The 52,329-nt window shown below is 74.6% G+C and carries 49 protein-coding genes and 2 pseudogenes; 26 read left to right on the plus strand and 25 right to left on the minus strand.

Going from position 1 to position 52,329, the window contains the following annotated elements; translation table 11 throughout:
• Positions 1-67 precede the first annotated feature (67 nt).
• Positions 68-1,609: a hypothetical protein gene (locus VE546_RS21340; protein WP_324924782.1), complete on the minus strand. Its 1,542-nt coding sequence runs from the start codon at positions 1,607-1,609 to the stop codon at positions 68-70.
• A gap of 246 nt (positions 1,610-1,855) precedes the next feature.
• On the opposite strand from VE546_RS21340, the gene VE546_RS21345 reads away from it, so the two are divergent.
• Together VE546_RS21345 and VE546_RS21350 are read left to right on the plus strand one after the other, a co-directional pair.
• Positions 1,856-2,989 carry an aminoglycoside phosphotransferase family protein gene (locus VE546_RS21345; protein WP_324924784.1) on the plus strand — a complete coding sequence of 378 codons (1,134 nt, stop codon included), beginning with the start codon at positions 1,856-1,858 and terminating at the stop codon, positions 2,987-2,989.
• A gap of 246 nt (positions 2,990-3,235) precedes the next feature.
• Positions 3,236-5,269 carry an N-acetylmuramoyl-L-alanine amidase gene (locus VE546_RS21350; protein ID WP_414720539.1) on the plus strand — a complete coding sequence of 678 codons (2,034 nt, stop codon included), beginning with the start codon at positions 3,236-3,238 and terminating at the stop codon, positions 5,267-5,269.
• A 61-nt stretch (positions 5,270-5,330) separates the two neighbouring features.
• Here VE546_RS21350 and VE546_RS21355 read toward each other — a convergent pair whose 3' ends face one another.
• Both VE546_RS21355 and VE546_RS21360 read right to left on the minus strand, forming a co-directional pair.
• Positions 5,331-5,831, minus strand: a complete 501-nt coding sequence (locus VE546_RS21355; protein WP_324924786.1) for a hypothetical protein — start codon at positions 5,829-5,831, stop codon at positions 5,331-5,333.
• A 76-nt stretch (positions 5,832-5,907) separates the two neighbouring features.
• Positions 5,908-8,748, minus strand: a complete 2,841-nt coding sequence (locus VE546_RS21360; RefSeq protein ID WP_324924868.1) for an ATP-binding protein — start codon at positions 8,746-8,748, stop codon at positions 5,908-5,910.
• A 288-nt stretch (positions 8,749-9,036) separates the two neighbouring features.
• Here VE546_RS21360 and VE546_RS21365 point away from each other — a divergent pair, with 288 nt between their 5' ends.
• The 3 genes from VE546_RS21365 to VE546_RS21375 all read left to right on the plus strand — a co-directional run bounded on the left by VE546_RS21365 (position 9,037) and on the right by VE546_RS21375 (position 12,856).
• Positions 9,037-10,110, plus strand: a complete 1,074-nt coding sequence (locus VE546_RS21365) for an isoafricanol synthase (protein WP_324924788.1) — start codon at positions 9,037-9,039, stop codon at positions 10,108-10,110.
• 50 nt (positions 10,111-10,160) lie between these two features.
• Positions 10,161-10,889, plus strand: coding sequence for a leucine-rich repeat domain-containing protein (locus tag VE546_RS21370; protein ID WP_324924790.1), 729 nt, complete (start codon positions 10,161-10,163; stop codon positions 10,887-10,889).
• A gap of 125 nt (positions 10,890-11,014) precedes the next feature.
• A complete protein-coding gene (locus tag VE546_RS21375) occupies positions 11,015-12,856 on the plus strand; it encodes a serine hydrolase (RefSeq protein ID WP_324924793.1) in 1,842 nt (613 codons plus the stop codon).
• A 47-nt stretch (positions 12,857-12,903) separates the two neighbouring features.
• On the opposite strand, the gene VE546_RS21380 is transcribed toward VE546_RS21375, so the two are convergent.
• Together VE546_RS21380 and VE546_RS21385 are read right to left on the minus strand one after the other, a co-directional pair.
• Positions 12,904-14,490 carry an NAD(P)/FAD-dependent oxidoreductase gene (locus tag VE546_RS21380; RefSeq protein ID WP_324924795.1) on the minus strand — a complete coding sequence of 529 codons (1,587 nt, stop codon included), beginning with the start codon at positions 14,488-14,490 and terminating at the stop codon, positions 12,904-12,906.
• Positions 14,491-14,610: 120 nt separating this feature from the next.
• Positions 14,611-16,146: a serine/threonine-protein kinase gene (locus tag VE546_RS21385; protein ID WP_414720540.1), complete on the minus strand. Its 1,536-nt coding sequence runs from the start codon at positions 16,144-16,146 to the stop codon at positions 14,611-14,613.
• Between the two features lie 176 nt (positions 16,147-16,322).
• On the opposite strand from VE546_RS21385, the gene VE546_RS21390 reads away from it, so the two are divergent.
• The 4 genes from VE546_RS21390 to VE546_RS21405 all read left to right on the plus strand — a co-directional run bounded on the left by VE546_RS21390 (position 16,323) and on the right by VE546_RS21405 (position 18,919).
• Positions 16,323-17,018: a phosphodiesterase gene (locus VE546_RS21390; RefSeq protein ID WP_324924797.1), complete on the plus strand. Its 696-nt coding sequence runs from the start codon at positions 16,323-16,325 to the stop codon at positions 17,016-17,018.
• Positions 17,019-17,132: 114 nt separating this feature from the next.
• Positions 17,133-17,555 carry a DUF4383 domain-containing protein gene (locus VE546_RS21395; protein ID WP_324924799.1) on the plus strand — a complete coding sequence of 141 codons (423 nt, stop codon included), beginning with the start codon at positions 17,133-17,135 and terminating at the stop codon, positions 17,553-17,555.
• Between the two features lie 149 nt (positions 17,556-17,704).
• Positions 17,705-18,619, plus strand: a complete 915-nt coding sequence (locus VE546_RS21400) for an MBL fold metallo-hydrolase (RefSeq protein WP_324924801.1) — start codon at positions 17,705-17,707, stop codon at positions 18,617-18,619.
• 42 nt (positions 18,620-18,661) lie between these two features.
• Positions 18,662-18,919 (plus strand): hypothetical protein, encoded by a 258-nt coding sequence (locus tag VE546_RS21405; RefSeq protein ID WP_324924803.1) that lies wholly within the window; start codon positions 18,662-18,664, stop codon positions 18,917-18,919.
• A 73-nt stretch (positions 18,920-18,992) separates the two neighbouring features.
• On the opposite strand, the gene VE546_RS21410 is transcribed toward VE546_RS21405, so the two are convergent.
• The 6 genes from VE546_RS21410 to VE546_RS21435 form a co-directional block, all read right to left on the minus strand.
• Entirely contained in the window at positions 18,993-20,273 is a 1,281-nt protein-coding gene (locus VE546_RS21410) for a PP2C family protein-serine/threonine phosphatase (protein WP_324924805.1), read from the minus strand.
• Positions 20,274-20,280: 7 nt separating this feature from the next.
• Entirely contained in the window at positions 20,281-21,294 is a 1,014-nt protein-coding gene (locus VE546_RS21415; protein ID WP_324924807.1) for a SpoIIE family protein phosphatase, read from the minus strand.
• Positions 21,291-21,776, minus strand: coding sequence for an ATP-binding protein (locus tag VE546_RS21420; protein WP_414720541.1), 486 nt, complete (start codon positions 21,774-21,776; stop codon positions 21,291-21,293). The genes VE546_RS21415 and VE546_RS21420 overlap by 4 nt, the downstream gene beginning before the upstream one ends.
• Positions 21,760-22,155, minus strand: coding sequence for an STAS domain-containing protein (locus VE546_RS21425; protein ID WP_324924809.1), 396 nt, complete (start codon positions 22,153-22,155; stop codon positions 21,760-21,762). Before VE546_RS21425 ends, VE546_RS21420 begins: the two co-directional genes overlap by 17 nt.
• A gap of 14 nt (positions 22,156-22,169) precedes the next feature.
• A complete protein-coding gene (locus tag VE546_RS21430) occupies positions 22,170-23,042 on the minus strand; it encodes an STAS domain-containing protein (protein ID WP_324924811.1) in 873 nt (290 codons plus the stop codon).
• Between the two features lie 421 nt (positions 23,043-23,463).
• On the minus strand, positions 23,464-23,970 hold the full coding sequence (locus VE546_RS21435; RefSeq protein ID WP_324924813.1) for a MarR family winged helix-turn-helix transcriptional regulator: 507 nt from the start codon (positions 23,968-23,970) through the stop codon (positions 23,464-23,466).
• A 93-nt stretch (positions 23,971-24,063) separates the two neighbouring features.
• On the opposite strand from VE546_RS21435, the gene VE546_RS21440 reads away from it, so the two are divergent.
• The 3 genes from VE546_RS21440 (at position 24,064) to VE546_RS21450 (ending at position 27,098) form a co-directional block, all read left to right on the plus strand.
• Positions 24,064-25,233, plus strand: a complete 1,170-nt coding sequence (locus VE546_RS21440; protein WP_324924815.1) for a PP2C family protein-serine/threonine phosphatase — start codon at positions 24,064-24,066, stop codon at positions 25,231-25,233.
• Between the two features lie 373 nt (positions 25,234-25,606).
• Positions 25,607-26,569 carry a sensor histidine kinase gene (locus tag VE546_RS21445; protein WP_324924817.1) on the plus strand — a complete coding sequence of 321 codons (963 nt, stop codon included), beginning with the start codon at positions 25,607-25,609 and terminating at the stop codon, positions 26,567-26,569.
• Between the two features lie 160 nt (positions 26,570-26,729).
• On the plus strand, positions 26,730-27,098 hold the full coding sequence (locus VE546_RS21450) for a thioredoxin family protein (RefSeq protein ID WP_324924819.1): 369 nt from the start codon (positions 26,730-26,732) through the stop codon (positions 27,096-27,098).
• Positions 27,099-27,209: 111 nt separating this feature from the next.
• On the opposite strand, the gene VE546_RS21455 is transcribed toward VE546_RS21450, so the two are convergent.
• Positions 27,210-27,950 carry a hypothetical protein gene (locus VE546_RS21455; protein ID WP_324924821.1) on the minus strand — a complete coding sequence of 247 codons (741 nt, stop codon included), beginning with the start codon at positions 27,948-27,950 and terminating at the stop codon, positions 27,210-27,212.
• A 297-nt stretch (positions 27,951-28,247) separates the two neighbouring features.
• Between VE546_RS21455 and dhaK the strand changes: the two genes are divergently transcribed.
• From dhaK to VE546_RS21475, 4 genes are all read left to right on the plus strand, one after another.
• Positions 28,248-29,240, plus strand: a complete 993-nt coding sequence (gene dhaK, locus VE546_RS21460; protein WP_324924823.1) for a dihydroxyacetone kinase subunit DhaK — start codon at positions 28,248-28,250, stop codon at positions 29,238-29,240.
• Positions 29,241-29,358: 118 nt separating this feature from the next.
• Positions 29,359-29,943, plus strand: coding sequence for a dihydroxyacetone kinase subunit DhaL (dhaL, locus tag VE546_RS21465; protein ID WP_324924872.1), 585 nt, complete (start codon positions 29,359-29,361; stop codon positions 29,941-29,943).
• Positions 29,940-30,383, plus strand: a complete 444-nt coding sequence (gene dhaM / locus VE546_RS21470) for a dihydroxyacetone kinase phosphoryl donor subunit DhaM (protein ID WP_324924824.1) — start codon at positions 29,940-29,942, stop codon at positions 30,381-30,383. The genes dhaL and dhaM overlap by 4 nt, the downstream gene beginning before the upstream one ends.
• A 60-nt stretch (positions 30,384-30,443) precedes the next feature.
• Complete coding sequence (locus VE546_RS21475; RefSeq protein ID WP_324924827.1) at positions 30,444-30,902, plus strand: Rrf2 family transcriptional regulator; 459 nt, start codon at positions 30,444-30,446, stop codon at positions 30,900-30,902.
• A 197-nt stretch (positions 30,903-31,099) separates the two neighbouring features.
• Here VE546_RS21475 and VE546_RS21480 read toward each other — a convergent pair whose 3' ends face one another.
• Entirely contained in the window at positions 31,100-31,636 is a 537-nt protein-coding gene (locus VE546_RS21480) for a hypothetical protein (protein ID WP_324924829.1), read from the minus strand.
• Positions 31,637-31,936: 300 nt separating this feature from the next.
• Here VE546_RS21480 and VE546_RS21485 point away from each other — a divergent pair, with 300 nt between their 5' ends.
• From VE546_RS21485 to VE546_RS21500, 5 genes are all read left to right on the plus strand, one after another.
• A complete protein-coding gene (locus tag VE546_RS21485; protein WP_324924831.1) occupies positions 31,937-32,872 on the plus strand; it encodes a sulfite exporter TauE/SafE family protein in 936 nt (311 codons plus the stop codon).
• Positions 32,873-33,086: 214 nt separating this feature from the next.
• Positions 33,087-33,170 carry a putative leader peptide gene (locus tag VE546_RS28010; RefSeq protein ID WP_414720542.1) on the plus strand — a complete coding sequence of 28 codons (84 nt, stop codon included), beginning with the start codon at positions 33,087-33,089 and terminating at the stop codon, positions 33,168-33,170.
• 282 nt (positions 33,171-33,452) lie between these two features.
• Positions 33,453-34,019, plus strand: a complete 567-nt coding sequence (gene ssuE, locus VE546_RS21490; RefSeq protein WP_324924833.1) for an NADPH-dependent FMN reductase — start codon at positions 33,453-33,455, stop codon at positions 34,017-34,019.
• A 179-nt stretch (positions 34,020-34,198) separates the two neighbouring features.
• Complete coding sequence (locus VE546_RS21495) at positions 34,199-34,753, plus strand: winged helix-turn-helix domain-containing protein (protein WP_324924835.1); 555 nt, start codon at positions 34,199-34,201, stop codon at positions 34,751-34,753.
• 266 nt (positions 34,754-35,019) lie between these two features.
• Complete coding sequence (locus VE546_RS21500) at positions 35,020-35,256, plus strand: DUF397 domain-containing protein (RefSeq protein ID WP_324924837.1); 237 nt, start codon at positions 35,020-35,022, stop codon at positions 35,254-35,256.
• 315 nt (positions 35,257-35,571) lie between these two features.
• On the opposite strand, the gene VE546_RS21505 is transcribed toward VE546_RS21500, so the two are convergent.
• The 3 genes from VE546_RS21505 to VE546_RS21515 form a co-directional block, all read right to left on the minus strand.
• Positions 35,572-37,767, minus strand: coding sequence for a PBS lyase (locus VE546_RS21505; protein ID WP_324924874.1), 2,196 nt, complete (start codon positions 37,765-37,767; stop codon positions 35,572-35,574).
• 244 nt (positions 37,768-38,011) lie between these two features.
• Complete coding sequence (locus VE546_RS21510) at positions 38,012-38,773, minus strand: hypothetical protein (protein ID WP_324924839.1); 762 nt, start codon at positions 38,771-38,773, stop codon at positions 38,012-38,014.
• Position 38,774: 1 nt separating this feature from the next.
• On the minus strand, positions 38,775-39,368 hold the full coding sequence (locus VE546_RS21515) for a sigma-70 family RNA polymerase sigma factor (protein ID WP_324924841.1): 594 nt from the start codon (positions 39,366-39,368) through the stop codon (positions 38,775-38,777).
• Positions 39,369-39,719: 351 nt separating this feature from the next.
• Between VE546_RS21515 and VE546_RS21520 the strand changes: the two genes are divergently transcribed.
• Positions 39,720-40,541, plus strand: a complete 822-nt coding sequence (locus tag VE546_RS21520) for an SAM-dependent methyltransferase (RefSeq protein ID WP_324924844.1) — start codon at positions 39,720-39,722, stop codon at positions 40,539-40,541.
• A gap of 156 nt (positions 40,542-40,697) precedes the next feature.
• Here the strand turns inward: VE546_RS21520 and VE546_RS21525 are convergent, their stop codons facing one another.
• Positions 40,698-41,360, minus strand: coding sequence for a lytic polysaccharide monooxygenase auxiliary activity family 9 protein (locus VE546_RS21525; protein ID WP_414720543.1), 663 nt, complete (start codon positions 41,358-41,360; stop codon positions 40,698-40,700).
• A 187-nt stretch (positions 41,361-41,547) separates the two neighbouring features.
• Entirely contained in the window at positions 41,548-42,828 is a 1,281-nt protein-coding gene (locus VE546_RS21530; protein WP_324924847.1) for an MFS transporter, read from the minus strand.
• Between the two features lie 72 nt (positions 42,829-42,900).
• On the opposite strand from VE546_RS21530, the gene VE546_RS21535 reads away from it, so the two are divergent.
• Positions 42,901-43,659, plus strand: a complete 759-nt coding sequence (locus tag VE546_RS21535; protein WP_324924849.1) for a DeoR/GlpR family DNA-binding transcription regulator — start codon at positions 42,901-42,903, stop codon at positions 43,657-43,659.
• Between the two features lie 116 nt (positions 43,660-43,775).
• Here the strand turns inward: VE546_RS21535 and VE546_RS21540 are convergent.
• A pseudogene (locus VE546_RS21540) lies at positions 43,776-43,838 on the minus strand (hypothetical protein); the annotation flags it as partial.
• A gap of 209 nt (positions 43,839-44,047) precedes the next feature.
• Here VE546_RS21540 and VE546_RS21545 point away from each other — a divergent pair.
• The gene (locus VE546_RS21545) at positions 44,048-44,464 is read left to right on the plus strand and encodes a VOC family protein (RefSeq protein ID WP_324924851.1); all 417 of its coding nucleotides are present in this window, start codon (positions 44,048-44,050) and stop codon (positions 44,462-44,464) included.
• Between the two features lie 23 nt (positions 44,465-44,487).
• Here VE546_RS21545 and VE546_RS21550 read toward each other — a convergent pair whose 3' ends face one another.
• The 3 genes from VE546_RS21550 to VE546_RS21560 all read right to left on the minus strand — a co-directional run bounded on the left by VE546_RS21550 (position 44,488) and on the right by VE546_RS21560 (position 46,937).
• Entirely contained in the window at positions 44,488-45,075 is a 588-nt protein-coding gene (locus tag VE546_RS21550; RefSeq protein WP_324924853.1) for a hypothetical protein, read from the minus strand.
• Between the two features lie 443 nt (positions 45,076-45,518).
• Complete coding sequence (locus tag VE546_RS21555) at positions 45,519-46,283, minus strand: HAD family hydrolase (RefSeq protein WP_324924855.1); 765 nt, start codon at positions 46,281-46,283, stop codon at positions 45,519-45,521.
• 72 nt (positions 46,284-46,355) lie between these two features.
• On the minus strand, positions 46,356-46,937 hold the full coding sequence (locus VE546_RS21560; protein WP_324924858.1) for an SDR family NAD(P)-dependent oxidoreductase: 582 nt from the start codon (positions 46,935-46,937) through the stop codon (positions 46,356-46,358).
• Positions 46,938-47,197: 260 nt separating this feature from the next.
• Here VE546_RS21560 and VE546_RS21565 point away from each other — a divergent pair.
• Positions 47,198-48,283 (plus strand): annotated as a pseudogene (locus VE546_RS21565) (glycoside hydrolase family 43 protein); the annotation flags it as partial.
• Between the two features lie 144 nt (positions 48,284-48,427).
• Here the strand turns inward: VE546_RS21565 and VE546_RS21570 are convergent.
• The 3 genes from VE546_RS21570 to VE546_RS21580 all read right to left on the minus strand — a co-directional run bounded on the left by VE546_RS21570 (position 48,428) and on the right by VE546_RS21580 (position 51,971).
• On the minus strand, positions 48,428-48,634 hold the full coding sequence (locus tag VE546_RS21570; RefSeq protein ID WP_324924860.1) for a hypothetical protein: 207 nt from the start codon (positions 48,632-48,634) through the stop codon (positions 48,428-48,430).
• Between the two features lie 471 nt (positions 48,635-49,105).
• Positions 49,106-49,465, minus strand: coding sequence for a metalloregulator ArsR/SmtB family transcription factor (locus VE546_RS21575; protein ID WP_324924862.1), 360 nt, complete (start codon positions 49,463-49,465; stop codon positions 49,106-49,108).
• 286 nt (positions 49,466-49,751) lie between these two features.
• Positions 49,752-51,971 carry an NADP-dependent isocitrate dehydrogenase gene (locus VE546_RS21580; protein ID WP_324924864.1) on the minus strand — a complete coding sequence of 740 codons (2,220 nt, stop codon included), beginning with the start codon at positions 51,969-51,971 and terminating at the stop codon, positions 49,752-49,754.
• Between the two features lie 180 nt (positions 51,972-52,151).
• Here VE546_RS21580 and VE546_RS21585 point away from each other — a divergent pair.
• A partial coding sequence (locus VE546_RS21585; protein ID WP_324924876.1) for a metallophosphoesterase occupies positions 52,152-52,329 on the plus strand: 178 nt, incomplete at its 3' end.

The following is a 52,329-nucleotide window of genomic DNA, read 5'->3' on the forward strand; positions in this document are numbered from 1 at the left end:
GCGGCGTTGTTGAACGTCCAGGTCGGCGTGGCGTCCTGGCCCGGCGAGGGCGGCGTCGACGAGAACGTCACGTGGTCGGCGGCCGCCGGCGAGGCCAGCGCGACGACCCCGGCGAGCAGCCCGGCCACCGCGGCGGCGGCACCGAGCCGGCGCGGCTGGGTTTCGGGGCCGAGGGCAGGGCGTGCTCGATCTCCTCGCGCAGGTCCTCGATCCTGGAGTAGCCGGCGTACCGGCCGGTGAGCCGGTACATCTCCCGCAGCCGGTCCCAGGTGCGGTGCGAGGAGGTGTTCCCGATGGAGACCAGGGCCAGCCGCGCGTAGCGGTCGGCCTGCTCGGGGTCGTCGGCGATGAAGCAGGCCGAGGCGAGCGAGATGTAGTCGAAGATCTTCGACCGCTCGCGGCCCTTCTCCCGCAGCCGCAGCGCCTCCTTGGCGTGCTTCTCGGCGGTCTTGGCCACCGAGGGGTCGTGCTCGGCGAGCGTGCGGTACGCCAGCGCCTGCATCCCGTGCAGGTCCGCCTCGTCGAACATCTGCATCCAGCTCGGCGGCGGTACGTCCCCCTTGTCGGAGACGAACAGTTCCTCGGCCTCGCCGAGCGTGCGCCGCATCGCCTGTCCGCGCCCCATGGACGCCTGGGCCCACGCCTCGATGGTGTGCAGCATCGCGCGGGTCCGCGGCAGGGTCTGTTCGCCGCAGCCGGACCGGGCCAGTCTCATCAGGTCCAGGGCTTCGTCGGGCCGCCCCAGGTGCACCATCTGGCGCGCCGCGCGGGACAGGGCCTCGCCGGCGCGCGGCCGGTCGCCTCCCTCGCGGGCCGCGTGCGCGGCGATGACGAAGTACTTCTGGGCGGTGGGCTCCAGGCCGACGTCGTGGGACATCCAGCCGGCGAGGACCGCCAGGTTGGCCGCCACCCCCCACAGCCGCCGCTGGATGTGCGGCGGGTGGCGGTAGGCGAGCATGCCGCCCACCTCGTTGAGCTGGCCCACCACGGCCTTGCGCTGGAGGCCGCCGCCGCGGGCCGCGTCCCAGGCGCGGAACACCTCCACGGAGCGTTCCAGCGCGTCGACCTCCTGGGAGCCCACGGGGGCCGCCTCGTAGCGGTCGAAGGAGACGGTGTCGGCGGTGAACGGGCCGTCGGGCCGGGGGGTGCCCGGGGCCGGGGCGGGGTCGGCCAGGAGCCAGTCGTGCATGGCGCTGCTGAGCGCCGATCCTGCGGTGAGCGCGGCACCCGCACCCACCAAGCCGCGTCGGTTGAGCATGAGGTCCATTCCCGTGAATTCGGTGAGGACCGCGGCGGTCTGTTCGGGGGCCCACGGCAGTCCGTGGACGGGCTGCCGTCTCCCTGCCGGCCCCGATCGGCCGAATCCGAGGTCCTCGATGGTCACGACACGGCCGAGTCGCTCGGTGAACAGGGTCGCCAGCACCTTGGGCACCGGATCGCGCGGGGTCTCCCCCGTGTCGATCCAGCGCCTCACCCGGGAGGTGTCGGTCGCCAGATGCGGGTGGCCCATGGCCGCCGCCTGCCGGTTCACGAGCCGGGCGAGTTCGCCCTTGGACCAGCCGGTGAGGCCGAACAGGTCCGCGAGGCGGGTGTTGGGTTCCTTGGTCACGTCAAGCCCCCAGGATCTCGGCTGAGCCGACAGTAGCCGCCGCCGGCCTCCGGCCGGAGGGTCCGTGAACATTCGCCATGGTTCGCCAGGGTTCGCCAGATGGTGTGCCACCCGTGTGTGGGTGTGCTGTAGAACCGCGCCATCCCGTCCGGTCGCAGGGCCCCGCATTCCCCAGGGTGCGTCACGGCCCCCGGTCGGCCGGGTGGCGCGGCAACCTGTCGGCGCACGAAGGGATCCGGCTCGCCCATGCATCCAACACCGTCCCCCGTGTCAGCCCTGCCCCGGCCGCGTCCACGACATCCGTACGGCACCGTCCGCACCGAACCGATGCGCATGTCCCCGGAGTTCGGCGGGCCCGGCCGGCCGCGCCGGGCACACGGCCTCGTGGTTCCACCGGCCGGCGGAAGGCTGGACCTGTCCGGCCCGCAGGGTGCGCGGCTGCGCACCGCCATCGCCTCGGTGCACCGGATCTGCCCGGAGTTCCAGCCGGTGCAGGCGATGCGCCGCGGCGGGCGCTCGGTGCTCCTGATCGGCAGCGTCGGCCGCGGCCCCGCGGTCGCCAAGTGCCTGCTGGAGCACACCCCCGCGCGGGTGGAGAGGTTCCGGCACGAGATAGCGGTCTACCGCACCTTCGTGCGCAACCGGCCGCCGGTGCGGGTGCCCCGGCTCATCGCCGCGGACCCGGAGAGCTGCACCCTGGTCGCCGAGCGGACGCCGGGCCGTCCGGTGGCGTTGCAGCGCCATCCCCTGGAGCCCCCGTCGCCCTCCGACCTGCGCGCGGTGCTGGGCGCGGTCTGCCGGGTGAACTCCTGGCAACCGCCCGCGGGGCTGTTCGAGGCACCGATCGACTACGGCCTGCAGATCGCGCGCTACCACGAGCTGGGGTTGCTGACGGACCGGGACGTGAGCGACCTGCGGAAACTGCTGCACGGCCTGGCCCGGGGCGCCCGGGGGGGCGGCCGCGGACAGTTCTGCCACGGCGAGGTCCTGCTGACCAACGTGCTGCTGTCCCCGGCCGGTCCGGTGCTGGTGGACTGGGAGCACGCGGGCTGGTACCTGCCCGGCTACGACCTCGCCACCCTGTGGTCGGTGCTCGGGGACAGCCCCCTGGCGCGCCGTCAGATCAGCCAGCTCGCCCAGGCCGCGGGCCGTGACGCGCGGGACGCCTTCCTGGTGAACCTGATGCTCGTCCTCACCCGCGAGATCCGCGCCTGCGAGACGGCCGTGCAGCGTGCCATGCGGGACCCGTCCCCGCCCGGCCCCGGCGACCGGCCGGGCCAGATGACGTCGGGCGAGGAGCAGCGGCTGCTGCTGCGGCGGCTGCACGACGACTGCGCGATGGCCCGCCGCGCGGTGCGGGCGGCGGTGGGCACGCGCTGAGCCCGCCGGCCGTCCGCGGGGGCGGGGTGTCCCGGCACGTTCTTCTCCGGTGGCTGCGGGGGCGCCACCGGGCTGGACCTGTGACGCCGCGCAGGCCCGGAGCCCGTACGGGGGAAAAGCCCCGTACGGGCTCTCTGACGTGCCGGAACCGCGACGGGAAGCGATCATTGACGGATCATCGGCCAGCCGCTACCCCTGTGGGCAGCCCTTCCCGCGCCGCCCGCGGCGTACCCACAGGAGGCCGTCGTGCCAAGACCCGTCCCCGCTCCTCCGTCAGCCCGCCCGCCGCGGCCGTCCCGCCGGAGCACCGGCCGCCGCCGTCCGCTGCGGGCCCTCACCGCCGCGGGGGTCGCCGCCCTGCTGGTGTCCCTCCTCCCGGCGGGTACGCCGGCCGGTGCCGGGGAACGGGATCCCGGCTCGCTCCAGGAGGCGTTCGCCCGGGCCGCCGACCGCTACCAGGTGCCCGAGAGCGTGCTGCTGGGCGTGTCGTACCTCCAGTCCCGCTGGGACGGTCACCGCGGCGCGCCCAGCGTCTCGGGCGGTTACGGTCCGATGCACCTGACCGACGTCCGCACCGCGCTGGCCCGCGCGCCGCACCACAGCCACGGTGCGGAGGATCCGCGCGGCGACACCTCCCGCACGGCGCGGGAGGTCCACGGCAGTGTCTCCGGGGCCGTCCCCGGAGCCGTCCCCGGCCCGGACGAGCTGCCCGCCCGGCTGCGCACCCTGGAGCGGGCCGCCGAACTGACCGGGCTGGACGAGGAGGAGCTGCGCACCGACCCGGCGGCCAACATCCAGGGCGGCGCGGCACTGCTGGCGGCCGAGCAGCGGGAACTGGGGCTGCCGCCGAGCGACGACCCGGCGCAGTGGTACGGGGCCGTGGCCCGCTACCCGGGCTCCTCCGACGCCGAGGCCGCCCGGGTCTTCGCCGACGAGGTCTTCGCCGTGATCCGCGGCGGCGAACGGCGCACCACGGACTCCGGCCAGGTCGTGGTGCTGGAGGCCGACCCGGACCTGCGGCCGGACTCCCCGGGCTCCCGGGGGTCCTCCGGGCGCGACGAGCGGGTGGAGTGCCCGGCATCCGTCTCGTGCGAGTGGATCCCGGCGCCGTACCAGGAGTACGCGAACCCCGACGGGTCGCCGAACTACGGCAACCACGACAAGGCGAACCGCCCCGAGTCCCAGCGGATCGACTACATCGTGGTGCACGACACCGAGGCGACCTGGGACACCACCTTGAAGCTGGTGCAGAACCCCAAGTACGTCTCCTGGCACTACTCCCTGCGCTCCTCCGACGGCCACATCGCCCAGCACGTCCCGCTGAAGGACGTGGGCTGGCACGCGGGCAACTGGTACGTCAACGCCAAGTCGATCGGCCTGGAGCACGAGGGCTTCCTGACCGCTCCCGACGCCTGGTACACCGAGGCGATGTACCGCACCTCGGCGCGGCTGGTGAGGTACCTGGCCCACAGGTACGACGTCCCGCTGGACCGGCAGCACATCCTCGGGCACGACAACGTGCCGGGCGTGACCGCCGCCAACATCCCCGGGATGCACACCGACCCCGGCCCGTACTGGGACTGGCAGCACTACTTCACGCTGCTGGGCGCGCCCTTCCACCCCACCGCGGGCCCGGACGCGGAGCTGGTGACCATCCGGCCCGACTACGACGACCACCGGCCGGTCTACACCCGCTGCGACAGCTCCGGGCAGCCGTGCCCGCCGCACGGTTCGAGCGCGGTGCGGCTCCACACCGAGCCGCGCGCCGACGCCCCGCTGGTGAAGGACGCCGGGCTGCGGCCGGGCGGCGGCGACTCCACCACCGGCGTCAACGACACCGGCGCCCGCGCCACGACGGGCCAGCGGTACGCGGTGGCCGAGCGGCGGGGCGAGTGGACGGCCATCTGGTACCTCGGCCAGAAGGCGTGGTTCCACAACCCCGCCGACGAGCCGACCGCGGTGAACTCCCGGGGCTGGGTGGTCACCCCGAAGGAGGGCCGGGAGTCGGTGCCCGTCTACGGCCGCGCCTACCCGGAGGCCGCCGCCTACCCGGAGGGCGTCCCGCCGCAGGCGATCTCGCCGCTGCCGTACACGGTGAAGGCCGGCCAGGCGTACGCGCTGGGGCTGAGGACGAAGGGCGAGTACTACTACGCCAAGACCTTCGACCCCGCGCACCACGTGGTGGTCCGGGGCGAGGAGGAGTACTACCAGATCCAGCTCGGGCACCGGGTGGCCTTCGTCAAGGCCGCCGACGTCACGGTGCGGCACGCGGGCCGGTGAGAGCCGGGAAGGGGAGGGGCACCGGCGGTGCCCCTCCCCTTCCCGCGTCCCGCGGCGCCGCCTACCGCTGCTGGAACATCTCCGCGGGCAGCGGCTTCAGGAGCTGGTAGAGGTCCTCGGTGATCGGCCGGTCCCAGCTTGCGATGGTGACCAGCACGCCGTCGCTGCGGTCGAACTGGACGCAGGAGATGCGGGTCTCGGAGCAGATGATCCGCCGCACGATGAGCAGGTTGTCGTCCAGCATCACCGGGCTCTCCTCCGTCCCGGTGACGGTGACCTCCTCGTCGTTCTCCAGCGCCTCCAGGAGCTGCTCCACCTCGAAGGGCACCTGGTCGTCGGCCCGCTCGCGGACGGGGGAGCCCTCCGGCAGATTGCCGATGATCATGGCCGGTCCGCGCCCGCCGAACAGGTCGTAGCGGAGGAAGACGCCCTGGCAGCTTCCGTCCGGCGCGGGCAGCAGCCCGGCGCCCAGGTTGCCCGGCCAGTCCCCGGGGTCCATGGCCAGCACGTCGAAGTCGGGTCCGGCGGGTGTGGGGGCACTGCGGCGGCGGAGAAACGACATGCGGCCATGGTACGGGGCCGCCGGTGGAGCGGGCCGCCCGCCCGTGCCGCCGCCCCCGCCCGCCCGAGGGGGCGTCCTACCGTCGCTCCAGCACCCTGGCGAGTCCGGCGCGGTCCGTGCCGAGCTTGCGGTAGACGGCGGAGAGCAGCCGGGTCACGGCCTGCTCCCGCAGGCCCATCTCCCGGGCGACCTCGGGGTCCGTCAGGCCCCGCGCGGCCCACTCGGCCGCGGTGCGCTCGCGGGCGCCGAGGTCCTCGCTCTCGGCGTACCGCAGCTCCAGGGGCCGCAGCCCGGCGGCGGTCAGCTCCGCGCGGGCGCGTTCCACCAGGGCGTCGGCGCCGCAGTGCGCGGCCGTCTCCAGTCCCCGGTAGAGCTGGTCGGCCGCCTCCTGCGGCAGGCCGGCGCGGCACAGTGCGGCGCCGTGGCCGACCAGGGCGAGGGCCAGCTCGTACGACGCCGGGGAGTGCTCCAGGTATCCGACGGCCTCCCGCAGCAGCTTCTCCTCGTCCGGGCCGCCGGTCGCCTCGGCGGCGCACCGCAGCGCCTGGCCGATCGCGGAGGCGGTGCCGAACTGACGGGCCCGCTCGACCGCCTCCGCGGCGAGGGTCGCCGCCCGCCCGGGGTCGGTGTCCCGGAGCGCGAGCGCGAGGTGCTGCTGCCAGGGGCACCAGGACGGGTTGCGCATGCCGCGCGGGTCCAGGCGTCCGCCGGCCCCGGCCAGCTCGCGCCCGGCCTCCCGCCTCCGGCCGCGGGCCAGCAGCAGTTCGCCGTGGACGGCCTGGGCGTCGGGGTAGACGACGGCCTTGGGGACGGCGGCGCCGTAGTCGTACCTCCGGGCCACCTCCCACGCCTCCTCGACGCGCCCGCGGGCGAGCAGGGTCTCCACCAGGGTGCCGATCGCGGCGAGCTGCGCGGGCGCGCCGGAGCCCACCCGGTCGGCGATCCGCAGGCCCTCGCGCACCAGGCCCTCGGCCTCGGTCAGCCGTCCGCGGCGGTAGCGGATGTAGCCCAGCAGGGTGAAGCCGAAGGCCAGGTGGGAGCCGCGCCAGCCCTTGCGCTCGCATTCGGCGATGCCCTCGGCGAACAGCTCCTCGGCCCGCCCCGGCTGGTCGCAGTACATGAACGTCATGGCGACCATGACGGGCACCTCGAAGCCCCAGTTCTCGTCCGTCCAGCTCAGGCCGTCGCCCAGGGCCTCCTCGGCGAAGCGCAGGGCGGTGGCCGCGGGCTCCCCGCGCACCACCGCGTCCCAGGCCCGCAGGCCGAGGACGTACCGCTCGGCCATGCCGCGGCCGGTCAGGTGGTCGGCGAGCCGGGCCAGGCGGCGCGAGCGGGCGGGCGAGTCGGGCTCGTCGGCGCGGAAGGCGTTCCACATGAACTGCTCGGCCCGCATCCGCAGCCGGGTGCGGGCGGTGGCCGCCCGCCTGGCCTCCTCGGCGACGACCTCGGCCGCCTCCTCCATCCGGCCGCTGTGGCCGAGCGCCTGGGCCAGGCGGTAGGTGACGGCTTCGCGCAGGCCGGGGCCGAGCCCGGGCTCCTCCAGGGCCGCCCGCAGGTGGTTGACCGTGGTGGCGGGCCGGGTGAGGGAGGCCGAACAGCCCAGTTCGAAGAGGACGGAGGCCCGCTCCTCCAGGTCCGGTGGCTCGCGCAGGGCGCGCTCCAGGCAGCGCCGGGCCGCTTCGGGCGCCCCGGCGCGCAGGTACTCGCGGGCGGCCGCGCGCAGCGTGGCGACGACGTCCGGGTCGCCGTCGGGGTGCACCTCCAGCAGGTGGCGGGCGGCGGCCGTGGGGCCCTGGCCCGCATCGGTGACGACGGCCGCGGCCTGGCCGTGGAGGGCGACGCGCAGGGCGGCCGGGATGGCCTGGTAGACGGCGGTGGCGATCAGCGGGTGGAAGAACCGCAGCGGTTCGCCCTCCTCCGTGCCGCCGGCGAGGATGCGGGCGGCGTGCAGCCGGGCGCGGGCCCCGGCGGCCTCCTCGGGGCCCAGTCCGGCGACGGCCGCGGCCAGGGACGGGGATATCTCGGTGCCGAGCACCGCGGCGGCCCAGGCCAGCCGTACGGCGGCGGTGCCCAGGCGCTCCAGGCGCTGGACGAGTCCGCTGCCCTTGATGGTGGAGGCCAGTTCGCGCAGTTCGGCCACGTTCTCCCGGCGCGGTTCGAGGCGGCGTTCGGCGACCTTGGCGGTCAGTTCCCCGACCTCGAAGGGGTTGCCGCCGGTGACGGCCCAGCACTCGCGGCAGAAGGGTTCGTCGGCGCCGGGGCCGAGGGCGTGGCGCACCAGGCGGGCGACCGCCTGCGGGGTCAGGGCCATCAGGTCGAAGGGGCGCGAGCCGTGCCGGACGGCCAGCGAGTGGAACGGGGCGGTGCGGTAGGGGTGTTCGTCGGGCCGGTAGGCGACGGCGATCAGCACGGGCAGTTCCTCGGCCCGGGGTGCGAACGCGGTCACCCAGGCCAGGGACTCGGCGTCGATCCAGTGGGCGTCGTCGAGGATCATGACGACGGGGCGGTGCCGGACGGCGAAGCAGGTGGCGACCCAGTCGAGGCCGTCGCGCACGCCCTGGGGGTCGGGCGTGCCGCCGCCTTCGGGGGCCACCAGGCCGATGGCCGGGGCCACGATGTCGTACCAGCTCCCCAGCATCCTGCGGTGCTCGTCCTCGCCGACGGCGGCGAGGAGCGGCTGGACGAGCTGGCGGACGGTGTGGAAGGGCAGTTCCTGCTCCTGCTCGCCGCCCCGGGCGGACAGGACGGTGCAGCCGCGCGCCACGGCACGCCTGCGCACCTCGGCCAGGAGGGCCGTCTTGCCCAGTCCTGCCGCCCCGGCGAAGGCCAGGACGCCACCGGTGCCCCCGGCCAGGTCGGACAGCGCGTCGTCCAGCGCCCTGAGTTCGTGCTCCCGTTCGAACATCGCCCGGTGCATCCGTCCCTGCTCTTCGGTCGCGACCACGTCTGCCGTCCCGGCTCACGCCGGCAGGTGGTGGAGAGCGTACGCCAGCGCAAAAGGGGTGTGAGGCCCCTCGGGCGATTTCCGCCACGCCGGAGCGCCACTCCGGCCGGAACTGCTCCCACCACGTCCTCCGGGGCCCCGGACGTGCCCGGTCCGCCGTTCTCCCTTGACCGGCAACTTCCTTTGTCCAAGTGTTAGTTGAATATGCACCAGCCATCTCCGCCACAGCGCTCCACCGCTTGCCCAGGGAGGCGTCCGCCCATGCCGGAAACCATCGCCAAGGCCCCCGCCGGAGAGGACGGACTCTTACGGCGGGTGGCTCTGCTGGAGATCCCCTTCCCCAGCCGCATCAGCCCCGACGTCGAGCGCGCCCGGGCGCACACCCTCCGCTGGCTCCGCGACTTCGGCCTGCTCCGGGGCGCTTCCGCGTTCGAGGAGTACGACGCCCTGCGGCTGGAGCGGGCGATGGCCCGCTTCTACCCCCGGGCCACCGGCGAGGACCTGATGCTGGCCACCGACGTCAACGGCTGGTTCTTCGTCTTCGACGACCAGTTCGACGGCCGGCTGGGGCGGCGGCCGGACGCCGTCGCCCGGCTCGTGGACTCCCTGGTCGAGGTCATGGAGGAGGGCGAGCCGCCGGCGGGAGCCCCCGCCAACCCGCTGGTCGACAGCTTCCGCGACCTGTGGCACCGCGTCAACGACGGGATGCCGCCGGTGTGGCGGGAGCGCTTCGGGCGGCACTGGCGCGGCTATCTGCTCGCCCACCACCGGGAAGCGCTGAACCGGTCCGGGGACGCCCTGCCCACCGTGGAGGAGTTCCTCTCCGCGCGGCGGCACTCGATCGGCATCCAGCCCTGTCTGGACCTGGCCGAGCGCTGCGGCCGGTACGCCCTGCCGCCGGAGCTGCACGACGGCTCCCCGCTGCGGGAGATGCGCCGGATCACCGACGACGTGGCGATCTTCGTCAACGACCTCGTCTCGCTGGACAAGGAGCTGGCCGTCGGCGACGTCAACAACACCGTCATCCTCCTGCAGCGGGCCACGGGCCGCCCGCTGCAGGAGTGCGCCCTGGAGATCTGCGCCCTCGCCAACGGCCGCGTGGCCCGTTTCCTGGAGCACGCCGCCCGCCTGCCCGGCCTGCTGGCCGCCGGCGGCGCGCCCGCGCAGACCCGGGCCCGGGTGGAGGACTACGTCGACGCCATGCGCAACGTGATGCGCGGCAACCTCGACTGGTCCCTGGAGAGCGGACGCTACGACGCCTCCGGGGTCGCCGCCGTCAGCGACGGCCGCCGGCGTCCGTGGACCGGTCTGCTGACCGCCCCGGAGGACGGCTGAGGCGGTACCGCGGCGCCGCCTCCGCCCGCCCGGCGCTACGGTACGCCGTCATGACACGGACGGAACCGGCGGTGAACCTGTGGCGGGCGGGGCTCGGCGACGTGCCCGGGGAGGTGTGGACGCGCCGGGAGCTGCGGGTGCTGATCCTGGCGGACAACGCGCTCACCTCCCTGCCCCCGGACATCGGCCGCCTGCGGCACCTCCACACCCTCGACCTCGGCCACAACGCGCTCACCTCGCTCCCGGCGGAGATCGGGGAGCTGACGGGTCTGGACCGCTGCCTGTACCTGCACGACAACCGGCTCACCGGGCTGCCGCGCTCGCTGGGGCGGCTGCGCCGCCTGGCGTACCTGAACGTCGGGGACAACCCGCTGGGGGCGCTGCCGGAGGAGATCGGCGGCCTGGCCGGGCTGGTCGAGCTGCGGGCGCAGCGGTGCGGGCTGCGGGAGCTGCCCGGATCGCTCGGGCGGCTCACCGCGCTGCGGGAGCTGTGGCTGCGCGGCAACGCGCTGACCTCCCTGCCCGCCGGCGTGGCCGGGCTGACCGAACTGCGCGAGGTGGAGCTGCGGGAGAACGCGCTGGAGGAGGTGCCCGGGGCACTGCGCGGACTGCCGCGGCTGCGCCGCCTGGACCTGCGGGGCAACAGGCTGCGGGAGGTGCCCCACTGGCTCGCGGAACTGCCCGCGCTGGAGAAGCTGGACCTGCGGTGGAACGGGGCCGCCGTGGCGCCGGACCTGCTCGGCGCGCTGGCCCGGCGCGGCTGCGTGGTGCTCCGTTAGGGGCGGCGGGCCGGGAGGGAGAGCCGTTCCCGCCTGTCACGAGGGTTGACAGGCGGGACGCCCGGGAAGAGAGTTTCAGCATTTTCCTCAGGCGTTGAAAGATACTTTCCCAAGGGGGTCGCGGCATGACCGGTTCCGCACGGGGGCCCGCACCGGACCGGAGCACCGGCCGGGGCATCGGTCCGGGCATCGGACGCCGGCAGCTCGGGGCCCGGGCGCTGGCGCTCGGCGGCGGCCTGGTGCTGGCCTCGTCCCCCGTGGCGGCGGCCCGCGGCAGGGGCCCGTACACACCCTCCGCCCCTTCCGGCGACCGGACGCCCACCCTGCGCCGCGGCACCGCGCGGCGGGCCGGACTGCTGGAGCCGCACCTGCGGCGGCTGGTGGAGGACGCCAGGGCCTTCCTCGGCCCCTCCCCCGTCCACCCCTGGTACGCGGGCGCGGTGCTGCTGGCCGGACGCGGCCGGACGGTCGCCCTGGAGGAGGCCATCGGCCACGCGGTGCGCTACGCCGCCTACGACGAGGCCACCGACACCGGCGTCGAGCTCCCCGCCGACCGGCAGGTCCCCGCCACCCCGGAGACGGTCTACGACCTCGCGTCGGTCTCCAAGCTGTTCACCGCGATCCTGGCCGTCCAGCGGATCGAGCGCGGCGTGCTGGAACTGGAGGCGACCGTCGCCTCCTACCTGCCGGAGTTCGGCGCGGCGGGCAAGGAGGGCATCACCCTCAGGCACCTGCTCACCCACACCTCCGGGCTGGCCGCCTGGATCCCGCTGTACGCCGAGCCCACCCACGCCGACCGGCTCCGGCGGCTGTGGCGGGAGAAGCCCCTGAACCCGCCGGGCACGGTCTACCGCTACTCCGACCTGAACCTCATCGCCCTCCAGCTCGTCCTGGAGCAGGTCACCGGCAAGACCCTCGACACGCTGCTGCGCGAGGACATCACCGAACCGCTGGGCATGCGCTGGACCCGCTACAACCCGCCCGCCTCCTGGAAACCGCGCATCGCCGCCACCGAGGACGCCCGCCGCCCCTGGTCGGGGCTGGACCGCGGCATGGTGTGGGGCGAGGTCCACGACGAGAACGCCCACGCCTTCGGCGGGGTGGCCGGGCACGCCGGGGTCTTCTCCCGCGCCTGGGACCTGGCCGTGCTGTGCCGGACGCTGCTCAACGGCGGCGCGTACGGCCGTACCCGCATCCTGGCGCCGGAGTCGGTGGACCTGCTCTTCCACGACTTCAACACCGACTTCCCCGGCAACGAGCACGGCCTGGGCTTCGAGCTGTACCAGCACTGGTTCATGGGGGCCATGGCCACCCCGGGCACGGCCGGGCACACCGGCTTCACCGGCACCTGCCTGGTGCTGGACCCGACCACCGACACCTTCCTGGTGCTGCTGGGCAACTCGGTGCACCCGGTGCGCACCTGGCGTTCGGGCAGCGCCCCGCGCGTGGCCGCCGCCACCCACCTGGCGCGGGCCGTCCCGGTGCGTCCCGCAGACGGGCGCAGCGCCTGGTTCTCGGGGATGGCGAACGCGTCCTCGGCCACCCTCACCCTGCCGGAGGTGACACCGCGCGGCGAGGACGCCCGGCTGCACTTCTCGGTGTGGTGGGACACCGAGCGCCACCACGACGTGCTGTGCCTGGAGGCCTCCGGCGACGGCGGGACCACCTGGGAGCCGGTGCCGTTCACCACCTCCCGCCGCGGCGCCGGTCCGGTGGACCGCCCGGAGGGGACGCTGTACGGCTTCTCCGGGCGCGTCTGGCACCGGGCCCGCGCCGGGCTGGGCGCCTGGCGGGGCCGGACGGTGCGGCTGCGCTGGCGGTACGCCACGGACGCCCGCTACACGGGGCGCGGCGCGTACGTCGACGAGATCCGGATCGAGGACGGCGGCCGCGCCCTGTTCGACGACTCCCGCCGGAAGGACGCGGCCCGCATCGTCCCGGACGGCTGGACGGCCTCGGCCGACTGAGCGCTCCGCGGCCCGCCCGTCGGCCGGACGGGCCGCGGAGCGGTGCGTCACCCGCCGAGCACGGCCATCGCCGCGTTGTGCCCGGGGACGCCGCTCACCCCGCCGCCGCGGACGGCGCCCGACCCGCACAGCAGCACGGTGGGACGGCCGGTCGCCACGCCCCACCGCCCGGCCGCGGTGCCGCCGTGCGCGTCGGCGTACGGCTCGTCGGCGCAGGGGAAGGCCAGGTCGCCGTGGAAGATGTGGCCGCCGGGCAGCCGCAGCTCGCGTTCCAGGTCCAACGGGGTCTTCGCCTCGATGCAGGGCCGCCCCTCGGCGTCGTGGGCCAGGCAGTCGGCGATCGGCTCCGCCAGGTGGGCGTCGAGCTGGGCGAGCGTGGCCGCCAGCAGTTCCTCGCGCACCGCGTCGCCGCCGTCCCGGGCGAACAGCCGGGCCGGGGCGTGCAGGCCGAACAGGGTCAGCGTCTGGTGGCCGGCGCGGGCCGACTCCGGCCCCAGGATCGAGGGGTCGGTGAGCGAGTGGCAGTACACCTCCGAGGGCGGGGCCGCCGGCCGCTGCCCCGCGGCGGCCTGCCGGTAGGCGGTCTCCAACTGCTCGTAGCCCTCGGCGACGTGGAGGGTTCCGGCGAACGCCTCGCGCGGGTCGACGGAGCGGTCGCGCAGCCGGGGCAGCCGCCGCACCAGCATGTTGACCTTGAGCTGGGAGCCCTCCGCCGGGGACGCCGGCTCCGGTTCCTCGCCGAGCAGTCCGGCCAGCGCCCGGGGCGAGGCGTTCACCAGGACGTGGCGGGCGGCGACCGTGCCCTCGCCGTCGGCGGTGCGGTAGCCGACCTCGGCGGTGCGGCCGTCCGTGGCGATCGAGGTGGCCTCGTGCCCGGTGACGATCTCCGCGCCCGCGGCGCGGGCGGCGTCGGCCAGGGCGTCGGTGAGCGCGCCCATGCCGCCCACCGGCACGTTCCACTCGCCGGTGCCGCCGCCGATCACGTGGTAGAGGAAGCAGCGGTTCTGGCGCAGCGAGGGGTCGTGGGCGTGGGTGAAGGTGCCGATCAGGGCGTCGGTGAGCACCACGCCCCGGACCAGGTCGTCGGCGAAGTGCTCCTCGATCGCCTCCCCGAGCGGCCGGTCGAACACCGCGCGCCAGGCGGTGTCGTCGCCGACCCGGGCGCGCAGCTCCGCCCGGGTGGGCAGCGGTTCGGTGAGGGTGGGGAAGATCCGCCCGGCCAGCCGGCGCGTCATGCCGTGGAAGCGCTGCCAGGCGGCGAACTCACGCTCCGATCCGGTCAGGCGCGCGAAGGCCTCCCGGTCCCGGGCCTGGTCGCCGCTCACCAGCAGTCCGGTGTGCTTCCCGCCGCGGTGCGCCGGGGTGTAGGAGGAGACGGTCCGCCTGCGCACCGCGAAGCGCAGGCCCAGGTCCGTCACGATGCGCTGCGGCAGCAGGCTCACCAGGTAGGCGTACCGCGAGAGGCGGGCGTCCGTCCCGGCGAAGACGCGGGCGGAGACGGCGGCACCGCCGGTGTGGTCCAGGCGTTCGAGCACCAGGACCCTCAGTCCGGCGCGGGCGAGGTAGGCGGCGGCGACCAGTCCGTTGTGGCCGCCGCCGACGATCACGGCGTCATAGCGGTGCAGGGCGGGCATGGCCCTTGGTAGCACGTACGGCCGGGGCGGACCAGACCTGCGGCCCGGAGGACCGCCCGGCCGGGCGGCAGCGGTCGCCGCGGGCCCGTGGCGGGCGCGCCGCGTCGGTGCGACGGCCCGTCAGCCCTCCTCCCACCGGCCGCCCGACGCCGCCACCCGGCGGTACAGCTCGGCGGCCTCGGCGCTGCGGCCGAGCCGCTCCAGGCAGAGGGCCTCGTCGTTGCGGCTGGTCAGCGCGTCGGGGTGGTCGGGGCCCAGGACACGCGTCCGGTCGCGGGCGACCCGGCGGAAGGTCTCCAGCGCCTCCTCCCAGCGGCCCAGCCGGCCCAGCGCGAGAGCGGCCTCGCGGTGGCTGGCGAGGGTGTCGGGGTGGTCCGGGCCCAGCACCCGCTCCCGCTCCGCGGCCACCGCGCGGGCCTCGGCCAGGGCGTCCTCCCAGCGGCCCAGCCGGCCCAGCGCGTGGGCGACCTCGTGGCGGCTGGCGAGGGTGTCGGGGTGGTCCGGGCCCAGCACCCGCTCCCGCTCCGCGGCCACCGCGCGGTGCGCCCGTCCCGCCTCGTCCCAGCGGCCGAGGCGGCCCAGGCTCAGCCCGGCGCTGTGGCGGTTGGCGAACACGGCCAGCAGGCCGGGGTCGGCGGAGGGCCGGCCGGGGCCGGTCCAGGGACCGCTGAGGACGTCCGGGTGGCCCGGGGCGGCCGGGGCCGGCGCCCAGCCGGCGGCGGCCTTGCCGCCGGTGCCCACACCGTGGGCCCACGACGGCATCCGGTGGGACAGGGACGGCGGCACCTGCTCGGCCGGGCACGCGGCGCGGCGGGCGGCGGCGGTACGGCGGCCGAGTTCGGCGGCGTCGGCGGGACGCTCGTCGGGGTCCTTGGCGAGCAGGTCGAGGATGATCCGCTCCAGCTCCCCGGGGAGGTCCGGGCGCAGCTCGCGGGGCGGACGCGGCGCGGTGTCGCGGTGGCCGACGAGGACGGCCCAGGCGTCGCCGAGGTCGAACGGCGGCGCGCCGGTGGCGATCTCGTACAGCACGCAACCGAGCGAGTACAGGTCGCTGCGGTGGTCCAGGGGTGCGCCGGCTATCTGCTCGGGCGACATGTAGTGCGGGGTGCCCATGGTGACGCCGCCGCCGGTGAGTTTGGCGGTGAAGCCGATGTCGTGGCCGAGCCGGGCGATGCCGAAGTCGCAGATCTTCACCGTGCCGTCGGCGGTGCGCACCACGTTGGCGGGTTTGAGGTCGCGGTGCACGATGCCCTGGTCGTGGGTGTAGGCGAGGGCGGCGGCGACCTGCTCGGCGATCTCGAAGAGGTCGGGGACGGGCAGCGGCCGGCGGCCGCCGTGTGCCAGGAGCCTGCTGAGGTCGTGCCCGTCGAGCAGCTCCATCACCAGGTAGAGCACGCCGTCGTGCTCGCCGAAGTCGTGGACCACGGTCACGCCGCGGTGCTGGAGCGAGGCGGCGACCCGCGCCTCGCGGCGGAATCGCTCGCGCAGCGCCTTCATGGCGGTGGGGTCGTTCTGCCGCCCCAGCGGCTTGAGGCACTTGACGGCGACCCCGCGGCCCAGCGACTCGTCCCGCGCGTGCCACACCTGGCCCATCCCGCCGCGTCCGATCAGATCGAGCAGCCGGTACCGGCCCTGGAGCAGGGTGTCCTTCTCCATCGCGCCACCGCCCCCTCTCGCCCACTGCCGCCCCCGGCCCGCCCAGTATGAGCCCTCCCCCGGTCAACCGGTAAGGCGATGGAGCCGTGTCGGAGCGTGCCGGGGCGCACCGGGGCGCCCCACCGCGAGACGGCGCGCGGGGTTTCGGCGCCGCGTGACCGGCAACTGTCGGACGGATGCCAGGACCTCTGCGCGCACGCGGCACCCGGGCGGGCTTCCGGCTGCTCGCCCGGCTGCGCCGCGCCCCCGCCTTCCACCCACGGGGGCTGACCTGCACGGGCGAACTGACGGTGACGGGCGCCTCCGGCGCGCCCTGGTACGCCCCCTGGCTGGACGGGCCGGGCCGGTACGCGTGCGTGGTACGGCTGTCGCGGGGAGCCGGCCTGCCGTGGCGGCTGCCCGACTGGCTGGGGCTGGCCGTGCGCGCGCTGGAGGCGGGCGGGCCGGGACGGCACCTGGACCTGCTGCTGACCACCAGCGCCCGGCCGCCCGTGGTCCGCCACCTGCCCCTGCCGCGCGGCGACGCGCTGGGCGGTCCGTACTCGGGCCTGCTGCCGTACCGCGTCGGAGGCCGCCGCATGCTGCTCGCCGCCTTCCCGCGCCGCCGTCTCCGCCCGGTCCACGGCGACCCGGCCGCCCTGCGGCGGGCGCTGGCGGGCGGGCCGCTGGTGTTCGACCTGCGGGCCGCGACGCCGCTGGGCCGGTGGCGGACCTTCGCGGTGCTCACGGTCCGCTCGCCGCTGCCGGAGCCGCCCGGCTCCACGCCGGGGTACGACGTCTACGAGCACAGCCTGCCGGGGCTGGTGCCGGGCCCGGCGCTGGCCACGGTGCGGCGCGCGGCGTACGCCGGCTCCCGCCGGGGCCGCCGCTGAACGTCCGCCGCGCGGGCGTTTCCGCCCCGGGCAGGGGGGTACTCCGGACCGGCCGGTATCCCACTCGACGTGGAGATGATGACGATGGCCAGGACAGGTCCGAGTACCACGGGTATGTCGCGCCGCTCGGCGGTGAGCACCGCCGCCATGGTGGTGGCCTCGGTGTTCCTGCTGGTGGGGATCCTGGGATTCATTCCAGGCATCACCACCGACTACGGCGACATGAACTTCGCGGGCCACCACTCGGACGCCCGCCTGCTCGGCATCTTCCAGGTGTCGATCCTGCACAACCTGGTCCACCTCGCCTTCGGCGTCGTGGGACTGGCCCTGGCCCGCAGTGCGGCCGGGGCCAAGGCGTTCCTGATCGGCGGAGGTGTGATCTACCTGCTGCTGTGGCTCTACGGCTTGATCATCGACAAGGACAGCGCGGCGAACTTCGTGCCGCTGAACACGGCCGACGACTGGCTGCACTTCCTGCTGGGCGTGGGCATGATCGCCCTCGGCACGCTCCTGGGCCGCCGCCCGTCCACCGCCTGACCGGGTGCGGTCCGACCCGGTGGGGCGGCCCGGCCGCCCCACCGGGCACCCCGCCGGACGCCCCACCGGACGCCGCCGTGCGCCCGGTGCGGAAGCGACCGGGGAGACGTGACCGGGAGACGTGACCGAGGGACGAGGAGGTTCCCACCATGTCCTCCGCGCCGCCCGCGGGAGCCGCCGAGATCCTCTTCGTCGGCAACGCCACCCTGCTGATCCGCTACGGCGCCCTCACCCTGCTGACCGATCCCAACTTCCTCCACCGCGGCCAGTACGCCTACCTGGGCAAGGGGCTGCTGTCGAAGCGGCTGACCGAGCCCGCCCTGTCGGTCGACGACCTCCCGCGCGACCTGGACGCGGTGGTCCTGTCCCACCTGCACGGCGACCACTGGGACCGGGTGGCCCGCCGCCGCCTGCCCCGGTGGCTGCCGGTCATCACCACCCCGCATGCCTCCCGGCGCCTGCAGGGGCTGCACGGGTTCAGCCGCGCGACGGGCCTGCCCACCTGGCACGACCACGTCCTGGTCCGCGGGGGCAGCCAGGTCCGCGTCACCGCCCTGCCCGGCCGGCACGGTCCGGGGCCCGTCCGCTTCCTGCTGCCGCCGGTGATGGGCAGCCTGCTGGAGTTCGGCGATCCGGGCGGAGACGTCCGGCTGCGGATGTACGTCTCGGGGGACACCCTGATGTTCCCGGGGATCCACGAGATCGCGCGCCGCTTCCCGGACATCCACCTGGCCGTGGTCCACCTGGGCGGCACCCTGCTCCCCGGCGGGCTGCTGGTGACCATGGACGCGCTCCAGGGCGCGGACCTGGTCTCCGCGCTGCGCCCCCGCCGCGTCCTGCCCGTGCACTACGACGACTACACCGTCATGAAGTCCCCCCTGTCGGACTTCCTCGACCGGGCCGGACGGCCGGACTTCCCGTCCGGCGTGGTGCACTGCGCCCGGGGGGAGCGGGTGACCGTCGACGCGAACGGCCTGGTCGCAAGCGCCCCGGTCCGACGGGCCCGGTCTGACGGGCCGGACACCGGGCACACGGGGACGCAGAACCGAACACCAGACGCGTGAAGCCCCGGGGGACCGGGGCGCACCAGAGAGGAAGGCGCACCGGTGCCGAGCACGATCACCGCCGACCACGTACGGGAGCTGCTCCGCTCCCCCGACCGCGACCCCCGTCTCGTCCTGCTGGAGGGCCGGGTCCGGGTCGTCACCGCCGAGGAGGCGGGGACGGACCGCTACCGCGGGGCCGTGGAGGTCGTCTCCCGCGACGACCTCGCCGACCGGCTCGGTCCCGGGGAGCCCACCGAGCGGGACCTGGAGTCGCTGGCGGCCCGGCTGGAGGCCGTGGTCGCGGAGCTGGGCGCCTGACCCGGCGCCGCCCGCCGCGCACGCGCGTCCCCTCCGCGTTCCCCCCATGTTCCCCCGCGTCCCCCGCCGCCGCTCAGCGGCGCGGGACGCGGACCGCCAGGGCCAGGGTGTCGTCGGGGTGGAGGATGATGGTGTGCATGTCCTCGGCGATGGCGCCCGGGACGTCCCCTATGGGCTTGTCGGCGTGGCGGCGGGCCGCCTCGACCAGCCGTGCCTCGCCCTCGCGCGGGTCCCTGCGGCTCTCGGTGAGCCCGTCGGTGTAGAGGACGAGCAGGTCCCCCGGCCCCATCCGGGTGTGCAGCAGGCGCTCGCTGCCCGCGAGCGGGTAGCCGATGCCCCGGCCGCGCACCTCCAGGTATCTCGGCTCGCCGTCGGCGGGCAGCAGCAGCGCGGGCGGGTGGCTGCCGTTGGCCAGGAACAGGTCGCCGGTGTCCGGGTTGATCCGGGCCAGCAGCACGGTGGACATCAGCTCGCTGTCGAAGGGCATCAGGATCTCGGCGGTCCGGGCGATGATCGACTCCAGCGGGTGCCCCTCCAGGGCCAGGGTCCGTACCGCATGGGTGACGTTGAGGGCGCCGCGGGTGCTGGTCACGCCGTGCCCGAGCGCGTCGACGACGGTGATGTGGACGGTCCCGTCGGGCAGTTGCAGCCAGTCGTACAGGTCTCCGCCGGTGGGCGCGTCGGTGCCGGCCGGGGCGTAGTGGACGGCCATCTCCAGGCCCTCGACCTCGATCGGCGGCGGGCGCAGGGCGTCCTCCAGCTCGCGCAGGGTCTGGCCGTGGGCCTTGCGGAGCTGTTCGTCGCGCTCCTCGAGCTGGACGTAGAGGGCGAGGGTGCCCCGGTTGGTCTCGGCGAGCTCGTGCTTGAGCTGCCGGTGCTCGACGGTGAGGGCGTCGATGCGGGCCAGTGCCGCCCTCAGTTCCTGTTCCACGGCGTGGAGTTCGGACGCCGGACAGTCGCCGCCGGCCGGCTGCGCCCCGCCGTTGCGGGACGGCGGGACGGCGGGCACGCCACCGCGCTGCGCGGGCAGCGGCACGCGCCAGATGGCGGTGCCGTCCGGGGTGAACTCGGGCGGCAGCGGCAGGTCCGGAACGTCCCGGCGGCGGTCCGCGCCGAGGGCGTGGAGGGTGTTGAGCGTGACGACGAGGTGCCGCGCCTCCTCGCCGGACCCCGGCTCCAGGGAGGCCTCCAGCCGTACGGGCCGGCCCGCCGCGATCTCGGTGCGCGCCAGGTCTGCCGCGGAGATCACCAGGCGGGCCCTGGTCTCGGTCGGCAGCCGGTGGGCGCGCGCGATCCCGCGCACCGCCTGGCGGAGGCTCGGAAGCGTGTAGTGGGGGATGTCGGTGTCGGTCATGGAACCTCTACGCCGCATGGACGGTGAGCACGGTGGCGTCGTCACGGCTGCGCCGGTGGCCGTGGGCCAGGGAGGCAGCCAGCAGGGGCGGGGGGAGCCTGAGGAGGAAGGCCGGCGGGGAGTGGGACCACCGGGACTCGACGCCGTCGCTGTGCAGGACGAACGCCGCTCCCGGCGGCAGGGGGAAGGTGCGGGTCCGCGGGGTGGGGACGTTCCAGCCGATGATGCCGGGCTGGCCGGTCATCCGGTGGAGCACCTCCCCGCCCGCGAGCAGCACGCCGCGGATGTTGCCCACGCCGCAGTACTCGGCGCGGTCGGGGTGCAGGCGCAGGACGCCGGCGGCCGCGCCGCGGGTGTGGCGCAGCGAGCGGTGCAGCGAGGTCAGGATGTCGCCCAGGGGGCGGTCGGGGGCGGTGCGGAAGGAGCGCACGGCCGACCGGGCCGCCTCCGCGGCCGGGACGCCGTGTCCCAGTCCGTCGACGACGAGCCCGGTGAGCGAGTCGCCGGTGTCGGCCACGTCGCAGGCGTCCCCGCAGTGCCGCTCGCCCATCGCGGGCAGGCACACCGATCCCACGTCGCGGCGCGCGGGCCGGGGCTCGCCGGACACGGACAGCCGGGCGCACACCAGGGTGCCGAATCCCAGCCGGGTGCGGATGGAGAACTCGGTGGCGATCCGGCGCACCGCGCCGAGGCCCGCGCCGAGGGAGCCGGCGGTGGTGGTGTAGCCGTCGGCCATGGAGCGGTCGAGGTCGCGTATGCCGGGGCCGCGGTCGACGGCGATGATCTCCACCCCGGTGCCGACCCGCTGCGGCTGGACGTACACCGTTCCGTCGACGGCGTGCTTGACCAGGTTGCTGGCCAGCTCGCTGGCGAGGACCGCCGCCTGGTCGGGCATGGCACCGGGCAGCGCGCACCGCCGCGCGCAGTCGCGCGCGGCGGTGGCCGCCAGGTGGACCGCGCTCTCGTGGTCGATGCGGATCTCGTCGGTCAGCGCCTCGGTGCAGGAAGACGGTTGGCTCACTGCGTGGTCCAGCGGGTCGCGGTGATGGTGGTGCCCTTCCCCGGCACGGTGTGCACCTCGAACTCGTGCATGAGGCGGCGGGCTCCTCCCAGGCCGTGCCCCAGCCCCGCGCCGGTGGTGAACCCGTCGGCCAGGGCCGCCTCCACGTCGGGGATGCCGGGCCCCTCGTCCCTGACGGTCAGCCGGATCCCCCGGCGTCCCGCGGACCGCAGGGACTCGATGGTCACCGTGCCCCCGCCGCCGTGGATGTAGGCGTTGCGGGCCAGTTCGCTGGCGGCGGTGACCACGCGGGTCTGGTCGACGAGCCCGAACCCGCCCTCGACGGTGGCCGCCCGCACCGCGTGCCGGACCGTGATCAGGTCCTCGTCGGTGCGGACCGGATACGTCGCGGGAGCGTCGCCGCGTCCGCCGGCGGCCGCGAGGCGGCCGGCGGTCACGGGAGCCGTCGAGGTGTCGGCCGTCCGCTCACCCGAGAGCTTCACTGCGGATCCCCTCTTCCGGGGGCCGCGAGGCGTGGTGCCAGCCCAGCGCGGCCATCCCCTGCTCCGCGTTCAGCGCGGTCTCCACCCCCGTGAGCTGGAGTCCGAGCTCGGCGAGGGTGATCGCCACGGGCGGCCGCATGCCGGCCACGATCACGCGGGCGCCCAGCAGCCGGGCCATGGTGCTCAGCTCCGTCAGGGTGCGTGCCACGAACGAGTCGATGATCTCCAGCCGGGAGATGTCGACGAGTACGCCCCGCGCCCGCTCGGCGGCGATGCGCTCGGTGAGCTCCTCCGCGAAGACGGTGGCCGTCTTGTCGTCGAGCTCGTTGACGATCCCGGTGACCAGCACGTCACCGAGCCTGATGATGGGCACGTCCATGGGCCGGCGGTCGGTCATCGGTTTGTCGGCGCTCCGGTGGCCGGCGACTCCTGGTCGGTCATCCTGATCGCCGCGGCCAGGGCGTCGGCGAGGGTCGCACGGGTGAGGATGGTGGACAGGTCGATGCCCAGTTGGGCGATGGTCTGGGCGATGGACGGCCGGATGCCGCTGATGAAGCAGTCCGCGCCCATCAGGCGGACGGCGTTGACGGTCTGCATCAGGTGCTGGGCGACCGCGGTGTCCACCGTCGGCACACCAGTGATGTCGATGATCGCCACCCGGGCCTCGTGGGCCTGGATGGACTGGAGCAGGTTCTCCATCACCACCTGGGTGCGCGCGGTGTCCAGCGTGCCGATCAGCGGCACGGCCAGGACCTGGCGCCACAGGTGCACCACGGGGGTGGACAGTTCCAGCAGCTGGCGGCTCTGCCGCTGGATGATCTCCTCCCGGCGTTCGACGTACGCGCTGAAGGACAGCGCGGCCGCCTCGTCCAGCAGCCGGTTGATCATCAGGGCGACGGGGAACAGCTCGCGCGGGTCCTGGTTGTCGCGCTCCACCGCTTCCAGCAGGGCGTCCTTGAGCGCCAGGACGGCCAGGGACGTGGCGGTGGGCGTCGCTCCGCTGCGCTCCCTGCGCAGGGACAGCTCCATCACCGCGTCGCGCAGTTCGCGGTGCGCGTCGACCACGTTGTCCACGCCGACGTCGCCGGCCAGTGCTCCGCCCAGCAGGACGAGCAGGGCGTCGGCCTCCTCGCGCAGCTCGCTCTCGCCTATGTCGATCGCTGCCCGCTCCTGCTGCAACTGCACCCACCGGTCGGCGATCTCGTCACCGCGTTCCCGCAGCGCGGTCGTCAACCGGTCTCGCACGGCTGCGTCGCTGGCGTTCACCACAAGCCCTCTCACAGTCGTTTCCCACCGGACGGCCGCCGCTGTCCGCGTCGGCGTCCGGTTGGACGTACCGGGTGACGGGCCGGCACCCGTCGCCCGATTTGTTGCTGTCCGGCAAATGTTAGCAGCGGCCGGGAGACCCGGCGGATCTCCCGGTCAACGCTACGTCAGGGGCCGCCGCGCACGTCGGCCCCTGACTGGCCTTCCCAGAAACCGCCGTGTAATGCGGGCCTGTTGACTGTTTCCGTTCGACAACCGCGCCCACCGCCCAACGGCCTTTCCCCGCCGCGACCGCCGGGCCCGGCCGGCCACCGCGGCGTTCCCCGGTACGGCCCTTCCGCGGCCACGGGACGTGTGCGCGGTGTTCGGCGGGCGGGGTGCCGATGTCACGTGTCACGTGTCACACGGGAAGGCGGCGGGACTAGGCCGATCTCACGCCTCTGTTCGCGCCGCCCTCCCGGCGCCACGGAACCACCCCGTCCACGGCGGTCCTGAAACCCCGCAACCCCTCGGCGAGCGCCTTGCGGGCGGTCGGCGACATCTCCGCGATGGCCACCGCCAGGGCCTTCTCCCGCAGTTCGCGCAGGTCCCGCAGGTACGTCCGGCCCCGGCCGGTCAGTCTCAACTCCAACTCCCGGCGGCTCGCCGGGCTGGGCGCGCGCTCCACGAACCCGACGGCCTGCAGCCGGTCGCACAGCCGGCTGACGGACGAGGGGGCCGAGCCCAGCGCCTCGCTGAGGGTGCGCAGGTTGATGCCCTCGTCACGGTCGAGGACGTACAGCACCCTCAACTGGGAGGCGGAGACGGGCACGGGCGACGCGGCCTCCCGTCCCCGTTCCCACAACACCTCCAGGAGCTCTATCACTTCCGAGGCCGCGCGCGCCGCATCGCGGGAGTGGCGCTGGGAGGCTCCGGGATTCACGCCCATAACTGTGGCACTCCGCGTCTGTATCGTCAGTCCGAGGCCCGAACGGCACGTACTTCCCTTATCAGCATTCTCTGCAGAAAGTAGTTGTGACACGTGGAGAGATTCGCGGCCGTGGAGCGCGCCCTGCGCGATGCCGCTCCTCACGAACTGCTCGACGCGGTCCGCACCGCACTCGCGCGGCACTTCGGGGCGATCACCGTGGACCTGCTGCTGGCCGACTACGGAACGACCATACTGCAGCCGGTCGACGCACTCCCCTGCCCGAAGGATCCCGTCCCGGTCCACTCCGGTGACGCCGGGCGGGCCTTCGGCTCCCAGCGCCCCTGCCTCTCCGGCGACGACCGCTCCGGCACCGTCACCGCGCACCTGCCGGTCAGCGTGCGCGGCGACCGGCTGGGCGTGCTCTCGGTGACCCTGCCGGAAGCGGACGTCCCGCCCGAGGTGCTGGAGGAGCTGCGGGAGCTGTGCGAGGTGCTCGGCCGGGAGATCCTCGTCGCCGACCGCAGCACCGACGTCTACCTCCGGGCCCGCCGCGCCGAGCGCCTCACCCTCGCCGCCGAGATGCAGTGGCAGCTACTGCCCGGCCGCTCCGCCTCCGGCCCCGAGTACGACCTCGGCGCGCAGCTCGAACCCGCGTACGCCGTCTTCGGCGACAACTTCGACTGGTCGGTCTCGGCCGACCACCTCACCGTGACCCTGACCAACGGGATGGGGGAGGGCATCGACGCCAGCCTCCTGACCAACCTGGCCATCGGCGCGCTGCGCAACGCCCGCCGGGCCGGTCTGGACCTGGCCGACCAGGCGGCCCTGGCCGACCAGGCGGTCTACGGCCAGCACCGCGGCGCCGCCCACGTCTCCGTCCTGCTGCTGAGGATCCACCGCGCCACCGGGCGGATGGAGGTCGTCGACGCCGGATCTCCACGGATGTGGCGGATGCGTGGCGGCGCCGTCGAGCCGATCGAGCTGGAGGCGCAGCTTCCGCTGGGCATGTTCGAGGACACCCCCTATACCGTCCAGCACCTCCGGGTCGAGCCCGGGGACCGCCTGGTGGTGGCCAGCGACGGGGTCTACGACGTGGCCTCGCCGGCCGGCGAGCGGTTCGGCGAGCGGGCCCTGGCCCGCGCCATGGCGAACACCCGGCTGCTCCCCCCGTCCCAGGTGCCGCACGCGGTCCTCGCGGAACTGGCCCGCCACCGCGGCGAGCCGCCGCCGGACGACGACGCCATGGTGCTGTGCCTGGACTGGCACGGCAGGGGGTCCTGACCAGCCGCTCGCCCACCGGCCCCGCCGACGCCCGGCCCCCCGGCCGCTGTACCCTTCACCGGTACGACCGGGGCCACCACCCCCTCCCGCGCACGGCACGTCCCGGTTTCCGTATCACCAGAAGGTAAAAAGCCTGTGTGCGCGCGGTACCGCGGGGGCACATGCCCCCAAGGAGCAGAGTCGAGGACCGAGTGGAGGTGTTCACCGTCGTGCCGATGCCGGCGCCGTGCCGGTGCGTCCGGCGCGCCCTCCCCGTCCGCCCGGCAGCCCCGGTGGCCCCCCGCCCGCGCCGGCCCGAGGCCCGGATCCGGCCGTCGATGCGCGTGACCGGTTCACTCCCGCACGTCTCCACCACGCCAGAGGTGGTCCCCCCGTGACCGAAACCGAACACGCTCCCGCCGGGCGGGAAGCCCTGGAGCCCTTCGTCCACCCCGCGCTGTTCTACCGGACCCCCGAGGAGTACCTCGCGGGTGTGGGGGGCTTCGTCACCGCCGCCCTGGAGGCCGGTGAGCCCGTCCTCGTCGCCGTCCCCGGCCCCCGGCTGGGGCTGCTGCGCGAGCACCTGGGGGCCACGGCCGACCACCTCACCTTGGTGGACATGACAGAGTTCGGCCGCAATCCCGGCCGCATCCTGGCCGGTCTGCGGGACTTCGCCGACCGGCACGCCGACCGTCCCGCCCGCATCGTCGGGGAACCGATCTGGGCGCGGCGCTCCCCCGCCGAGATGGTGGAGGCCACCCGGCACGAGGCCCTCATCAACGCCGCCTTCACCGGCCGCGCCGCGACCATCCTGTGCCCCTACGACGTGGCGGAGCTGCCCCGGGCCGTGTGCGACGACGCACGCCGCACCCACCCGGTCCTGTGGGAGAACGGCGCGGAGTGGGCCAGTCCGCACTACGCCGGGCCCTCGGCCGTCAGCGCGGACTGCGACGCCGTCGCGCTCACCCCTCCGCCCGCGGACGCCCGCACCCTGACGTTCGCCACCGACGACCTGGGCGACGTCCGCCACCACGCGGACCTCTGGGCCCACGAGGCCGGACTCGACGCCCGGCGCCGGGGCGACTTCGTCCTGGCCGTCGCCGAGGCCGCCGCCAACTCCATCGCCCACGGCGGCGGGCACGGCACCCTGCGCCTGTGGTCCGACGCCTCCTCCTGCGTGGCCGAGATCAGCGACCGCGGGCACCTCACCGACCTGCTGGCCGGCCGCCGCCGCCCGACCCTGGACTCGGCCAACGGCGGACGGGGGCTGTGGATGATGCACCAGCTCTGCGACCTGGTCGAGACCCGCGCCACGCCCGCCGGCCTGACCGTGCGGCTGCACATGACCCGCCCGTAGGGTTCCTTCCACCGGCCGCCTCCCGCCGCGGCGCGCCCGCGCCGGCAGCGGTCCTGACTCCGGCCCCGGCCCCGGCCCCGGCGCTGGAATGTCCCGTCCGCTCCCGGCGTTCACTCCGCGGGGGCATTCAGCGACCATCCCCCACCGAAGGAGCCTCTCCATGAGCACTGTCGACCTCACCGCCGCCGACTTCGAGAAGACGGTGACCGGCAACGACATCGTCCTCGCCGACTTCTGGGCCGCCTGGTGCGGGCCCTGCCGGCAGTTCGCCCCCGTCTACGAGCGGGCCTCCGAGGCCAACCCCGACATCGTCTTCGGCAAGGTCGACACCGAGGCCGAGCAGGCGCTGGCCGCCGCGGCCAACATCACCTCCATCCCGACGCTGATGGCCTTCCGCGAGGGCATCCTGGTCTTCGCCCAGCCCGGCGCCCTGCCCCCGCAGGCCCTGGACCAGGTGATCACCGCCGTCCGGGAACTGGACATGGACGAGGTGCGCGCCGCCATCGCCGCCGAAAACTCCGGGGCGTGACCGCGGCCGGCCGCAGGCCCTGACGGCGTCCCGTCCGCGGAACGTCCGTGAGGGCGCCCCCCGGAAGCGCCCCTCCGCCGGTGTGGAGGGGCGCTTCCCGTTCCCGCCCGCTCACGGCGCCGCGGGGGTGACCAGCAGGAACGGGACACGGCCCGCTCCCAGGTACGGCAGCGCCTCCCAGCCGCGCCCGGCCAGGTGCCGCGCACACGCCTCCAGCCTCCGCCCGGCCCGCTGCCGGGCGCCGGATGCGGCGGGTCCCCGCCACTCCACGCGGACCGCGCCGGGCTCGTCGGACGCGAGCACCCGGTACCCCTCCCGCGTACGGCGGCCGGCCGGATCCACCGCGGACGGCGGCACGCCCGCGGCCTCGAGCGCCAGCGCGACCGCCCAGACCATCCGGGTGCGCTCCCACGGTGCGGGGACGGCCGTCCCCGCCGCCCCGGCACCGCCGACCACGCGGCGGATCTCCAGCACGCCGTCCCACGCCCGTGCCACGGCGTCCGCGCGCCGCCGGGGGTCCTCGCCCGTCTCCGGCCCGTCACCGGTGGCCGCGGCGAACATCCCCGGCCCGGACGGGGCGGCCGGGCCCTCGGCGCCCGCGTCCGGGCCATCCGTCCCCGTGGCGGGCCGCTCGTCCGGCCGCTCGCCCGCCAGCAGCTCCGCGCGCACCGACCGCCCCGCCTCGGTCAGATAGTGCGCGCCGACCCGGCCGTACGCCACGGCCAGTCCCTTGTCCCTCAGCGCGGCGAGCACCGCCGGCCTGCCCCTGAGCTCCCCCGTCTCCGGGTCGGCCGCCAGGATCTCCCGCCGCTGCGCCGGGGTGAGCGACGCCTTCGCCGACCGCCGCCCCACCGCACCACCTCCCGAACGCCGTACCGTCCCGCGGACGGGCGGGACGGTACGGCCAGTATCCAGGGCGACCGGTCCCGTGACCGCACCCCGGGGCGGTGATCCCGCGGTGATCCCGCTGTCGTCCCGCCGTGATCCCGCGGTGTCCGCCCACTCCCCCGGCTGACAGCCGATCAGTACAGTCGGCGGCGGACCGCCGGGACCGCCGGGGTCCGCGGGCCGCCGGGCCGTCCTCACCCTTCCGCCCTGTGTAAGCCCCGGCCGCAGCGGCTACTCGCCAAGCCCACTCGGAGGTGCCCCATGAAGATGCTGATCAACGTGCCGGAGACCGTGGTGGCGGACGCCCTGCGCGGCATGGCCGCGGCGCACCCGGACCTGACGGTCGACGTCGAGCACCGGATCGTGATGCGCCGGGACGCGCCGGTCGCGGACAAGGTGGCCCTGGTCTCCGGAGGCGGCTCGGGACACGAACCGCTGCACGGCGGGTTCGTCGGCCCCGGCATGCTGGACGCCGCCTGCCCGGGCGAGGTGTTCACCTCGCCGGTGCCGGACCAGATGGCGCGGGCGGCGGCGGCCGTGGACAGCGGCCGCGGCGTGCTGTTCATCGTCAAGAACTACACCGGTGACGTGCTGAACTTCGACATGGCCGCGGAACTGGCCGAGGACGAGGGCGTGCAGATCGCCAAGGTGCTCGTCAACGACGACGTGGCGGTGGTCGACAGCACCTACACGGCCGGGCGGCGCGGCACCGGCGCCACGCTGTTCGTGGAGAAGCTCGCGGGCGCGGCGGCCGAGGAGGGCGCCCCGCTGGAGCGGGTCGAGGCGATCGCCCGGCAGGTCAACGAGTCCTCCCGCAGCTTCGGCGTGGCGCTGGACGCCCCCACCACCCCGGCCAAGGGCAGTCCCACCTTCCACCTGCCGCCGGGCGAGCTGGAACTGGGCATCGGCATCCACGGCGAGCCGGGACGCGAGCGGCGCGGCATGATGACCTCCGGGGAGATCGCCGACTTCGCGGTGGACGCGGTCCTGGAGGACCTGCGCCCGGACCGGCCCGTGCTGGTCCTCGTCAACGGCATGGGCGCCACCCCGCTGCTGGAGCTGTACGGCTTCGCCGCCGAGGTGCACCGCGTGCTGGGCGAGCGCGGCGTGGCCGTGGCCCGCACGCTCGTCGGCAGCTACGTCACCTCGCTCGACATGGCGGGCTGCTCCGTGACGCTGTGCCAGGCCGACGAGGAGCTGCTGCGGCTGTGGGACGCGCCGGTGCGCACTCCCGGACTGCGCTGGGGCATGTGAGGCGGGCGTCCCGGGCAGGGACACCGGAGCAGGCACCGGAGCAGGGACGGGAACGAAGGCACCGACAGAGGAGACCGTGGTGACCCTCGCACTGGACACCGATTTCTTCCGCCGCTGGATGTCCGCGGTCTCGGCCGCCGTGGACCGGGAGGCGGACCGGCTGACCGAGCTGGACTCCGCCATCGGCGACGCCGACCACGGCACCAACCTGCGGCGCGGCTTCACCGCCGCCCTCGTCTCCCTGGAGCAGGAGAATCCCGCCACGCCCGGCGCGGTGCTCCTCCTCGCCGGACGCCAGTTGATCTCCACGGTCGGCGGCGCCTCGGGCCCGCTGTACGGGACTCTGCTGCGGCGCATGGGCAAGGCACTGGGCGAGGCCGACAGCGTGGACACCGCGCAGTTGCGGGACGCGCTGCGGACGGGAGTGGACGCGGTGGCCCAGTTGGGGTCGGCGGCCCCGGGCGACAAGACGATGCTGGACGCCCTGTACCCGGCGGTCGAGGCGCTGGAGGAGTCGTTCGAGGCGGCGCGTACGGCCGCCGAGCAGGGCGCCGTCGCCACCGTTCCGATGCTGGCCCGCAAGGGGCGGGCCAGCTACCTGGGCGAGCGCAGCATCGGGCACCAGGACCCCGGTGCCACCTCCGCCGCACTGGTCTTCGCCGCGCTCGCCGACACCGTGAAGGCCGCGGAGGCGGCGGCGTGATCGGAGCAGGGCGGAAGGAGGACGAACGGCAGGAGCGGCAGACCGGTCCTGTCGGCATCGTCCTGGTCTCGCACAGCCGGCAGGTGGCCGAGTCCGTCGCCCACATGGCCCACGGCCTCACGGCCGGGAGCGGCTCGGTCCCGGTGGCGCCCGCCGGGGGCAGCAAGGACGGTGGTCTGGGCACCAGCTCGGAACTGATCATCGAGGCGGCCCGCCGCGTCGACCGGGGCGCGGGCGTGGCGGTACTGGCGGACCTGGGCAGCTCGGTGCTGATCGTGCGGACCCTGCTCGCCGAGGGCGACCTGCCCGAGCACACCCGGCTGGTGGACGCGCCGTTCGTGGAGGGCGCGGTCGCGGCCGTGGTCACCGCCTCGACCGGGGCCGATCTGGACGCGGTGGTGGCGTCGGCGGCGGAGGCGTACGCCTACCGCAAGCTGTGAGCGGTCCGCGCGGGCGGGCCCGGGGCGCGGCGGCGGTGCCCGGCGGCGGATAATGCCGGTATGCGGATCTCGGCGAGAGCGGACTATGCGGTGCGGGCCCTGCTGGAGCTGGCGGCCGCGAAGGACGGCGTCCCGGTCAAGGCCGAGGCGATCGCCGCGGCGCAGGGCATCCCGCACAAGTTCCTGGAAGGCATCCTGACCGACCTGCGCCGCGGCAGGCTGGTGATCAGCCAGCGCGGGGGCAACGGCGGCCACCGGCTGGCCGCGCCCGCGGACACCATCACCATCGCCGACGTGATCCGCGTGGTGGACGGCCCGCTGGTCTCGGTACGGGGCGCGCGTCCGCCGGAGCTGTCCTACACCGGCCCCGCGCAGTCGCTGCTGCCGCTGTGGATCGCGCTGCGCGCCAACGTCCGCAAGATCCTGGACGAGGTCACGCTGGCCGACGTGGCCGAGGACCGCCTGCCCGACCTGGTGCACACCCTGGCCGACGACCCCGCGGCCTGGACGAACCCCTGACCCCGCCCCGTGACCCTCCGGGTCCGGGCGGGAGCGTCCGGGTGACGCCGCTCCCGGTCACCGCCGGCCGGGAGGGCGGCCTGCCGCGGCTAGACGGCCCGGGGACCGGCCGACCGCTGCCCCTCGATCCGGGAGCCCCGCGGGTCCGGCGGAACCGGGACCCGCTCGGCGGGGACTCGTGAGCCGGCCCGTGCGCGTCAGCCGGGGTCGTCCACGTGTTCGCCGGGAACGCGGGGCTGGGCCGCGAGGCGGCGGGCTTCGGCGATGACCTCGGCATCGATCCGGGCCACTGTCCTGTCGCCGTGTTCGAAGATGCCGTACTCGTCGTCGTATTCGAGGATGTCGTACTCGTCGTCGAGCTCGGCGAGCCGTTCGGTCAGGGCCAGGTCGTGTCCGTGACGCCGGTGGATGCGGCGGGTGAGGTCCCGGGGTGTCAGCTCACCGGCGAGCATGCGGCGTGCGAGCGCTCGCGCGGCGGCCTCCCGGCCGGTATCGCTGCCGAACGGGTAGAAGGTGAGGCCGAGTTCCTCCAGTGCCAGGGGGAGCAACTCGCGCACGTCGTAGTCCGCCTCGGCGCGTGTGCAAGCGGCCAGGGCCCGCAGCCCGGGGCTGTCGAGCCCGGCGACGAGCGCGTCACAGGCGGCGCTGACGACATCGCCGGCACGGATCTCTCCCACGCTCCAGAGGGCGGCGTGTTCCTGCAGGTCGCCGGCTGCCGATTCGGTTGACGTCACTCGTCCATGATCCGGCCGCGGGCCGTCCCGGCCGAACGGTTTTCGGCGGGAACGCCCCGGGAGCTCCGACGCCGCGTCAGGCCGGGCAGGGGCACCGGGCGGGGGGCGAACCCCGGCCACGGCGCCGGGGGTTCGGCACGGCTCGGGAGAACCCACGGTGCGTCACACGACGCACGGCTCGCCGTCTCACTTCCGCCGTCCACAGTGCGGACACTCCTTGACCGGGGGCGGAACGGCCGCGACAGTTTTCCCACATACCCGGTAGGGAAACTAGGAAATACGAGAAGGGGTGGGCGCGGCATGCGGACACTGATCGTGCTGGCGCTGGTCGGCCTGGGGGCCCAACTGGTCGACGGCAGTCTGGGAATGGCCTACGGGGTGACCTCCACCACCCTGCTGCTGGCCGTCGGCACCAATCCGGCGGCCGCCTCGGCCACCGTGCACCTGGCGGAGATAGGCACCACGCTGGCATCCGGCGTCGCGCACTGGCGGTTCGGCAACGTCGACTGGCGCGTGGTGGCCAAGATCGGCGTTCCCGGCGCCGTCGGGGCCTTCGCCGGCGCGACCTTCCTCTCCACCCTGTCCACCGAGGCCGCCGCGCCCGTGATGTCCCTCATCCTGCTCGCCCTCGGCGCCTACGTCCTGACCCGCTTCACCTTCGCCGGACTGCCGACCGACCGCCTCGGCAAGCCGCTGCGCAAAAGATTCCTCTCCCCGCTGGGGCTGGTGGCCGGTTTCGTCGACGCCACCGGCGGAGGCGGCTGGGGCCCGGTGGGCACCCCCGCCATCCTGGCCAGCGGCCGTCTGGAGCCCCGCAAGGTGATCGGCTCCATCGACACCAGCGAGTTCCTCGTCGCCGTCGCCGCCAGCCTGGGCTTCCTGGCCGGAATCGGCTCCGAGGGCGTCGACATGGCCTGGGCGGGCGCCCTGCTCGCCGGCGGCTTGGTCGCCGCGCCGATCGCCGCATGGCTGGTCCGCCACGTGCCTCCCCGCATCCTGGGGTCGGCCGTGGGCGGCCTGATCATCGTCACCAACACCCGCACCCTGCTGAAGAGCGACTGGATCGACGCCGGCGACGCCACCCGCTACGCCGTCTACGCCGCCCTCTACGCGCTGTGGGCCGCCGCCCTCGCCTACTCCATCCGCGAGCACCGCCGCCGTCCCGCCGCCGACCCGGCTCCGGCCGCCGACGCCCCCGCCGACACCGACCGCGACAACGCGCCGGCGGCGATCTGAGCGGGAGGGAGTGGCGCCGTTGCGCCGGACGGCTCCACTCCCTCCTTCCCCTCCTTCGCCCCGCTTTTCCGACCGATGGATTCGACCACCCCACCCCCCTCCCCCGCATTTCCCGCCCCCGGTTTCCGCACGCCCCGGACCCGGGGGTTTCGCATGGCGAGAAATCCACGGAAGACATTGACGCAGAACATCGCCGCTGTCATTGTTGTGTGCCATGGGGAACGTCGAGACGCTCGTAGCGCGCCTGCACGTCGATCTGCGACGGCACGCCAGCGCCCTCTGTCACGTCACTCGCTGAGCCGTCGGCCGTCCCCCGCGCCACCTGCACTTTCCATGGCGCCCATGCCGTCCGGAGCCCGGACGCGCCCTTCGGGCTCCCCCGGCGCGGCTTTCCCGTTCCACCGCATCAGCGCATTTCCCCCCTTTTTTGCCGGACCGTGCCCGGAACACCTGGGACCGGCATGCCGTCCGCAGCGGGGGAATCCGCCCCGGAAATTATTCATGCATTTCGTCCCGCATCATCATCCTGCTCCTTTTCCGTCTTTACATCACACCTTCCACCAGTGGAGTGACATCGCTTATGAGCACCATCCTCGCTCTCTCCGGAAGCCCCTCCCGGGATTCGCGCACCGCGCTGCTGGTCGAACAGGCCATCATCCGGCTGTCGGCCACCGGCTACGACGCGGACCACCTCGTGGTCCGCGAACTCCCCGCCGCCGACCTGCTGGCCGGCCGGGCCGATGCCCCCCGGCTGCGCGACGCCCTCGACCAGGTCGCCGCGGCCGACGGGCTGATCGTGGCCACTCCGGTGTACAAGGCCTCCTACAGCGGCCTGCTCAAGGCGTTCCTGGACCTGCTGCCGCAGGCCGGCCTGGCGGGGAAGACCGTGCTTCCGCTGGTCACCGGCGGCAGCATCGCCCACGTCCTGTCCCTGGACTACGCGCTGCGCCCGGTGCTGGCGGCGCTGGGCGCCCGCCACGTGGTCAACGGCTGTTTCCTGCTGGACAAGTCCATCGAACGGCAGCCGGACGGCACGGTCCGGCTCGTCCCCGAGGCGGAGCTGCGTCTGTTCGACGTCCTCGACGACTTCATCAACGCCCTCCCCCTCACCACCGCGCTCGACAGCACGGCCGTCCCCCTCCTCTGACCACCCGTGTCCCGGACGGACCGACCCGGCGCCGGGACGCCCGCCGTACGCCCCGCGCAGGAGGGACGAGGTCCCGCACCACCCCCCGCGCGGCCCGATCCCACCTGTCCATCCGATTCCGCGGGCGCGGTCATCCACGGCCGCGCCCGCCCCGCCGTCCACACGAAGGAGCGATCACGGTGCACCGCCCCATCACCGCCCCCACCGGTCCCCACACCCCCGCCGGCCACCGCCACCTGCGGGCCGTGCGAACCGACCACCGCGCCCCCGGACAACTGGTCGCCTACGTGGTGCTCGCCCCGGAACACGCCCGGATCTCCGACCTGTTCGCGCCGGGCCTCACGGTCCACCGCCTGGAGACTCCGTTGCCGGAGACCCTGGAAGCGGAGGCACCACGTCCGGACACGCCGCTGCCGGACACGCCGCAACCGCCGTCCGAACCGGCGCCGGGGCTCCACATCGACCCCGACCGGCACACGGCCTCGCTCGACGGGCGCCCCCTGGACCTCACCTACCTGGAGTTCGAGCTGCTGGCCCATCTGGTGGCCCACCCGTACCGGGTGCACACCCGCGCCCACCTGATGGCGGTCGTGTGGGGCTACGACCACCCGGGCGACGGCCGCACCATCGACGTCCACATCGCCAGACTCCGCCGCAAGCTCGGCCCCACCCACCGGGACAGCATCGCCACCGTCCGGCGCGTCGGCTACAAGTACGTCCCCACCGTCGGCTGACGCCCGCCGGACGACCGTGCGGTCCTCCCGGTGCGGGGTGCCGGCGCCTCCGGGGGGCGTGGCACACTGCGGAGCACGGCCGGGAGACCGGCGGGGACGCCGGGTGAGCGAGCCCCGGTGCCCCCCGACCGCCGCCGACCGCCACCGGCCGCGGGCGGGGCGCGCCGGGGCCGCCCCCGCCCCGGACTCCCGGCCGCGTGCCGGCCCGGGCGGCAGCAGCACGACGCACGAGGGAGATCCTCCGAAGCCTGCGCGAGGAGTTCCGAATGGACCGCATATACAACGGCATGCGCGCCCGCGACCTCGGCACCGAGGGCTGGCGGAGGCCGTGGAGCGGGGAGAACGGCGGCAACTGCCTGGAGGTCAGGAAGCTGCCCGACGGGCGGGTCGCCCTCCGCCAGTCCACCGACCCCGACGGTCCGGCGCTGATCTACACCCGGGAGGAGATCGCCGCGTTCATCAGGGGCGTCAAGGAGGGAAAGGCCGACTTCCTGCTCTCCTGAACCCGCTCGGGGGCTTCCGGTCCGGCGGCTCCGGCGGGTGCGGCAGGCCGTCCCCCGGCGCGCCCGCCCGTGCTGCCCGATCGGGACGAGCGGCACCGGCGGCACGACCGGTGGAAGCGCCCTGGCCGGACGCGGGATTCCCGCTGCCCGAGCACCTGTGTCGCTCCGCTCGGCGTCCGCCTGCCCGGCTCGCGGTCCGTGAGGTCGCGGGAATCCGGCGGCACTTCGCCTGGCACACTTTTCCGCGCCATCGGGCGGGGCGCGCGTCCGCCCCGCCCGTCCGCAGGGGAATCCGTGACCGCCCGTCAGTGGCTGTCAGTGCCCGCCGGCGGCCTGCGGAACCCGTTCCAGGAGGCGACGGCACACCCGCAGCAGCGCCTCGTCCTCGGCGACGTCGTAGGGGCTGCTGCGGCCGGGCTCGAAGGTGTGGCGGCGGGTCTCGGCGAGTTCGGCGCGCAGCAGCGGCGCCGCCGGTGCTGCGGCGGCGCCCATCTCCACCAGGCAGTCGGCGATCGGCCCGCGGATGTGGACGTTCTCCTCCCACGCCGCGCACAGGACCGGCAGGACGGTCCCGGCGTCCCGCGCCACCCGCCACAGGGCGGTCGCGGTGTCGATCCGCGTCCGCAGGTGGTCCTCCTCCGCGAGCAGCCGGCGCAGTCGTGGCGCGGCTCCCGCGGCGGCGGGCCCGAGGCCCCCCAGCGCCACGACGGCCTCGTACCGGGGCCCTGGTTCCCCCGCGTCGAACACGGCGCACAGCGCGGGCAGGACGGTCCCGCCGTCGCCCTCCACCGCCCACAGTGCCGCCGCGGCGGCGACGGCCGTCCCGGCGTCCGTGCCGGAGCCGGACAGCAGCGCCCGCAGGTGTGGCCCGGCCTCGTCCGCGGCGGGCCCGAAGGCCGCGACGGCGCGCAGGGCCGCCCGGCGGATCAGGTCGCCCCGCCATCCCGACGCCTCGCGCACCACGCGCAGCACCTCCGGGAGGGCGTCGGCGGAGCGGAGCGCGGTCAGGCCGGAGAGCAGGGGCGTGACCCGGCCGTACGCGTCCCCGTCGAGCGGGTCCTCCGCCAGCCGGCGGCGCAGCAGGGGTACGAGCGGGGCGCCGTGCTCGCCGAAACCGCCCGAGTCGCCGATCAGTCCGCCCAGGCCGTAGGGGACTTCGGGCCCTTCCAGCGCGGCGGCCAGGTACGGCACGGCGCGCGGGTCGCCCAGCCGGGCGAGCGCCTCCAGCACGCCGCCGACCGCCGCACCGCCGGACGGCCACGTCACGACGCCCCCGTCCGGGTCCGCCGCCACGCACGCCGCCAGGTGGTCGGCGATGGGCCCGGTCAGGCCGGTGAAGTCCTTCAGCACGGCGGTGGCGGCCTTCCTCACCCGGGGCTCGGGGTCGGCGAGCGCCCGCCCGACCAGCTCCACCACCTCCCCGTACGATCCGCGCCGGCAGCGGACCGTCATGGAACTCGTCCACAGGGCGTCCTCGCGCCCGTCCGGGTCGGGTGAGCGGAGCTGGTGGACGATCAGCTCGATGCTCTCGGCCACCCGGTCGCCCAGGGCGTTGTGCAGGGTGCGCAGCAGGGGCACGGTGTTCACTGCGGCGCCCTTCGCGCTCGCCCCGGTCTCGTGCAGCCGGTCGAGCAGGCCGGTGACCGTGGGCACGATCTCGGCGGGGAGCCGCTCGGGGGCGCAGCGCCCCAACTGGGCGAGGGCCGTGAGCCGCTCGGCGGGATCGGTGCCGTCCTGCCGGAGCCCGTCGAGCAGCGCGACGGCTTCGTTCCTCAACTCTCCTCTCCTCAGGGCGATTTCGGCCGCCTCCCGCATCAGCGCCGACCGGACCTCGCCGTCCCGCTCCAGCGGCAGCCGCTCCCGGAGCACCGACAGCACGTGCCGTCCGTCGTCGTGGAGCCTGACCAGCGCGGCCGGCACCGCCCGGCGCACCCCGGGGTCGGCGTCGTCCACCAGGGAGAGGAGGGTGCCGGCCCCGGTGCGGACGGCGGCGCCCGCCACCCGGTGGGCGGCCCACCAGGACCTCGGGTCCACCTCCTCGAAGTCGTCCTCGTCGGCTTCCTCGTCCTCGTCGTTCTCGTCCTGGGCGTCCTGGACGTCCTCGCCCCCGTGGTCCTCCTCGCGGTCCTCGTCGCCCCCGCCGTCCTCCTCCTCTTCCTCAGCGGAGTCCTCCGGGCAGTCCTCCCCGAAGTCCTCCGGGCCCTCCGGATTCCCGGCGCTCGCGAGGCCCTCGGTGGTGGACTCCCAGATGGAGGCGATCAGACCGATCACCTTGCCGCGGTCGCCGACGGCGGGATCGGCGATCAGCTCGAACAGGAACGGGATGCAGGCCAGCGTGGAGTCGTAGACGCCCCCCTGGTGGTGCACGACGCCGTACATCTCCTTCAAGGCGGCCTCGCGCTCCGCCGGATCGCCGGAGGCGAGCCCCAGCAACAGCTCGGGCACGTCCTTCGCCCGGCCGTACGCATGGCGCATCGACCCCCAGTCGATCTTCCGCAGCCCTTCCAGCATGGTGCTCCTCCCGATCACGTCCGTCGGGATTCTGCACCGCCCCGCCGACATCGCTCCTGGTGGGCCGCCGGGTGGCCGGGCGACGGGGACCGCGATGCGCTTGGCACGCTTTTTCTTGACCGGAAACGTGCCCCCGGTCCCGGGTCCGGCTCCCTCGCGCCTGTCGCGCCGCCCGGCGACCGCTGCCCGGACGGCGTCCAGGACGGGACGGCCGCCGGCGCGCACGCGTCCGGCCCGCAGGGGCTCAGCCCGTCCGTGACCTGGCGAGTTCGGCGGGGAGTCCCGGGGCGGGCTGGGGGATCTCGCCGAAGTCCTCGTCGTCGCCGGTGACGCGCAGCCGGTTGAGGACGGCCTCCACCGCGGGCGGCAGCCGGGGATGCCGCCCGCGGTGGCACTGCCTGAGCAGGTCCCGGCGGATCGCGTCCGGCAGCAGGAAGCCGCGCAGCCCCGGTGCGGAGGCGGCGGGCGCGCGGGAGGCGCGGTGCGCGCCCCTCAGGCGGGCGGTCTGGTCGCGCCAGTACTCGGCGTCCCGGAACTCCGCGAGGCACCGGTGGTGGAGGTAGAGGCAGAAGGCCGCGGTGCGACTGCCGCCGCCGGCCGCGAACTGCCACCAGAACTGGGCCGCCTCCCGGTGACCTACCAGGTGGAGGAGGCAGCCGAAGACCAGCGCCCCCTCGGGATCGACACGCCGGTGGTCGACCAGCCGCGCGAGGCTGTCCGCCGCCCGGGGGGCGCCCACGACCAGGGAGATCGCCAGGTCGAGGTCGTGGGCGGCCTGTTCGTGTGCGGTGCGGTACCGCCGCCCCGCGGCCGCCGGCCGGTCCGGCGGGGACGGCCGGTCCCCCTGTTCCGGCGAGCGGCGCGGTGCCGGGAGCCGGGTGTCGGCCTGGCCGCGGGCGAGGCGTTCCCGGGCGGCGGCGGAGTCGTAGTCGTCGTACGCACCGCCGAGGACCTCCGCCTCCTCCAGCAGTGCGTCGATCGTCCGGTGTTCGTGGGTGCCGCGCACGTCACCGCCCTCCTGTCGTGTGGTCCCGTGGCAGGTTCAGGCTGGCCGCCAGCCTCCTCTTGGCGTGCCGCACCCGCGAGCGCAGGGCGGCCGGGCCGCAGCCCAGGTACTCGGCGACCTCCTCGTCGGTGCAGCCCAGTACGTAGCGCAGCACGATGGCGTCGTACTGCCGTTCGGGCAGTGCGGCGATGGCCGAGTACAGGCCGATGCCGCTCTCCAGGACCGCGAACTCGTCCCGCAGTTCGGGCAGCAGGCGCGCGCGGCAGGCGGCGTCGAAGGCGGCCGTCTCCACCAGGGCCGGTTCCCGGCCGTGGTCGTCCAGCCAGGCCCGGATGTGCTCCTTGAGCACCGCCCACGCGTACGCGGGGACGGACTCCTGTTCCAGCGCGTGGGCCCAGTCGCGTAACAGGTGGCGGCCGGCGGCCTCCACGACCGCCTCCGCGCCGGCACGGCTGCCCACCTGGGTCTGGGCGTACCGCAGCCACAGCCTGTGGTGGTACTCGTGGAAGGCTTCGAAGGTCAGGGCCATCCGCTGCAGGGGGACGGGTGGGGGGTTGTCGTCCACGTCGATGGGGACGTTGTCGGGTTTGTTCACCGCGGGTCGTTCCCGGCTCCGTGAGTCTGTGGTCGGGGTCGTCGGTCACGGGGTGCCCCGTCCCGCCGGTCACCGCGGCGCTCCGCGGTGGATTCGGCAGCCGGCGCGAGGGGTCGGTCGTGATTCACCAGCCAATCGGATCATGGGGCCTTCGGGTGCCGATTTTTCCAAAAGATAAGCCCGGAGTAATGACGTGATTACCCTCGCGGCGGCCGAGGCAGAGAGTACGGTACACCTCGGCTTCCCAACTGACGATGTTTCAGGGAGAGTTGGTCCGTCCGCGCGGCCGGCCCGGCCGGCAGCGGAAGTGACGGCACGTCAAACCGACCGGGACGAAGGAAGGGATCCAGGGTGTCCGAATCGGCGACCGACGACGGCGTGGTCGACCTGGAGCTGGACCGGGCGCACTCCGCCCGCATGTACGACTACTACCTCGGCGGCCACACCAACTTCCCCGCCGACCGCGAGGCCGCCGGCCGGGCCCTGGCCGCCTTCCCCGCCGCTCTGGTCGCCGCCCGCGCCAACCGGCGGTTCATGCACCGCTCCACCCGCTACCTGGCCCGCAGCGGGATGCGCCAGTTCCTCGACATCGGCACCGGCATCCCCACCTCCCCCAACCTCCACGAAGTGGCCCAGGAGGTGGCACCCGAGTCACGGGTGGTCTACGCCGACAACGACCCCATCGTCCTCGCCCACGCCCAGGCCCTGCTGCGCAGCCACCCCGCCGGGCGCACCGCCTACACCCAGGCCGACGTCACCGACCCGGCCGCCGTGCTGAACGCGCCCGAGGTGCGCGAGACCCTCGACCTGGAGCGGCCGGTGGCGCTCAGCCTCAACGCGCTGCTGCACTTCGTACCCGGCGAGCACCGGGCGCACGAGATCGTCGAGTACTTCAAGAAGGCCCTGCCGTCGGGCAGTGCCCTGGTCATCAGCCATGCCACGCCCGACTTCGACCCCGAGGGCGTCGCCCGCGCGACGGAGGTCTACCGCGCCGCCGGAACGCCCCTGCAGGCCCGCACCCGGGAGGAGTTCGCCCGGTTCTTCGACGGCTGGGAGCTGGTCGAGCCGGGCATCGCCGTCTCCCACCGGTGGCGTCCCGACTCCGAGGACGAGCCCGGCAACGTCACCGACGCCGAGGCCGCCTGCTACGCCGCGGTCGCCTACAAGCCCTGAGACGCGGTCCCGGGCCGTCCGTGCCCGCCGGTGCGGAGGGACCGTTCGCCCCGTCCCGGCCGGACGGCCTCGTGCCCCCGCCCCGCCGCGGGGGCGGCGGGGCGGGGGCCGCGGAGCGGCGGGGACCGGGGAGCACCCCGGTCCCCGTACCCGCCGTCATCCGGTGAACTTCACGTCGCTGCAGAAGTAGTACGCCTGGTCGAGGTGGCTGGCCTGCCAGACCGTGTAGACGACGTGGTGGCCGGTGCGTCCCGGCGCGTTCACGTCGACGGTGGTCGTGGTGCCCGTGGGCATGCGGCCCGTCTGGGTCACCAGTTCCAGGTCGCTCCAGCGCAGGCGCTGCCTGGTCGGGTCGAAGCCCTGCTTGGTGACGTAGACGCGGATGTAGTCGGCGCCGTGCGACGACTGGTCGAGCAGGTTCAGCCTGAACCGGTTGGGGCGGTCCACGGTCTTCCAGGGCCCCGGGGTGTCCAGGGCGGCGTAGCGCCCGTTCTGGGTCATGCCGCCGCTGCAGAGCTGCCCGTCGGGGACGGCGGCCTGGTGGTTGCCCCCGACCCCGTCGCGCAGCAGGCCGTTCCAGTTCCACATGGCGCTGGGGTCGGCCTGCCACGCCTGGTGGCACATCGGGTCCTGGGTGGCCATCTCCGGCGACTGCCAGTTGCTGGCCCACCGCTGGTAGCAGCCGTAGTGGCGTGAGGGCGGGTCGCTGACCGCGCCGTGCGCGGAGGCGTTGCCCGTGGCGAAGGTCGTGAGCAGCGCCAGGGAGGACCCCAGGACCGCTAACGCTCGCCCGACAGTGGTCTTGCCGATGGAGAGCATCTGTACCGCCACATCTTTCGCTGATCGACGACAGGGACTTCTCACCGGCTGTGGCCGGTGGGCGGAACCAGTGGAATGGGAGCGCTCCCAGGGCGCACCGTAACAAAACCGGTTTCTCCTGTGAAGACGTGCGGAGAGCCCAGTTCCGCAAGGCCCGGCCGCGGCGGGCCGGCGTCCCCGCACCGCCTCAGCCGCCGTGCCGCTCCGCCGTCGCGGGCGCGGTCCGCGAGTCCCCGGCGTGCACGGCCCCGGGCGGGCCGGGGGCGCCGTCCGTCCCCCCGGCCGCGGCGTCCTCGGGGCGCAGGACGCCGGCCTGCCAGGCGGCCACGGCACAGAGCGCCACGGGCAGCAGGAAGGTGAGGTTGAGCGGGACGAGGTGGGTCAGCGGGCCGATGACGGCGGGCCCGGCGAGCATGCCGAGGTAGCCGAGCCCCGCGACGCGGGAGACGTTGGCCCCGGCGGCGTCCCGGTCGGCGTGGCCGGCGGCGCTGAAGAGCTGGGGGACGCTGCCGGACAGGCCGATGCCGAACAGCGTCCAGCCGCCCAGGGCCAGGGGGATCCACGGGGACAGCGCGGCCACCGCCAGGCCGAGCGCGGCCGTGGCGGCACCGTGGCGGACGACGGCCACCGGGCCGAAGCGCGCGACCACCCGGTCGGCGAGCAGGCGCCCGGCGGTCATGGCGGTGGAGAAGGCGCCGTAGGCGAGGGCGGCGGTGGCCTCGGGCGCGTCCAGGACGTCCCGCAGGTGGAGCACGCTCCAGTCGTTGGCCACGCCTTCGCTCAGCATGAGCATCAGCGCGAGCACGGCCAGCAGCCAGATGCGCCGGGGCGTACGGCGCCGGATCCCCTCCGCCCCGGTGTCCGTCCCGGTCCGGGCCTCCGCGCCGGAGGCTCCGGCGGTGCGGGCGGGTTCGGGCCGCAGCAGCGCGGGGGCGGCCAGCGCGGCGACGGCCAGGCCGAGGAGCGCCATCGCGCCCAGGGTCGCCGCCGGGTTCCAGCCCCAGCCGAGCGTCCGGGCGCCGACCAGCGAGGCGAGGACGCCGCCGAGGGAGAAGGTGGCGTGGAAGGCGGACATGACGGGCCGCCGGTAGCCGCGCTCGACCTGGACGGCGTGGGCGTTCATGGCGACGTCCAGGCAGCCGTTGCCGAAGCCGAGCGCCAGCAGGGCCGCCCCCAGCGTCCAGGCGTTGCCGGCCAGTCCCGGCAGGACCAGTGCCGCGCTGCACAGCGCGGCACTGACCGGCACGACGGTACGGGCGCCGAAGCGGTCGGCGAGCGGGCCGGTGAGCTGCATGCCCGCGAAGGCCCCCGCGCCGAGCAGCAGCAGGAGCCAGCCGAGCACGGCGTGGCCGATCCCCGTCCGGTCCTCGACGGCGGGGATGTGGACGACCCACATGCCCAGGACGAAGCCGTTCAGGGCGAAGTAGGCGAAGGTGGCCAGCCGGGCGGCCCGGAGGTTTCTTTCCATGCGACGACCATAGACAACAAAATCACTGTTCGAAAGATTGGGTTTCAAACAATCCTGATGTTCAATAGGCGCATGGCGAGCACAGACCGTTTGAGGCGGATCACCGAGGCCGTACGCGAGGCGGGCCGCATGGGCGTCGCGGAGCTGGCCGGGCTGACCGGCGCCTCGGAGATGACCATCCGCCGCGACCTGGAGGTCCTGGCCGCGCAGGGCGTCCTGGAGCGCTACCGGGGAGGGGCCAGGAGCCTGCTGCTGCGCGGGGAGGAGCCCCCGTTCGCCCTGCGGTCGCAGGAGGGCCAGGAGGCCAAGCGGCGCATCGCCGAGGAGGTGGCCGGGCTGATCTCCGACGGCGAGTCCGTCGTCCTCGACAGCGGCACCACCTGCCTGGAGGTGGCCCGCGCGCTCGTCCACCGCCGCCTGACCGTCATGCCGCTCTCCCTCCACGCGGTGAACGCGCTGGCCGGGGCGCCGCATCTGACGCTGCTGGTGCCCGGCGGCCGGCCCCGGCCGGGCGAGCTGGCGCTGACGGGCCCGCTGACCACGGCGTCACTGGCCGCCCTGCGCTTCGACACCGCCGTCATCGGCTGCTGCGGACTGACCGCGGCCGACGGCCTGACCGCGTACGACCTGGACGACGCCACCGTCAAACGCGCCGCGATCGACGCCTCCCGCCGCGTCGTCGCCGTCGCGGAGGCCGCCAAGTTCTCCCGCACCGCCCTCGCCTTCGTCGCCCCCGCCTCCGCCCTCCACGCCGTCGTCACCGACGAGGCCGCCCCGGACGATGAGACCGACGCCCTGGCCGCCGCGGGCGTGACCGTGCGGAAGGTGTGACGCGTGGCCGGCACCGTGCTCTTCGACCTGTTCGGCGTCATCGCGCGCCACCGGTCCGCGGAGGGGAGGGACCGGCTGGTCCGGGCGGCGGGCAGCAGGCCGGCGTGTTCGTAGAACCGCAGCGTGGTCGCCGGGACGCCGCAGCGCCCGGCGAGCCGGGAGATCCGCATCGCGCTCATGGCGTCGACGGCAGACCTTCGCCCCGGGTGGAAGGTCAGGCGTCCGGCGGCGCGGAGGACACCGGCGGGCACCCCGGAGGGCACCGCCTCACGACCGGTCCCGTCCGAGCTCCGCGGGGCGCGTCGGGGCGGGCAGCGCGCCGGCGACCGCCCGTCACTGTTCGGCGGTCCACTGGCTCTGGCCCGCAGCGCCGCGGGAGCATCGGGGAATGACAGACACCTCCATGGACATCGGGGCCCTCGTCATCGACTGCGTCGATCCCGAGCGGCTGGCCTCGTTCTGGTCCCGCCTCCTGGGCAGGCCGATCGCGTCGAGGAAGGGCCCCTACGTCTGGCTCGCGGACGTCGACGGCCTGATGGTGGGCTTCCAGAGGGTCGCCGAGCCGAAGGCGGGCAAGAACCGCGTCCACTTCGACGTCACCTCGCCGGATCCGGTCGCCGAGCAGCGGCGCATCGAGGCGCTGGGCGGTCGGCGCCTCGGGCAGTACGACCAGGGGGGCTTCCTCGTCATGGCCGACCCGGAGGGGAACGAGTTCTGCGTCATCCCCCGGGGCCCGGTCGGGCTCGACGACGACGGCCGCGCGCACTACCTCGACGACCGCGACGCCCCTCCCCCGCCGTCCTGACCGGCCCGGCCCCGGTCCCGCCGCTACCGGCCCTCCTGTTCCACGGCGCCGGTGAAACCGAGCCACGCCAGGGACGCGTAGCCCACCATCGTGGCGCACAGCTCCCCGCCCTCCGCCCGGTCCTCCCCGGGAGGCCTGCTCCCCGTGCCGAAACAGCCGAATTCCCTGGCGGTGTTCACCGCCGCCACCACGCTGTCCGCGGCCTCCCGGACGCCCGCGTACTCCCCCGCGGCGAACCGCTTCTCGACGTACCGGGCGACGGCGCCTGCCGTCCTCCCCGCGGCGGTGAGGTCCTCGCCGCACCGGCTGTCGTCCCAGCGGACCTCCGAGCAGGCCAGCGCGTCCTCCAGGCCGTGGGCCGTCGCACGGGCCCGGTAGAACTCGTACGGGGTCAGCGGCGGCGCGGACGGTCCCGGCGGGGCCGTCGGACCCGGTGGGGCCGGCCGCGGCCCCTCCCCTCCGCCTCCACCTCCGCACGCGGACAGCGGCAGGACCAGGGCGGCGATCACGGCGACCGCGACGGCCCTGGCCGGCAGGGCGGCCGGCGGGGCGGGCGGCGCGGCGCGTACGGGCGGTACGGCATCGGCGGTCACGCGGTCGTCGACGGTCATGGGTGTCCCGTCTCGTAGGGTCCGTGCCGTGGGGGCGCTCGACGCCCGGGGGCGGGGCGACGACGCCCTGACGAGCATCACCACGTGTCCGCGCAAGCGCAAGGACGCGGACGGCCGGCGCCGGGACGCCGGGTGCGCCGGTCGGGGCGGGGCGAGAAGGTGCACGAGAGGCGCGGCTGCGCCACCGACGCGGTGCGTAGATCCGCCGCCGCGGCTCGGCGAGGACGCGGCCGTACCGGACCGCTGACCGCCGTCGCCGGGAACCGCGCCGCCCACCACGTCCACCGGGTCCGCCGGAAGGTCGGCTTCGCCGGGAAGGCAGGCTGTGCCGGGCCCTCCGGCGCGACGGCCGGTGGTACGACCTGTTCGCCCTGGGCCTGCCGGAGGGCGAACCCCGTCGGCGGCGCGAGCCGCCCCCGGTCACCGGGCAGGCGGCGAGGGGTTCACCCCTGCTCGCCCCCGGCGCCGTCGTCCGCCGTCTCCCGCCGCCGCGGCGGCGGGAGTGCGGACGGGCCGTCCAGCACGGACAGCACCTGCGACAGCGACGCCACGCGGGGGCCGGACCACCGCTCCTTGCGGGCGCGGGCCTTGTCGGACGCGTTGTCCGCCTGGTCCGCGGTCCACAGCAGGACCGCCGTCATCCCGCACGCGGCGGCGCCCTCGAGCTCGTCACCGCCCCCGTCGCCGACGTACAGGCACCGGCGCGGTTCGACGCCGAGCCGGGAGGCGATCCGGTCGAAGAGTCCGGGGTCGGGCTTGCGCCGCCCCTCCAGGCAGGACAGCACGGCCGCGTCCACGCGGGAGGCCAGCGGCAGCGTGGGCCACCTCTCCGCCAGCTCCACGGTGCAGTCGCTGAGCACGCCCACCCGCAGCCCCCGGGCCCGTATCCCCTCCACGGTCGCCGGCGCGTCCTCGCGCAGGACGAACAGTTCCTCCTGGGCGGCGCGCCTGGCCTCGCACGCCGCGGTCAGGGCGGCCTCGTCGGGCTCCACGCCGCAGCGGCGCGCCAGCGTACGGAAGGTCTCCCGCAGGCCGCCCAGCGCCCCGACGGCCCGTTCGGGGAAGGAGTCGTCCAGTGCCGCCCGCCACGTCCGCGCCGGTATCCCCAGCGGTGCCGCGCTGCGGGCGGCGTGCTCGTCCCACACCCGGGCGGGTGTGCTCGGCGTCAGCGTCCCGAAGAAGTCGAAGACCACGGCGGCGAAGACCATGCCCGGACCCTAACCCGCGCCCGTCCCGCGGCGGCCCGCGCCCCGGCGGGCGGGGGCCGCCGCGGGGCGGGATCAGCGCCCGAGGAGCCGGGCCGTCTCCTCCCGGAGGCGGTCGGCGTCGGCGGCGTCGACCGCGTAGGGCGCGAGGCCGCTCATGCCGCTTCCCCGCTCATGCCGCTTCCCCGCTCGTGCACGACTTCCCCGCTCGTGCACGACCGCGGCCTCGCCGCAGTCCTCGAAGCAGCGGCCGGTGACACCCTCGACGAGGGGGGAGGCGGCCGGCAGGACGGAGGTGGCCGCGCCGAAGGCGCGCAACTGCTCCCCGGGGAGATGGCGTTGAAGGTTCGTCATGATGCCGCCGGGGTGGAGGGCGTTCGCGGTGATGCCGTCGTCGGCCCACCGGTCGGCCAGGGCGACCGCGAACAGGATGTTCGCCGTCTTCGACCGGCCGTAGGCGGCCCGGGCGTCATAGGGCCGGAAGTCGAAGTGGAGGTCGTCGAAGGCCACCGGGGACCGCAGGTGTGCGGAGGAGGCGACGATCACCACCCGCGCCCCGGCCGCGGCGGCGGGCGCATCGTGCAGGCCCGGGGTGAGGGCGGCCGTCAGGACGGCACCGCGCCTGGGGTTGCCGTGCTCCACTGCGGGACCGCTCACGCCACGCACATGGGGCAGATCGACGAAACGTGTCCAACAGGTTCAGCCGTCCATACGGCGGTGCCGTACCCCGGTCCCCGTCCCGGCGGCCGGGCGGGACCGGGCGGGGCGGGCTCCCCCACGGGTCCGTGCGCGCGGGTCCGTGCGCGCGGGGTTGACCCTGGGGGCGGGCCCCGCATACTGACGGGGCCGGCCCGTACCGCCGCTCCCCGCACGGCCTTTCCTCAAGCCCCCCGCACTGGTTCGGGAAAGTGGGACACATGCCCGGGATCCGCCTGCCGAGCCGCCCCGCCGCCTTGCTGGCCGGCGTGCTCGTCCTCCTCCTCACCAGCCTGGCCGCCGGGCCCGGGGCGGCCGCCGGCCCGTCCGGCGCCCCCGGCTCCGCCTCCGCCGCGCAGCCCTACGCGGGGTACCTGTTCGTCTACTTCACCGGCGAGGACACCGCCGACGGCGAGCAGATCCACCTGGCCCTCAGCCGCGGCAACGACCCGCTGCGCTGGCGCGAGTTGAACGGCGGCGCCCCGGTGCTGAGGTCCACGCTCGGCGAGCGGGGGGTGCGGGACCCGTTCCTGATCCGCTCGCCGCAGGGCGACCGGTTCTTCCTGATCGCCACCGACCTGAGGATCCACGGCAACGGCGACTGGGACCGCGCGCAGCGCCACGGCAGCCGCTCGATCATGGTCTGGGAGTCCGCCGACCTGGTGAACTGGTCCCGGCAGCGGTCGGTGCGGGTGTCCCCGCCGACGGCCGGCAACACCTGGGCCCCGGAGGCGTACTGGGACGAGGCCCGCGGCCGGTACGTCGTCTTCTGGGCGTCCAAGCTGTACGCGGAGGACGACCCGCAGCACACCGGCACCAGCCACCAGCGCATGCTGTACGCGACCACGCGCGACTTCGTCACCTTCGGCGGGGCCGGGGTCTGGCACGACCCGGGCCACTCGGTGATCGACTCCACCGTCATCCGGCACCAGGACGCGTACCACCGCTTCACCAAGGACGAGCGGAGCCAGTCGCCGTCCGTCCCGTGCGGCAAGTTCATCACCCAGGAGCGGTCCGCCGACCTGCTGGACACCTCCTGGGATCCCGTCGCCACCTGCATCGGCCGCGCGACCGGGACGAGCCCGGGCCTGAGCCGCGGCGAGGGCCCGGCCGTGTTCAAGTCCAACACCGAGGAGAAGTGGTACCTGTTCATCGACGAGTTCGGCGGCCGCGGCTACGTGCCGTTCGAGACGACCGACCTCTCCTCGGGCCGGTGGACCATGTCCACCGGCTACGACCTGCCCTCCTCGCCCCGGCACGGCACCGTCCTGCCGGTCACCCGGGCCGAGTACGACCGCCTCTCCGCCCTGTGAGGCGCGGGCCCCGTGAGTGCGCGGCCCCGCGAAGCCCCTGGCCCCGTGAGGCGCGCTGCCCGCAGGAGGCGGGCCGGGCGTGCGGGGGCGGCGGCGCCCGGCCCGGTGTCCGGGGCCGGCGCCGCCCGGTCCTCCCGTTCAGCCCGGGTGCGTACCCGGATTGATGATCTCGTCCAGCGCCTCGCGGACGACCGCGAAGGCGACCCGGTTGATGCTCGCCGTCAATTCCTCGGCACCACCGCCTCCGTCGGCCCGCTCACTGATTCCGGCCTCCCGCTCCGCTGCCCAGTCGCGTGCGACCCGGATGCGGCGGAGGAGTTCGTCTGCGTCCACGACATCAGCCATAAACGGAACCTACCCGCATACACCGCGCGGCAGCCGTACGAGCTGAGGACCGGCCGCGAACCGCCGGACGCGGCGCACTCGACGCCCGGCGGCGACCCCGCAGTTCAAACCGACGGTCCGGGGAGGGGGCCGGTCCGGGCTCTCCGCGCCCGCGACGCGGGGTCCGCGCCGCCGCCCCGCCGACGATGACGTGAATCACACCGAAGATCCCCAATCGAGATGGAATTTCCGGGTCGGGGCCTCGGTTGCACTCATCGCAGGTGCCGGTGGTGGGACGGTGTCCCCGGGCCTCACCCCTTGCCTGCGAGGACGATCGTTCGGCCGAAGCCTCGCAGAGCCACTCGCCGCGCAGGCGACCGCCACCGCCGGCACCGGCACTCGGACCGGCGCCGGCCAGGTTTCCCCCCTCCTGGTCGGTGCCTTCCCCTGCCCGCTCCCGTCCGCCCCGCGGCTGCCCGCGGAGCCCGGGGCTCAGGCCCGGGCGGAGGCGAGGAGTCGCCCCATGGCGGCGAGCACCGAGGGCTCGACCCGGTAGTAAACCCAGGTGCCGCGCCGCTCGGAGGTGAGCAGCCCGGCCTCCTTGAGCTTCTTCAGGTGGTGGGAGACGGTCGGCTGGGAGACCCCGACGTCGGAGATGTCGCACACGCACGCCTCGCCGCCCGCGTGCGAGGCGACCAGGGAGAACAGCCTCAGCCGCACCGGGTCGCCGAGGGCCTTGAACATCACGGCGGCCCGCTCCGCCTCCTCGGCGCTCAGCGGGCGCTCGGTCAGCGGCGGGCAGCACGGCGCCGCACCCTGCTCCGGGACCGGCAGCACCTTCGTGTTCGACATGTCTCTATGTTGACATATGTCGAATCAGAGCGGCAGAGGGCGGACCGCCGGCCGGCTCAGCCCCGTGATCGCCGGCGCCGCGCCGGCCTTCCCCCTGGTCTTCGCCGGTCCCCGTCGTCACCGCCGGCCCCCGCCTGCGCCGTTTCCTGATCCGGTCCTGGAGCGGCGCACCACGGGGCCGGGCACCCCGCCCCGGTCCCGCTCGACGCCCGCGGGGACGGGACCGCCCCGGCCGGGCGCGTGCCGGCCGGGGCGGAACGGGTGCTGACGGCAGGGGGCCGTCGCGTCAGCCGAGGGTCTCCAGGGCCTGGTTGAAGGTCTTCGACGGACGCATGACGGCCGAGGCCTTGGCCGGGTCGGGGCGGTAGTAACCGCCGATGTCGACCGGCGAGCCCTGCACCGCGATCAGCTCCTCGACGATCGTCTGCTCCTGCTGGGCGAGCGTCTCGGCGAGCGGGGCGAACACCTGCGCGAGCTCCGCGTCGTCGGTCTGCTTCGCCAGCTCCTGCGCCCAGTAGAGCGCCAGGTAGAAGTGGCTGCCGCGGTTGTCGATGCCGCCCAGTCGGCGGCTGGGCGACTTGTCCTCGTTGAGGAAGGTGCCGGTGGCGCGGTCGAGGGTGTCGGCGAGCACCTGGGCGCGGGCGTTGCCCGTCTTCTGCGCCAGGTGTTCGAAGCTGACCGCCAGCGCCAGGAACTCGCCCAGGCTGTCCCAGCGCAGGTAGTTCTCCTTGACGAGCTGCTGGACGTGCTTGGGCGCGGAGCCGCCGGCGCCGGTCTCGAACAGTCCGCCGCCGTTGATGAGCGGGACGACCGAGAGCATCTTGGCGCTGGTGCCCAGCTCCAGGATCGGGAACAGGTCGGTCAGGTAGTCGCGCAGCACGTTGCCGGTGACCGAGATCGTGTTCTCGCCCCGGCGGATGCGCTCCAGGGAGAACTTGATCGCCTCGACCGGCGGCATGATCTCGATCCGCAGGCCCTCGGTGTCGTGCTCGGGCAGGTAGGTCCTGACCTTCTCGATGAGGTTGGCGTCGTGGGCGCGGCCCTCGTCGAGCCAGAACACCGCCGGGTCGCCGGTCGCGCGGGCGCGGGTGACGGCGAGCTTGACCCAGTCCCGGATCGCCACGTCCTTGGTCTGGCACATGCGCCAGATGTCACCGGGGTTCACGGTGTGCTCGAGGACGACGTCGCCGGCCTCGTCGAGGACCCGCACCGTGCCGGCCTTCGGGATCTCGAAGGTCTTGTCGTGGCTGCCGTACTCCTCGGCCTTCTGCGCCATCAGGCCGACGTTGGGCACCGAACCCATCGTCGCGGGGTCGAAGGCGCCGTTCGCGCGGCAGTCGTCGATGACGGCCTGGTAGATGCCGGCGTAGGAGCTGTCGGGGATGACGGCGAGGGTGTCGTGCTCCTGGCCGTCCGGGCCCCACATGTGGCCGGAGGTGCGGATCATCGCCGGCATGGAGGCGTCGACGATGACGTCGCTGGGCACGTGCAGGTTGGTGATGCCCCGGTCGGAGTCGACCATCGCCAGGTCGGGGCCCTCGTTCAGCTCGGCCTCGAAGGACTCCTTGATCTTCGCGCCGTCGGGCAGCGACTCCAGGCCCTTGAAGATGGCGCCGAGGCCGTCGTTCGGGCTCAGGCCGGCCGCAGCGAGCGTCTCGCCGTACTCGGCGAACGTCTTCGGGAAGAAGGCCCGCACCACGTGGCCGAAGATGATCGGGTCGGAGACCTTCATCATCGTGGCCTTCAGGTGCACCGAGAACAGCACGCCCTCGGCCTTGGCGCGGGCGACCTGCTCCTTGAGGAACGCGCGCAGCGCCGCCACGCGCATGACGGCCGCGTCCACGACCTCGCCCGCCCGGACCGGCACCGACTCGCGCAGGACGGTGGTGGTGCCGTCCTCCCCCGCCAGCTCGATGCGCAGCGCACCGTCCTCGGTGACGATCACGGACTTCTCGGTGGAACGGAAGTCGTCGGCCACCATGTGCGCGACGTTCGTCCTGGAGTCGGGCGTCCAGGTGCCCATCCGGTGCGGGTGCGTCTTGGCGTAGTTCTTCACCGAGGCGGGCGCGCGGCGGTCGGAGTTGCCCTCGCGGAGCACCGGGTTGACGGCGCTGCCCTTGACCTTGTCGTAGCGGGCGCGGATCTCCCGCTCCTCGTCGGTCTTCGGGTCGTCCGGGTAGTCCGGCAGCGCGTAGCCCTGCTGCTGCAGCTCGGCGATCGCCGCCTTGAGCTGCGGGATCGAGGCCGAGATGTTCGGCAGCTTGATGATGTTGGCCTCGGGAGTCCTGGCCAGCTCGCCCAGCTCGGCGAGGGCGTCGGCGATCCGCTGGTCCTCCTTGAGGTACTCCGGGAAGACGGCGATGATCCGCCCGGCCAGGGAGATGTCACGGCTCTCCACAGCGACCCCGGCCTTCGAGGCGTACGCCCGGACCACGGGCAGGAACGAATACGTCGCCAGGGCCGGGGCCTCGTCGGTGTGCGTGTAGATGATGGTCGAGTCAGTCACCGTGTGCTCCGCTCCACGTCTGCAACATTGCTCGACATCAAGATATCCCGTGGCCACCCCCCTCTCGACAAGCCCCTGCCCGTCCGCGGGGAAAGGGGTTGCCCGGCGGATCGTCCACTGCCAGTCTCGGTGACCCTGAGGGGGAGGGCCGCCGGAGGGCCCCACCGGGAAGGGCAGGGCATGGCCGCCGTCGACAGTCCCCGGACGGGGAAGTTATTCGCCATCAGCGACCTGCACGTCCGCTACGAGGAGAACAGGCGCATCGTCGAGGGACTCCGCCCCCGGTCGGACGGTGACTGGCTGCTGGTCCCCGGTGACCTGGGCGAGGTGTTCGCGGACGTCGAGTGGGCGCTGGACC

Source organism: Streptomyces sp. (genome assembly GCF_035644915.1).
Classification (GTDB): Bacteria; Actinomycetota; Actinomycetes; order Streptomycetales; family Streptomycetaceae; genus Streptomyces.

Coding starts and splice junctions, on each gene's coding strand:
- VE546_RS21345 (WP_324924784.1), top strand. CDS start 1,856: ATGCATCCAACACCGTCCCCCGTGTCAGCCCTGCCCCGGCCGCGTCCA.
- VE546_RS21355 (WP_324924786.1), bottom strand. CDS start 5,831: ATGTCGTTTCTCCGCCGCCGCAGTGCCCCCACACCCGCCGGACCCGAC.
- VE546_RS21360 (WP_324924868.1), bottom strand. CDS start 8,748: ATGCACCGGGCGATGTTCGAACGGGAGCACGAACTCAGGGCGCTGGAC.
- VE546_RS21365 (WP_324924788.1), top strand. CDS start 9,037: ATGCCGGAAACCATCGCCAAGGCCCCCGCCGGAGAGGACGGACTCTTA.
- VE546_RS21370 (WP_324924790.1), top strand. CDS start 10,161: ATGACACGGACGGAACCGGCGGTGAACCTGTGGCGGGCGGGGCTCGGC.
- VE546_RS21375 (WP_324924793.1), top strand. CDS start 11,015: ATGACCGGTTCCGCACGGGGGCCCGCACCGGACCGGAGCACCGGCCGG.
- VE546_RS21380 (WP_324924795.1), bottom strand. CDS start 14,490: ATGCCCGCCCTGCACCGCTATGACGCCGTGATCGTCGGCGGCGGCCAC.
- VE546_RS21385 (WP_414720540.1), bottom strand. CDS start 16,146: ATGGAGAAGGACACCCTGCTCCAGGGCCGGTACCGGCTGCTCGATCTG.
- VE546_RS21390 (WP_324924797.1), top strand. CDS start 16,323: ATGCCAGGACCTCTGCGCGCACGCGGCACCCGGGCGGGCTTCCGGCTG.
- VE546_RS21395 (WP_324924799.1), top strand. CDS start 17,133: ATGTCGCGCCGCTCGGCGGTGAGCACCGCCGCCATGGTGGTGGCCTCG.
- VE546_RS21400 (WP_324924801.1), top strand. CDS start 17,705: ATGTCCTCCGCGCCGCCCGCGGGAGCCGCCGAGATCCTCTTCGTCGGC.
- VE546_RS21410 (WP_324924805.1), bottom strand. CDS start 20,273: ATGACCGACACCGACATCCCCCACTACACGCTTCCGAGCCTCCGCCAG.
- VE546_RS21425 (WP_324924809.1), bottom strand. CDS start 22,155: ATGGACGTGCCCATCATCAGGCTCGGTGACGTGCTGGTCACCGGGATC.
- VE546_RS21435 (WP_324924813.1), bottom strand. CDS start 23,970: ATGGGCGTGAATCCCGGAGCCTCCCAGCGCCACTCCCGCGATGCGGCG.
- VE546_RS21450 (WP_324924819.1), top strand. CDS start 26,730: ATGAGCACTGTCGACCTCACCGCCGCCGACTTCGAGAAGACGGTGACC.
- dhaK (WP_324924823.1), top strand. CDS start 28,248: ATGAAGATGCTGATCAACGTGCCGGAGACCGTGGTGGCGGACGCCCTG.
- dhaL (WP_324924872.1), top strand. CDS start 29,359: ATGTCCGCGGTCTCGGCCGCCGTGGACCGGGAGGCGGACCGGCTGACC.
- VE546_RS21475 (WP_324924827.1), top strand. CDS start 30,444: ATGCGGATCTCGGCGAGAGCGGACTATGCGGTGCGGGCCCTGCTGGAG.
- VE546_RS21485 (WP_324924831.1), top strand. CDS start 31,937: ATGCGGACACTGATCGTGCTGGCGCTGGTCGGCCTGGGGGCCCAACTG.
- VE546_RS28010 (WP_414720542.1), top strand. CDS start 33,087: ATGGGGAACGTCGAGACGCTCGTAGCGCGCCTGCACGTCGATCTGCGA.
- ssuE (WP_324924833.1), top strand. CDS start 33,453: ATGAGCACCATCCTCGCTCTCTCCGGAAGCCCCTCCCGGGATTCGCGC.
- VE546_RS21500 (WP_324924837.1), top strand. CDS start 35,020: ATGGACCGCATATACAACGGCATGCGCGCCCGCGACCTCGGCACCGAG.
- VE546_RS21505 (WP_324924874.1), bottom strand. CDS start 37,767: ATGCTGGAAGGGCTGCGGAAGATCGACTGGGGGTCGATGCGCCATGCG.
- VE546_RS21525 (WP_414720543.1), bottom strand. CDS start 41,360: ATGCTCTCCATCGGCAAGACCACTGTCGGGCGAGCGTTAGCGGTCCTG.
- VE546_RS21530 (WP_324924847.1), bottom strand. CDS start 42,828: ATGGAAAGAAACCTCCGGGCCGCCCGGCTGGCCACCTTCGCCTACTTC.
- VE546_RS21535 (WP_324924849.1), top strand. CDS start 42,901: ATGGCGAGCACAGACCGTTTGAGGCGGATCACCGAGGCCGTACGCGAG.
- VE546_RS21545 (WP_324924851.1), top strand. CDS start 44,048: ATGACAGACACCTCCATGGACATCGGGGCCCTCGTCATCGACTGCGTC.
- VE546_RS21550 (WP_324924853.1), bottom strand. CDS start 45,075: ATGACCGTCGACGACCGCGTGACCGCCGATGCCGTACCGCCCGTACGC.
- VE546_RS21555 (WP_324924855.1), bottom strand. CDS start 46,283: ATGGTCTTCGCCGCCGTGGTCTTCGACTTCTTCGGGACGCTGACGCCG.
- VE546_RS21570 (WP_324924860.1), bottom strand. CDS start 48,634: ATGGCTGATGTCGTGGACGCAGACGAACTCCTCCGCCGCATCCGGGTC.
- VE546_RS21575 (WP_324924862.1), bottom strand. CDS start 49,465: ATGTCGAACACGAAGGTGCTGCCGGTCCCGGAGCAGGGTGCGGCGCCG.